The organism is Shewanella subflava, assembly GCF_025971955.1.
Taxonomy (GTDB): Bacteria; Pseudomonadota; Gammaproteobacteria; order Enterobacterales; family Shewanellaceae; genus Shewanella; species Shewanella subflava.
Genome location: NZ_JAPDMX010000012.1, coordinates 173,015 through 230,685 on the forward strand (window position 1 = coordinate 173,015; position 57,671 = coordinate 230,685).

The 57,671-nt window shown below is 42.4% G+C and carries 57 protein-coding genes (1 of these 57 cut by a window edge); 34 read left to right on the plus strand and 23 right to left on the minus strand.

Annotated features, from left to right (window positions below; translation table 11 throughout):
- Window positions 1-272 precede the first annotated feature (272 nt).
- Window positions 273-767 (minus strand): hypothetical protein, encoded by a 495-nt coding sequence (locus OHT75_RS06830; RefSeq protein WP_264725742.1) that lies wholly within the window; start codon window positions 765-767, stop codon window positions 273-275.
- 17 nt (window positions 768-784) lie between these two features.
- Window positions 785-1,594: a cytochrome c3 family protein gene (locus OHT75_RS06835; protein WP_264725743.1), complete on the minus strand. Its 810-nt coding sequence runs from the start codon at window positions 1,592-1,594 to the stop codon at window positions 785-787.
- 528 nt (window positions 1,595-2,122) lie between these two features.
- On the opposite strand from OHT75_RS06835, the gene OHT75_RS06840 reads away from it, so the two are divergent.
- On the plus strand, window positions 2,123-2,872 hold the full coding sequence (locus tag OHT75_RS06840; protein WP_264725744.1) for a transcriptional regulator: 750 nt from the start codon (window positions 2,123-2,125) through the stop codon (window positions 2,870-2,872).
- Window positions 2,865-3,389, plus strand: coding sequence for a hypothetical protein (locus OHT75_RS06845; protein WP_264725745.1), 525 nt, complete (start codon window positions 2,865-2,867; stop codon window positions 3,387-3,389). The genes OHT75_RS06840 and OHT75_RS06845 overlap by 8 nt, the downstream gene beginning before the upstream one ends.
- Before the next feature lie 24 nt (window positions 3,390-3,413).
- On the opposite strand, the gene OHT75_RS06850 is transcribed toward OHT75_RS06845, so the two are convergent.
- The 3 genes from OHT75_RS06850 to OHT75_RS06860 all read right to left on the minus strand — a co-directional run bounded on the left by OHT75_RS06850 (window position 3,414) and on the right by OHT75_RS06860 (window position 6,860).
- The gene (locus OHT75_RS06850) at window positions 3,414-4,823 is read right to left on the minus strand and encodes an aspartate-alanine antiporter-like transporter (RefSeq protein ID WP_264725746.1); all 1,410 of its coding nucleotides are present in this window, start codon (window positions 4,821-4,823) and stop codon (window positions 3,414-3,416) included.
- Between the two features lie 414 nt (window positions 4,824-5,237).
- The gene (locus tag OHT75_RS06855; protein WP_264725747.1) at window positions 5,238-6,140 is read right to left on the minus strand and encodes a LysR family transcriptional regulator; all 903 of its coding nucleotides are present in this window, start codon (window positions 6,138-6,140) and stop codon (window positions 5,238-5,240) included.
- 291 nt (window positions 6,141-6,431) lie between these two features.
- Window positions 6,432-6,860 (minus strand): hypothetical protein, encoded by a 429-nt coding sequence (locus tag OHT75_RS06860; RefSeq protein ID WP_264725748.1) that lies wholly within the window; start codon window positions 6,858-6,860, stop codon window positions 6,432-6,434.
- Window positions 6,861-7,130: 270 nt separating this feature from the next.
- Between OHT75_RS06860 and OHT75_RS06865 the strand changes: the two genes are divergently transcribed.
- From OHT75_RS06865 to OHT75_RS06880, 4 genes are all read left to right on the plus strand, one after another.
- Window positions 7,131-7,544 carry a glycine zipper family protein gene (locus OHT75_RS06865; protein ID WP_264725749.1) on the plus strand — a complete coding sequence of 138 codons (414 nt, stop codon included), beginning with the start codon at window positions 7,131-7,133 and terminating at the stop codon, window positions 7,542-7,544.
- Between the two features lie 325 nt (window positions 7,545-7,869).
- On the plus strand, window positions 7,870-8,343 hold the full coding sequence (locus tag OHT75_RS06870; protein ID WP_264725750.1) for a CYTH domain-containing protein: 474 nt from the start codon (window positions 7,870-7,872) through the stop codon (window positions 8,341-8,343).
- A 194-nt stretch (window positions 8,344-8,537) separates the two neighbouring features.
- Window positions 8,538-9,296 (plus strand): hypothetical protein, encoded by a 759-nt coding sequence (locus tag OHT75_RS06875; protein ID WP_264725751.1) that lies wholly within the window; start codon window positions 8,538-8,540, stop codon window positions 9,294-9,296.
- Window positions 9,296-9,955: a type 1 glutamine amidotransferase gene (locus tag OHT75_RS06880; protein ID WP_264725752.1), complete on the plus strand. Its 660-nt coding sequence runs from the start codon at window positions 9,296-9,298 to the stop codon at window positions 9,953-9,955. Before OHT75_RS06875 ends, OHT75_RS06880 begins: the two co-directional genes overlap by 1 nt.
- Before the next feature lie 100 nt (window positions 9,956-10,055).
- Here the strand turns inward: OHT75_RS06880 and OHT75_RS06885 are convergent, their stop codons facing one another.
- Complete coding sequence (locus OHT75_RS06885; RefSeq protein ID WP_261298305.1) at window positions 10,056-11,585, minus strand: DUF3612 domain-containing protein; 1,530 nt, start codon at window positions 11,583-11,585, stop codon at window positions 10,056-10,058.
- 157 nt (window positions 11,586-11,742) lie between these two features.
- Here OHT75_RS06885 and OHT75_RS06890 point away from each other — a divergent pair, with 157 nt between their 5' ends.
- Window positions 11,743-12,261 carry an aldolase/citrate lyase/malate synthase family protein gene (locus tag OHT75_RS06890; protein ID WP_264725753.1) on the plus strand — a complete coding sequence of 173 codons (519 nt, stop codon included), beginning with the start codon at window positions 11,743-11,745 and terminating at the stop codon, window positions 12,259-12,261.
- Between the two features lie 322 nt (window positions 12,262-12,583).
- A complete protein-coding gene (locus tag OHT75_RS06895; RefSeq protein ID WP_406681985.1) occupies window positions 12,584-13,519 on the plus strand; it encodes a YeiH family protein in 936 nt (311 codons plus the stop codon).
- Window positions 13,520-13,540: 21 nt separating this feature from the next.
- Here the strand turns inward: OHT75_RS06895 and OHT75_RS06900 are convergent, their stop codons facing one another.
- Together OHT75_RS06900 and OHT75_RS06905 are read right to left on the minus strand one after the other, a co-directional pair.
- Window positions 13,541-13,738: a hypothetical protein gene (locus tag OHT75_RS06900; RefSeq protein ID WP_264725755.1), complete on the minus strand. Its 198-nt coding sequence runs from the start codon at window positions 13,736-13,738 to the stop codon at window positions 13,541-13,543.
- Between the two features lie 208 nt (window positions 13,739-13,946).
- Complete coding sequence (locus OHT75_RS06905; RefSeq protein ID WP_264725756.1) at window positions 13,947-15,140, minus strand: HD-GYP domain-containing protein; 1,194 nt, start codon at window positions 15,138-15,140, stop codon at window positions 13,947-13,949.
- Between the two features lie 284 nt (window positions 15,141-15,424).
- On the opposite strand from OHT75_RS06905, the gene OHT75_RS06910 reads away from it, so the two are divergent.
- Window positions 15,425-16,783, plus strand: a complete 1,359-nt coding sequence (locus OHT75_RS06910; RefSeq protein ID WP_406681986.1) for an isochorismate synthase — start codon at window positions 15,425-15,427, stop codon at window positions 16,781-16,783.
- A gap of 74 nt (window positions 16,784-16,857) precedes the next feature.
- On the opposite strand, the gene OHT75_RS06915 is transcribed toward OHT75_RS06910, so the two are convergent.
- Window positions 16,858-18,459: an AbgT family transporter gene (locus OHT75_RS06915; protein WP_264725757.1), complete on the minus strand. Its 1,602-nt coding sequence runs from the start codon at window positions 18,457-18,459 to the stop codon at window positions 16,858-16,860.
- A gap of 692 nt (window positions 18,460-19,151) precedes the next feature.
- Between OHT75_RS06915 and OHT75_RS06920 the strand changes: the two genes are divergently transcribed.
- From OHT75_RS06920 to OHT75_RS06930, 3 genes are all read left to right on the plus strand, one after another.
- Window positions 19,152-19,667 carry a LemA family protein gene (locus OHT75_RS06920; protein ID WP_264725758.1) on the plus strand — a complete coding sequence of 172 codons (516 nt, stop codon included), beginning with the start codon at window positions 19,152-19,154 and terminating at the stop codon, window positions 19,665-19,667.
- An 82-nt stretch (window positions 19,668-19,749) separates the two neighbouring features.
- On the plus strand, window positions 19,750-20,589 hold the full coding sequence (locus OHT75_RS06925) for a lytic transglycosylase domain-containing protein (RefSeq protein ID WP_264725759.1): 840 nt from the start codon (window positions 19,750-19,752) through the stop codon (window positions 20,587-20,589).
- A gap of 109 nt (window positions 20,590-20,698) precedes the next feature.
- Window positions 20,699-22,093: a M28 family peptidase gene (locus tag OHT75_RS06930; RefSeq protein ID WP_264725760.1), complete on the plus strand. Its 1,395-nt coding sequence runs from the start codon at window positions 20,699-20,701 to the stop codon at window positions 22,091-22,093.
- A gap of 201 nt (window positions 22,094-22,294) precedes the next feature.
- Here OHT75_RS06930 and OHT75_RS06935 read toward each other — a convergent pair whose 3' ends face one another.
- Window positions 22,295-23,137: a 23S rRNA (adenine(2030)-N(6))-methyltransferase RlmJ gene (locus tag OHT75_RS06935; RefSeq protein ID WP_264725761.1), complete on the minus strand. Its 843-nt coding sequence runs from the start codon at window positions 23,135-23,137 to the stop codon at window positions 22,295-22,297.
- Between the two features lie 134 nt (window positions 23,138-23,271).
- Between OHT75_RS06935 and OHT75_RS06940 the strand changes: the two genes are divergently transcribed.
- From OHT75_RS06940 to OHT75_RS06965, 6 genes are all read left to right on the plus strand, one after another.
- Complete coding sequence (locus OHT75_RS06940; RefSeq protein WP_264725762.1) at window positions 23,272-24,030, plus strand: class I SAM-dependent methyltransferase; 759 nt, start codon at window positions 23,272-23,274, stop codon at window positions 24,028-24,030.
- Between the two features lie 228 nt (window positions 24,031-24,258).
- Complete coding sequence (locus tag OHT75_RS06945; RefSeq protein ID WP_264725763.1) at window positions 24,259-24,516, plus strand: hypothetical protein; 258 nt, start codon at window positions 24,259-24,261, stop codon at window positions 24,514-24,516.
- Window positions 24,517-24,645: 129 nt separating this feature from the next.
- Window positions 24,646-25,962: an anaerobic C4-dicarboxylate transporter gene (locus OHT75_RS06950; protein ID WP_264725764.1), complete on the plus strand. Its 1,317-nt coding sequence runs from the start codon at window positions 24,646-24,648 to the stop codon at window positions 25,960-25,962.
- 202 nt (window positions 25,963-26,164) lie between these two features.
- On the plus strand, window positions 26,165-26,740 hold the full coding sequence (locus OHT75_RS06955) for a C40 family peptidase (RefSeq protein WP_264725818.1): 576 nt from the start codon (window positions 26,165-26,167) through the stop codon (window positions 26,738-26,740).
- Between the two features lie 274 nt (window positions 26,741-27,014).
- Entirely contained in the window at window positions 27,015-27,548 is a 534-nt protein-coding gene (gene mog / locus OHT75_RS06960; protein WP_264725765.1) for a molybdopterin adenylyltransferase, read from the plus strand.
- Window positions 27,549-27,725: 177 nt separating this feature from the next.
- Window positions 27,726-29,297, plus strand: a complete 1,572-nt coding sequence (locus OHT75_RS06965) for a sensor domain-containing diguanylate cyclase (RefSeq protein ID WP_264725766.1) — start codon at window positions 27,726-27,728, stop codon at window positions 29,295-29,297.
- Between the two features lie 102 nt (window positions 29,298-29,399).
- Here the strand turns inward: OHT75_RS06965 and OHT75_RS06970 are convergent, their stop codons facing one another.
- The 4 genes from OHT75_RS06970 to OHT75_RS06985 all read right to left on the minus strand — a co-directional run bounded on the left by OHT75_RS06970 (window position 29,400) and on the right by OHT75_RS06985 (window position 33,230).
- Window positions 29,400-29,624 carry a hypothetical protein gene (locus tag OHT75_RS06970; protein ID WP_264725767.1) on the minus strand — a complete coding sequence of 75 codons (225 nt, stop codon included), beginning with the start codon at window positions 29,622-29,624 and terminating at the stop codon, window positions 29,400-29,402.
- Between the two features lie 98 nt (window positions 29,625-29,722).
- Window positions 29,723-30,871 (minus strand): ABC transporter permease, encoded by a 1,149-nt coding sequence (locus OHT75_RS06975; protein WP_264725768.1) that lies wholly within the window; start codon window positions 30,869-30,871, stop codon window positions 29,723-29,725.
- Window positions 30,871-31,605, minus strand: coding sequence for an ABC transporter ATP-binding protein (locus tag OHT75_RS06980; protein ID WP_264725769.1), 735 nt, complete (start codon window positions 31,603-31,605; stop codon window positions 30,871-30,873). The genes OHT75_RS06975 and OHT75_RS06980 overlap by 1 nt, the downstream gene beginning before the upstream one ends.
- Before the next feature lie 2 nt (window positions 31,606-31,607).
- Window positions 31,608-33,230, minus strand: coding sequence for an alpha/beta hydrolase (locus OHT75_RS06985; RefSeq protein ID WP_264725770.1), 1,623 nt, complete (start codon window positions 33,228-33,230; stop codon window positions 31,608-31,610).
- A gap of 93 nt (window positions 33,231-33,323) precedes the next feature.
- On the opposite strand from OHT75_RS06985, the gene OHT75_RS06990 reads away from it, so the two are divergent.
- From OHT75_RS06990 to OHT75_RS07015, 6 genes are all read left to right on the plus strand, one after another.
- Window positions 33,324-33,701, plus strand: coding sequence for a GntR family transcriptional regulator (locus tag OHT75_RS06990; RefSeq protein ID WP_264725771.1), 378 nt, complete (start codon window positions 33,324-33,326; stop codon window positions 33,699-33,701).
- A gap of 77 nt (window positions 33,702-33,778) precedes the next feature.
- The gene (locus OHT75_RS06995) at window positions 33,779-34,657 is read left to right on the plus strand and encodes an ABC transporter ATP-binding protein (protein ID WP_264725772.1); all 879 of its coding nucleotides are present in this window, start codon (window positions 33,779-33,781) and stop codon (window positions 34,655-34,657) included.
- Window positions 34,654-35,985 carry a hypothetical protein gene (locus OHT75_RS07000; RefSeq protein WP_264725773.1) on the plus strand — a complete coding sequence of 444 codons (1,332 nt, stop codon included), beginning with the start codon at window positions 34,654-34,656 and terminating at the stop codon, window positions 35,983-35,985. The genes OHT75_RS06995 and OHT75_RS07000 overlap by 4 nt, the downstream gene beginning before the upstream one ends.
- A 127-nt stretch (window positions 35,986-36,112) precedes the next feature.
- The gene (locus OHT75_RS07005; protein ID WP_264725774.1) at window positions 36,113-37,900 is read left to right on the plus strand and encodes an AMP-dependent synthetase/ligase; all 1,788 of its coding nucleotides are present in this window, start codon (window positions 36,113-36,115) and stop codon (window positions 37,898-37,900) included.
- Between the two features lie 293 nt (window positions 37,901-38,193).
- Window positions 38,194-38,982: a lipase family protein gene (locus tag OHT75_RS07010; protein WP_264725775.1), complete on the plus strand. Its 789-nt coding sequence runs from the start codon at window positions 38,194-38,196 to the stop codon at window positions 38,980-38,982.
- Between the two features lie 48 nt (window positions 38,983-39,030).
- Window positions 39,031-39,432 (plus strand): acyl-CoA thioesterase, encoded by a 402-nt coding sequence (locus OHT75_RS07015; protein ID WP_264725776.1) that lies wholly within the window; start codon window positions 39,031-39,033, stop codon window positions 39,430-39,432.
- Here the strand turns inward: OHT75_RS07015 and OHT75_RS07020 are convergent.
- Both OHT75_RS07020 and OHT75_RS07025 read right to left on the minus strand, forming a co-directional pair.
- On the minus strand, window positions 39,429-39,677 hold the full coding sequence (locus OHT75_RS07020; protein ID WP_264725777.1) for a GNAT family N-acetyltransferase: 249 nt from the start codon (window positions 39,675-39,677) through the stop codon (window positions 39,429-39,431). The genes OHT75_RS07015 and OHT75_RS07020 overlap by 4 nt on opposite strands.
- Before the next feature lie 10 nt (window positions 39,678-39,687).
- On the minus strand, window positions 39,688-40,122 hold the full coding sequence (locus OHT75_RS07025) for an acyl-CoA thioesterase (RefSeq protein ID WP_264725778.1): 435 nt from the start codon (window positions 40,120-40,122) through the stop codon (window positions 39,688-39,690).
- A 750-nt stretch (window positions 40,123-40,872) separates the two neighbouring features.
- On the opposite strand from OHT75_RS07025, the gene OHT75_RS07030 reads away from it, so the two are divergent.
- A complete protein-coding gene (locus tag OHT75_RS07030) occupies window positions 40,873-41,040 on the plus strand; it encodes a hypothetical protein (RefSeq protein WP_264725779.1) in 168 nt (55 codons plus the stop codon).
- Window positions 41,041-41,382: 342 nt separating this feature from the next.
- Here OHT75_RS07030 and mtnC read toward each other — a convergent pair whose 3' ends face one another.
- Window positions 41,383-42,060 carry an acireductone synthase gene (mtnC, locus tag OHT75_RS07035; protein WP_264725780.1) on the minus strand — a complete coding sequence of 226 codons (678 nt, stop codon included), beginning with the start codon at window positions 42,058-42,060 and terminating at the stop codon, window positions 41,383-41,385.
- 178 nt (window positions 42,061-42,238) lie between these two features.
- Between mtnC and OHT75_RS07040 the strand changes: the two genes are divergently transcribed.
- The 5 genes from OHT75_RS07040 to OHT75_RS07060 all read left to right on the plus strand — a co-directional run bounded on the left by OHT75_RS07040 (window position 42,239) and on the right by OHT75_RS07060 (window position 47,933).
- Window positions 42,239-43,405, plus strand: coding sequence for an alpha/beta hydrolase-fold protein (locus OHT75_RS07040; RefSeq protein WP_264725781.1), 1,167 nt, complete (start codon window positions 42,239-42,241; stop codon window positions 43,403-43,405).
- 81 nt (window positions 43,406-43,486) lie between these two features.
- Window positions 43,487-43,936 carry a dCMP deaminase family protein gene (locus OHT75_RS07045; RefSeq protein WP_264725782.1) on the plus strand — a complete coding sequence of 150 codons (450 nt, stop codon included), beginning with the start codon at window positions 43,487-43,489 and terminating at the stop codon, window positions 43,934-43,936.
- Between the two features lie 351 nt (window positions 43,937-44,287).
- The gene (locus OHT75_RS07050; protein WP_264725783.1) at window positions 44,288-44,617 is read left to right on the plus strand and encodes a c-type cytochrome; all 330 of its coding nucleotides are present in this window, start codon (window positions 44,288-44,290) and stop codon (window positions 44,615-44,617) included.
- A gap of 159 nt (window positions 44,618-44,776) precedes the next feature.
- A complete protein-coding gene (locus OHT75_RS07055; RefSeq protein WP_264725784.1) occupies window positions 44,777-46,504 on the plus strand; it encodes a DUF3373 domain-containing protein in 1,728 nt (575 codons plus the stop codon).
- Window positions 46,505-46,550: 46 nt separating this feature from the next.
- Complete coding sequence (locus tag OHT75_RS07060; RefSeq protein ID WP_406681988.1) at window positions 46,551-47,933, plus strand: tetrathionate reductase family octaheme c-type cytochrome; 1,383 nt, start codon at window positions 46,551-46,553, stop codon at window positions 47,931-47,933.
- Window positions 47,934-48,081: 148 nt separating this feature from the next.
- Here OHT75_RS07060 and hutI read toward each other — a convergent pair whose 3' ends face one another.
- On the minus strand, window positions 48,082-49,308 hold the full coding sequence (gene hutI, locus OHT75_RS07065; protein WP_264725819.1) for an imidazolonepropionase: 1,227 nt from the start codon (window positions 49,306-49,308) through the stop codon (window positions 48,082-48,084).
- A gap of 112 nt (window positions 49,309-49,420) precedes the next feature.
- On the opposite strand from hutI, the gene hutC reads away from it, so the two are divergent.
- From hutC to hutH, 3 genes are all read left to right on the plus strand, one after another.
- Window positions 49,421-50,128, plus strand: a complete 708-nt coding sequence (gene hutC / locus OHT75_RS07070; protein WP_264725786.1) for a histidine utilization repressor — start codon at window positions 49,421-49,423, stop codon at window positions 50,126-50,128.
- 69 nt (window positions 50,129-50,197) lie between these two features.
- Complete coding sequence (gene hutU, locus OHT75_RS07075) at window positions 50,198-51,883, plus strand: urocanate hydratase (RefSeq protein ID WP_264725787.1); 1,686 nt, start codon at window positions 50,198-50,200, stop codon at window positions 51,881-51,883.
- 2 nt (window positions 51,884-51,885) lie between these two features.
- Complete coding sequence (gene hutH / locus OHT75_RS07080; RefSeq protein WP_264725788.1) at window positions 51,886-53,424, plus strand: histidine ammonia-lyase; 1,539 nt, start codon at window positions 51,886-51,888, stop codon at window positions 53,422-53,424.
- Window positions 53,425-53,482: 58 nt separating this feature from the next.
- Here hutH and OHT75_RS07085 read toward each other — a convergent pair whose 3' ends face one another.
- Window positions 53,483-54,025, minus strand: coding sequence for a TonB-dependent receptor (locus OHT75_RS07085; protein WP_264725789.1), 543 nt, complete (start codon window positions 54,023-54,025; stop codon window positions 53,483-53,485).
- 206 nt (window positions 54,026-54,231) lie between these two features.
- Between OHT75_RS07085 and OHT75_RS07090 the strand changes: the two genes are divergently transcribed.
- Window positions 54,232-55,497 carry a mechanosensitive ion channel family protein gene (locus OHT75_RS07090; protein ID WP_264725790.1) on the plus strand — a complete coding sequence of 422 codons (1,266 nt, stop codon included), beginning with the start codon at window positions 54,232-54,234 and terminating at the stop codon, window positions 55,495-55,497.
- A gap of 81 nt (window positions 55,498-55,578) precedes the next feature.
- On the opposite strand, the gene OHT75_RS07095 is transcribed toward OHT75_RS07090, so the two are convergent.
- From OHT75_RS07095 to OHT75_RS07110, 4 genes are all read right to left on the minus strand, one after another.
- Window positions 55,579-56,136, minus strand: coding sequence for a 1-acyl-sn-glycerol-3-phosphate acyltransferase (locus OHT75_RS07095; protein WP_264725791.1), 558 nt, complete (start codon window positions 56,134-56,136; stop codon window positions 55,579-55,581).
- Window positions 56,137-56,328: 192 nt separating this feature from the next.
- The gene (locus OHT75_RS07100) at window positions 56,329-56,796 is read right to left on the minus strand and encodes a DUF2489 domain-containing protein (RefSeq protein WP_264725792.1); all 468 of its coding nucleotides are present in this window, start codon (window positions 56,794-56,796) and stop codon (window positions 56,329-56,331) included.
- 66 nt (window positions 56,797-56,862) lie between these two features.
- Window positions 56,863-57,417 carry a Der GTPase-activating protein YihI gene (gene yihI / locus OHT75_RS07105; RefSeq protein ID WP_264725793.1) on the minus strand — a complete coding sequence of 185 codons (555 nt, stop codon included), beginning with the start codon at window positions 57,415-57,417 and terminating at the stop codon, window positions 56,863-56,865.
- A 54-nt stretch (window positions 57,418-57,471) separates the two neighbouring features.
- Window positions 57,472-57,671 carry the 3' end of a methyltransferase domain-containing protein gene (locus OHT75_RS07110; RefSeq protein WP_264725794.1) on the minus strand. The gene runs 463 nt beyond the window's last position, so 200 of the gene's 663 nt are visible here — the last part of the coding sequence; its start codon lies off the right edge, out of view; it ends in the stop codon at window positions 57,472-57,474.

The following is a 57,671-nucleotide window of genomic DNA, read 5'->3' on the forward strand; positions in this document are numbered from 1 at the left end:
AACCTAAAAAAAGCAAACCTGAGTGTTTGCTTTTTTATTGGCTATTTTTTGTCAAGGAGTGCGGTCATCATTTGCTTTAATTGCAGCGCAATGGCATATCAATAATTCTTTATGCTGGGAACATTATGCACAGTGCCAACATTACCTCTGCAGTGGATTTTGATAAGTCATCCACAAATAACCGTACAACGATTCATTCATTTTTCACCCTAGGTTAAACACTCGCGATGTGGATTAAACCATCGCGAGTCAATTATCAGACCCTGAATGGGTTACTCTAAAAATGCCGTGGGAAAGTGAGCATTTTCGCCTTTTACCTCCAAAGCAGCTCGGTATCTTATCACCCCGTTTTTCCAGGCAACATCCTCTAACGTAAGTTGGTACTTGCCTGCTGTTAACTCTTCCATTGCGATGGCGCATTCCTCAGTATCAATACAGCTGGTGTGCTGCGCTTGATGCCAAGCTAACTTATATTTACTGGAATAAGGCCCAGGCTTAGGATATCCCATAAATAATAAGTTAAATGCGTTGGCTCCGATCACCGCTTTATCGTCATCTCCAGTTACGTTAATAATGATGGTGCCGCTTTCTGGTTCAGTGCTCACAAGAGCAACTTCGATAACGGAAGTATCATTAATACTAATGGTGGTTGCTGGTGGTTCAGGAGGCTCGGGGGGCGCTGTAACATTATCATCGTCAGAACTGTTGCAGCCGAAGAGCAAAACGAAACTGCATCCCATCATTAGGCTAAGTGTTGATTTTTTCATGTCTAGGCTCCTATTGATTAGTGGCCGCCATGACAGGTGTCACATGCCATGTTGGTTTTCACACTCGGAGCAAAAGTTGAGTCAGCCGTATGGCAAGATTGGCAACTTTCAACCGTTGTTGATACGGGGTGATCATTCACAGTTTCACCATCAAATGCTTTGTTTAACATCACGACTAACTCATAAACGACCGAGGCTGATAATTGTTTGCAGCGCATGCCTTTTTCATTGAATGTCTTACCATTTTTACTGGCCCACAAGCTAATAGAAGAATGGCACAAAACAGTATTTGCAGCCGTTGGGCTACCCACTTTAGCGAGGGTTTCAGCTTTATCAGCCCCGATACCATTAAGGAAACTGTCAGTTTGAAATGGTAACGCTTCGTTTTCATAAAAACGCATCACCTGGCTTAAAAAACTGTTTGCTGGAGAGCCGTTAATAGAAAGAAGATTGACTAACATACCCGCTGCGTTGATATTGCCGCATACGGTTCCCTCACCTAACATGCCTGCATAGCCATAGTGGGCCATGGCTGTGGGTACTTGAGCAAATTTTTCAGCATCAGGAGAGTTTGATTCGGCTAAGCTTTGAATAATGCTGTCAAATACCTGATACATACAGCCATTACCGGTTTCATAAGCACGTTTTGCAACAACCATAGGATCGAGTTTTACATAAGCTAAGCGAGTGCCTACCTCTAATTTCCATTCACCAGTGTCTGTGGCAATTGCCGCTAATACAGGATTAGCTACCAACGCCCCACCAACTGCCGCAGATGAAACACCAATTATGCGTCCAATAGCTTGTCTTCTGTTTAATGTCTTCATACATACCCTCATTTTTCTATTATTTTCATCACAAGTAACATTGAAGGGATCTAAGATGATTAACATCACGGCCTTTATGGGGGCTTGGTATGTCAGACCATTCGATAACATTTGCAATAAAAAACCTGCAAATGAAGCGACCTCGACCTTGTTACTGGGTTAATTCAATAATGGCGTGTCATAAAAAAAGAAATGAGGCCGAGGTCAAAGTAATTTAGCCATTAATAAGCGCACTCAAAACCACGTTGCAACATAAAGACAATTCACTATAAAACGCCAACTTTTGAGTTGATACATCTAAAATGCAGTAAAAATCAGAGTGTAATACTAATTACCAAGTATTTTTTTATATATTATCGCCAATAAAATGTGATGATTATCACGAGGGTGCTAAAAGACCGTTCTTGGGGAGGAGAATTATTGCAAAGTACAGCGGATGGCAACGGCAACCAAAGTGTGAGTTGTAAGGCGGTTTCATTTTAACAACTATCGTAAAATTAACGATATCGCTAACAAACAAGACACATTATGAGGCTAAAAGTATTTGAGTTTGATATCAGCAACAGTGTGTTGATTAATACCCAGACTCAAACTCAACACCATCTGACGCGAACGGAAGCACAAGTACTTGAGCAACTGGCCAATCACCCCAATCAAGTGATGTCCAAAGGGCAATTATCATGTGCGGGTTCACAACAAGCGGTAATGAGTGAATCAGCCGTTGCCAAGGCGATTTTCACCTTACGTAAATACTTTGGTGAGCCCTATATCGATTTAATTGAGACGTTGCCGAAAAAAGGCTACCGCTTAAATATATCCACTCCTCCACCAGAATGGCAGCAACAACTTGCCCAACGAAAAAAGCTCATTATTCTAGCCAGCTGTATGATGTTGATAGCGGCAATAACATTGATCACCGCCATGCACCAGTATATTTGGTTTAAAACTGCGGAGTCTCCAGTAAGAGAAAGCCGTGTTGTGACATTAAATAACCACCAGCAAATTGAATTGATTTGGCTACAATCACCCAAAAAATCATCGCAGCAAGTTTCTAATATGGAACAAAAAATAATAACTGCGTTTAATTTATGCCCGATTGTTAAATGGCGAGATGTGTATTTAGCGTTCTCCAATGATATGCAGGTGCTGAATATTTCTATGCAAGGCTATTCAAGCAATGGTGAGTTACTGGTGAGAAATATAAAAACCAGTGATTTTAGCTTGCAACCCAATTTTATTTCCCCAAATTGGCTGCAGGAGGTATCACTCTGTGACTAAAAAAGTGCAGTGGTTTGGTGCTATTTGTATTAGCTTACTGCTTTGCAGTTTGGTGATTTATCAACATATCAAAGCGTCTGAAGTGAATATCGTTTTATCATGTCAAAATGAACTGGTCGCCGCCGCCCCTCAAACCCAAGCCATTGAAAAAAATATAATGATTGCTGATTTTAGCTTGCAAAAACGTTCTGCCAGCATTAGCTACCGCTATTTTTCTGCAGACGGTGAGCCCATTGCAACACTGCATGTGCAAGGGGGTATTTTAAGTGCTTATAAAGAAAAGAACATTTACATTCTAAATCTGACCCAAAGCAAACTGATTCGCCATAACCAGCAATTGTCATTACCGCAACATGCCACGCATGTACAAGCATTCGCTTTACGTAATATTGCTAAGGAAGGTGTTCATAATCTAACCATTCAGATAGTGAAAACTAATCCAAACAAAAATTTAGCATTGTTGTATTTTTTACCGAGCACTAACATTTGTGCCTGTAGCTTGATTACTATGGATTAATGCTAGTACCAATAAACTTAAAGCTTAGCTATTACTGACCACTTTGTTACCCAGACTGTATAAAACCAACTGCGATAAAATAGTCACTACCACCGCAACAAACATCATCTTGAGGCTATCTTGACTGACGGCTTGAGTGACTAAAGACCCTAAAAATAAACCAGATACGGCCACAAACCCCCATAAACCTGCAAAACTTAATCGCTTCAGTGATGATGTTGAAACCGGCGTAAATAAGCTTGAATGATGGCTAATCCAACCGATAAATAATCCGGTAATCAGGCTACAACCACCCGCCCCCAATAATAGCGGTACACCGGTAAGTTCTAAATCAAAACAACTGGTTAAATAAGCAAGAATAATTCCCAAAGTAAATAGAACTTGACCAAATACCACACTATTATTGGTAATGCCTAAGGCATGTTTAACCTGTTTAATATCCATGTCATTACCAGTGACTTGAATAATGTCCTCATTGCTGATAATTAAATCGGGAGTGATTTCAATATCAATGCCCTTTCTGATGTAGCGAGAAATTAATATGCCTCTTGGGGACGTTTTATTGAGGTTGTTTTTCAAAGCCAGCAAGGATGAGTTTTGTAAACCGTGCTGGTTAGCCACAATTTGAAAATGTTCTTCAATAATGTTGTTTTCTAAAGGAAGTTCAGTCCCTAGTACATTATCCTCTAGGTAGTAAAGACTATTACTGGTACCTGTCACTGTAATTGTATCACCGGCATTGACTGTATTCCGATCTGTGTCTAGTGAGCCTTTTTGCAATTCAAATACCACTTCTACCGCTGGGGTATTCAGTTGGGTTAAGGTTTTGCCAACCACTGTGCTGTCTGTATTCACCTTAAAGGCACGTCTGACAACATTTTTAACGCTGTTTATTTGTTGGCTATCATGCAGTGAGGTGGCTTCAACCTCGGTAGATACAGAATTGATGAGCTGAGTTGGGGCATACCATTTTTTCAGCCATGGTAGCTTGCGAGTAGCAATGATTATCGGTAAAAGCGCGCTGGCAAACACGATCACGTCTGAAGTAGAAATGTGGTCAGCTGCAAGTCTTAACACCGCGATAGATTCGATGCTGAAAACCCAATATACAAATGCAATCGCGGTGAAGGTTGTAAAACATAACTGCAAGACTTTTATCAGAATCGACTTTTGGTGCGCCTGAAGATCCTGAGTAAAGATAGACCCTCCTAGATAAGCCACCACATACACAAATAAGCTGAAAAATAGCCAGGTTAAACTAGGATCGTTAGCGCCTCCAGCTAGGCCAACAACGAGCCCTACCAGCAATGTGCTTAAAATTGTGCCTAGCGAGAATCGACCTAAGTTAATTTTGCCCACCACAAACCCTAAAACAAGGGTGATCAGCAAAATAAAATAGGCTGAAGAGGTAAAGATGTGTTCAAGTATTGCCATTATAAGCTCACTTCTTAGTGCTAAACATGATTAAAGTCTGTCATTTTCCTGCGGTAATGAATAAGGGCAAAAAACTGCGAGAATTGAGTTAAACTTGCAGTTAAAAAACCGTTATTAAACGCAAGATTATTGGTTTTTTATCAAAAGTCACAATCGTGTTTGATGGATGAAGCCCTACGTTGAGGCAATGGTGACCAGATGAGTCATCATCAGGTAAAAAGCGCTTACTAAAAAGCTTAAGAGGATGTTGATTTATAGACAATAAAAGACAAAATCTAAGGCTGGAGTAAAAGGGTTACCAGACTATTGCCATCCTAAAATGGCTAAATTAATTATCAAAAATGAACGTTTTCGATGGCAACAGTGCAACCTTGCCCCCGAGTAGAGGGGCAAGGTCAGTAAAATTTTTTGGGGCTAGTCACTAAGTTTATTGAGGTAGTTATCAATACACGCCATGATCGATTTTTTAATGTCGACATTTTGTTTTGAATGTTGGCACCACAAGGACACAGGCACTAAAACCGCTTCTTTAATTTCATCTGCTGCAATTTCAACCAAACCATTGGAAAAGTGCTCCAATTGGTTGATGAACGAAGGAAACAGTGCCCATCCCAACCCTTCTTGCACCATTTGAATCATTAAGGTTTGCTGATCTACCACTTCATAGTTCGACGAAACAATAACCCTGTTAGCCATATCATCATCCAGCATCGATTTCAGCACAAACTGCTTGGATGATTTCATCGTGGTAAATGTTTCACTCGGGGGTAATTTAGCTAATTGAGTATCTTCGCCAGTAAATGGCATAAAACTCATACTATGTAATAGCGATGCATTTAAACTATTGATAACTTTACTTGTAAATACATTCACTAAACCAAAATGAATTGAACCATCTTTTATGCCCTCTTTAATTTCCTGCTTGCTTCTAACTAGCCAATTAACATTCATAAAGGGAAAGTCTTGCAGTAACTGTTTGCGGATTTGTGCCAGTATCTGCTGGGGAATAAAGCTAGCATAGGCGAAATTGATTGATTCTAATCCGCCAAATGACAGGCTTAACGCAACGCGATCAAAGGTACGAGTTTGCTCAATGGCTTGCTTAGCATAATGATAAAGTAAGGTGGCATCTTGTGTTGGCTCAACTGAGCGGCCAATACGTTCAAACAATGTAATGGCAAGCTGATCTTCTAGGTTGGTGATCACCTGACCAATCGTGGTGCGATGTTTATCCAGTTTTACGGCGGCTTTACTAAATGCCTTTTGTTCATAAACCGTTACAAAAGCAAGTAGTTGCTCTAAGCTGAAATTCATCATTTTACTCCGGCTAACATTGACAAGGTGCCAATATCAGCAGTTATTCAAGCGCAATTAATTATGGTTAAATTACCACATTCAATTTCAATTGTTTAAATATTTTGGCGGGTAAGTGCTAACGTTCATCAAACGAATGGTTTATTCGACCAGGTCGAATACGTTTAGTGCGCTGTTAAGCCGATGGGTTGAAAATAAGCGGCGTTTTTTGAACGAAAGCGGGTGCGTTAATGTTTGCGTAAAAAAAAGCCCGCAATCATGCGGGCAAAACTTTCTGGGGAGATAGGGTAAAACTTATTTGTACTCAACCACTTTAGCTACATAGGTAAATTGTCCTGATGTGCCATGGTAGTCACGGTATAAATCGATTGAAAAAAAGGTTGGGTTATCCTGATTGATACGTGCTGCAATGCGTTGACTAACCACTTCAAGGTCAGTTTCGCCATAAATATTAAACTTTTGCACTTGCTCTAGGTTTCTTTCTTCAGCTTGATATTTAGTGATATAAATTTCACTGAACATATCCTCAATAAAACCTGTGTACTCAATTGATTCAAAACTGGCTTCTTCATCAATCGTAATAAAAAACTCAGATTCTTCCGTTACCGTGACCAATTGTTCCATTTGGGGTTCAACTTGTTGCATATCTTGGTCGTGAACCTCATTAGCTGATAAGTTTGCAGATAAAGCTAACAGGCATAGAGTAATAAGTGTTTTTTTCATAATGTTACCTTCATTTCAATTGCTAAGAGTTTTGCGGCTTTATGTACGTCATTGAAGACTCACGTTATGGGCCGTTGTACTTAATTGAGGCCAGTATAGGGTGAACACCAATAAAAGATTAATCGCATATGTAGGACGCAACCCTCGTATTGAACCCTCAAATTAAAATGTCGGACATTGCAGGGTTTCATCCTACAAACAGGATGTGTCTGCACAGAAGACTTAGGTTAAATTGTGTCCATCAGATACGATTTAATCCAGAGGTCAATTATGAATATAAACACTAAAACACTTTTACTTGGCGCAACTTTACTTTTATCAGTATCAACTTTCGCTAGCGCCAACATCATTGTTGATACTAAAGGTATCGACACCCAGCAATACCATGCAGATATGTATGAATGTGAGCAACTATCATCGCAGGTTGATCATCAAGACACAGATTCTTTAGGCCGCGACATCTTAAGATCAACAACAAAAGGCGCGCTAATTGGTGCTGCAGGTAGTGCAATAGGTGGCGGCAGCGGCTCAAAAGGTGCCAAAGTCGGTGCAGGACTTGGTTTAATTGGTGGTGCGTTGAAACATGGTCGTGAAAAACGTAACGCAGAAGCTAATTTTGAAAATCAAACCGATGAGGTTATGCACAACTGTATGGTCGGTAGAGGTTATACTGTACTTAACTAATATAAAGTAAAGGTTAACCTGTATCATTGACCTTTACCTTAGATAGCACTATGGGTTTGTATTCAAAAATGCCGTGAATGTTCACGGCATTTTGCTATCTGAAAACGATTTGCCCATATCACTATTGCACAAATTATCTTGGCAAGGCTTATGTTTGACGCTAAGTTCCTTCATTTTTGTTACAGCCATCTTTTTGTTTGCTTAAGTTGAGATGATATCGTTTAGCTTTAAGATATCGACCAGGTGCTGACTTTATAGAAATGCCTATACAAACACCCGATAACTTAGAATAATACCGCTATAATTTCCTGTTGAATCAAATCAAATGTCTATTGAAATCGAACGAAAATATCTTGTGAACAATGACACGTTTAAACACTTATCGCATAAGGCGATACGTATTACCCAAGGTTATTTGAATTCAGATAAAGCCCGCACGGTAAGAGTGAGAATGATGGGTGATCAAGGCTTCTTAACCATTAAAGGATTAAGTGATCAGGCGGGATTATCACGGTTTGAGTGGGAAAAAGAAATCAGCATGTCTGAGGCGCAGGCTTTACTTAAGTTATGTGAGCCTGGGGTTATTGATAAAACCCGCTACTTAGTTGAATATCAAAAACAAATTTTTGAAGTGGATGAGTTTTATGGTGAGAACCAAGGGTTAATTGTGGCCGAATTGGAGCTCACAACAGCACAACAAGCCGTGTCTAAACCTGATTGGCTAGGTGACGAGGTGACGGGTGATAAGCGTTATTACAATTCTACTTTGATGAAACAGCCGTATAGCCAATGGGCTTAAGTGACTAAAGTTAATTTAACCGCTCTTTCATAGCGTGTGATTTAAAGAGGCTTTTTATTAGCCACTTTTTTCGATATATTACAGTCCCGAGGACGACCTCGACTAGTGTGATTTACCCATCATATTATGGCGTATTACATTAGCATCAAACGGGGACGGCCCCATCTGTTAATGATCAGATAGGAGCCTATAACATGTTTGTTCCCCTAACTCGCCTTTCAAATTGCACATTCGTTTTTCTCACTCTTTGCTTAACGCTAAGCTTTAGCACCCAAGCCATTGAAGAGTCCACCGTTCAAAGCAACCACCAACATCGTGATACATTACCGACCAGTATGGGGCTGCATGGCATGCTGTTATTTGGCAGCGAAGATGGTTTATTTGCTTCTCATTTACCTATGTATCACGCACCACATAATGCTCAAGTGGTGTTCAAACTGCATTTTGAAGATGCTGCCATTCAAACAAAAGTGACTCAAGCGTTAGTTGCCACTCGCGCGAATCCTATTTGGACTATCGTGCCGCAAAAATTCGATTTAGCCAGATTAGCGCCAGATAATCACAATCCACTCACTACTTTCAATGTTGATATTGTTGAAGGACATTTTGAGCGTGGTGGTAATCCTCGCTGGCATAATCAAACTTTGATTGTTGACAAAATACTGATCTTCACGCCATTAGATATGCGTGAAGGGTTAACTAAACCGACTCATTTACACTATCAACTGATTCGTTCAACCACAGAAGACACAACACAGTTTTTAGTTAAAAAACTGAATGTTAGGCCAGATGCCGACCATATTATTAAGCTAAGCAACCTTAATGATAGCTTACCCCATATCGTAAGCTTTACTGCAGACAGTCGCCCCTATAGCGACGTGGAACAAATAAAAACGCAACTTAACGTGAGTAATGTAAAACCACTTTATCTTGAGCTAAATGAGTTGCAGTAATGTATAAAAAAATACTGGTTATTCAACATCACCCTGCTGAAGGCCCCGGGAGAATTGCCTACTGGGCCGCTGATAACAATGTTCAATTAACTTGCGTGTTGGCATCAGAAGTATTTGCACAAACGCCGAATATATTAAGCACTGGGTGTGATGGCATTATTATTTTGGGTGGGCCTATGAATGTGGTGGATAACCCCAATTGGATGCAACGCGAGCGTGAGTTTATTCAGCAAATGATTCAGTCCAAGTTACCGCTATTAGCAATCTGCTTAGGCGCCCAACTGGTCGCGACTGAACTTGGCGCAGCGGTAATAGGCCTAAAACAAGCTGAGCATGGTTGGTTGCCCATTCAGTTACAAAATGGGGGCACAATGCAAGTCCCCCAATGGCATGAGCAACGGTTCGTATTCAGCAATGATGTGCTGGCCCAACATAAGCTAGTGATTGAAGCGAGTTCAGCGTTATGTGAACAACAGGTTTATCGTAACGGTCATCTATTAGGATTACAGTTTCATCCAGAATGGGACGAACCACAAATGAATCTATTGCGCGGTGCTTTTGGTAATGACTGCCCATTTTCTGAGGGTGAAAACACCATTGAAGCGCAACGTTTTTTACAGTTATGGCTCAATTCACAACTCACATGGCTGTTTAGTTAAACTGGGCTCAAATAAACTACAGGGAACCATGTGTAATCAGTGATTCAAATGCCGTTTAAATTGATGCTTAAACGGCATTTGAGTGTTCACAGTGTTTGAGTTAATTATCTTCACATAAATTTTTGCCTGCGGCATAGCAACTCGGCTGTCTTGGGCATACGGCACCGCGCGAGCAAATTAACCGAGCATCATTTTTAATGCCACGTTCTATCCAATTAATATTGAGGATTTTGGCCACACTGGTAAGGTCTTTTTTAATGTGCTTAGGAATAACAATCGAGCCACCATTAGAGGCACAAGCCTGTTTTAAATCATTGGCAATCGACAGTGAATCTTTACCCTGAGCGTCAATAGCGGGGTTTAAATCAATGCCAGCGCATAGCACATGGGGGTTACCTGCAGAGTCTTCTACCTTGATAGATTCGCAACAATAAATACGCGGCTGGTTGCCCACATTCAGGATTGAAATTTGTGCCGAAGTTCCCGATGACGGCTCGTTGATCATCCTAAATACCGCCCAGTGCTGGCATGGGTCTTCCACTAAACGCATATTGCCCCATGGCAGCGGGATCCCGTTACCACGATAAACCGCTTTGAGTTTACCGGGCGCATAGGCATCAAAGAAATGCCAATGTGGATAAGGTGACACAACCGTCATACGGCGCATGGCTACCGATGCCGATACCTGTAACTGCTTGTGAACACTAATTTCATAACCATGGCGGTCAAGTAGTTGTCTAAAAGGCACTTTAGGGCACAATAAGGCTCCAGCAAAAAAGCTCGATTCAAAATCGCGCCAAGCATGCAAAATATCTTGAGCATTTAAGGTGTTTGATTGTGGAATACTATTATCATCCCCCTCCTCTTTACGACCAGAGGTCATTACTGACTTTAAGCCATCTTTATTGTGCAATACACAATGACCAATATGCACTGCTAAATCATATTTCAAACGGTGAGGACGATTTTTTAGGGTGTTGTTTAAATAAATAGTACTAGGTGGCTCAAAAAAAGAGGTTACTAATTGGCGAGAACTGGCGCCCATTTCATCACGTATTTCTTGCGGTGTGCGGTCAATCCATTTAATGACTAAGCCCATTCTCGCGGCAATAGTGAGCATGTCGTCGGCCATTAATGGCATACGCTTTAAACCCACATCTTCAGCGGCACGCTCTAAATCCGGAAAGTGATTTTGATGATGTTCTTGATGTGCGCGGATCAACAAATGAGCAAATTGTCTCCCCGAGGTCCCCGTTTGTGACAGCATTTCAGGGATCGCAATTTGTAAAATATCATTAGAAAATAAAAAGCTTGGTTCAAGCGGCATACCGCTGATCCCGCCTTTACTGCCTTTTTCAGGCGTAATGGCATGCTCTTCGGGCACATCATCAAGAAACCATTCAACTTCTTTTTGAAAAACTGCAGCGATAACGGCCAACATATCCGCACTTGGCACCCGTTTTCCACGCTCAATCATAGATAAGTATGACACCGAAGGTGAATTGCTTGAGTCCACTCGCATGCAACGAGCAGAGAGATCTTCCATGGTTAAGTTATTGCGTTTACGCAAGTTTCTTATCTTTGTGCCCAAAAAATGGGTCTTTCGCATCAAGCTTTTTTCATTTCTCATTTTGTATAATTCACACTGTAAAATTTTTATTGTGAAATTGTTTGTAAAAATAGCATAGACTAAAAATCAAGCTATGAACAAGGCTTAATTCAAAACCATTTTGAATGACTATAAATAAATTAATCTGACCTACTATTGAAAAGAAGAGGATAAGGCTATGAATATGTCTACTCAAGCAAGCACCAAAGTAACCCAGAACCTTAACCACTTCATTGGTGAGCAATTTGTGGCAACAACCAATAAATTAGATCGCTCTATCAATGCGAAAGAATTATTAGATGCCCAGTTTCCATTAGCAACAGGCTCACATCAAGATGTGACTAGCTATGTTGTTTATTACACTCACCTTTTAGCATTCTTAAAAGATGGCACTCAATGTGGCTTACAGAACCCTTGTCAATTTGTGGCATTAACAGGCCATAAGAGTGAGCCTTCATCTGTGGTATTAAAAAATAATGATACCCATGTCGAAATTTGTTTTGATCGTCAAGGCGAAATGGGTAGCCATGATTTAGCCAACATTGAAGACATTCAAATTGAAATGCCAATTAAAAACCTACCAACACCTTACAAACAGTGGATCAGCTTATTACATTCAAGCTGTAAGCCAACAGAAGGTCGTTGCAAAGTGTTCACAGCTAAAGATGGTAGCGATTACGCAATGCATCAGCGCTAAGTTCAAAAATGAATGCTGAAAATAGAAAAGCCAGTAGGTTCAACCACTGGCTTTTTTAATGCGATAAAATGCCAATCAGCTCAGCTTAGGTCAGGTTTTATTTGTATATTTAACCTCACTATTTTGCGTATTTTGTGCTGCTTTATCGCTTATTTTATCTCCTCGTGGGTTAATAGATGGCAGAAAAAGATTTAAGCACAAGGGCTGGTTGCTCATTGCTGGCATAAAAATGTGTTAACGCGTGGCAAACCTTGACGTTAAACATCGTTTGATAAGGCTCAAATTGCTACAATAGCGCACTGCTTTTTAAATGAGTTCCCTCATGCTCAACTCAGCTGTTAAAAATTATAAATTATGGCTATTCATTTTAATGGGCCTGTTTTGCTTAACACCGTTGATATCCTCTCCAGTGGCTTTACTTATGGGGTTTACCCTTGCCAGCATTGGGCTTGTGCCTGACAATATTGACCTTGGTAAATGGACCAAAAAATTACTCGCCTATTCAATTGTTGGCCTTGGTTTTGGCATCAACCTGCCTGAAGCCATTGCGGCCAGTAGCAGTAATCTTGGGTTAATTGTCGGGTCTATCTTTTTTACATTGATTTTGGGCTATGGCTTAACCCGAATAATGGGACTTGAAAGTAAAACTGGGCATTTGATCAGTTGCGGTACCGCTATTTGTGGTGGCAGTGCGATAGCTGCGGTTGCACCGGCCATTAATGCCAAAAATGAACAAATAGCGGTGTCATTAGCCTGCGTGTTTTTACTCAATTCAATTGCACTTTTCGTTTTCCCAACCATAGGCCATGCATTGCAATTATCGCAATACGATTTTGGCGTGTGGAGTGCGATTGCTATTCACGACACTTCTTCTGTGGTTGGCGCAGCATCTGCTTATGGTGATGAAGCGTTGAAAACCGCAACGACTGTAAAATTAGCCCGTGCACTGTGGATTATTCCTGTAGCACTATTAAGTGCGTTTGCATTTGGTGGCGATAAAAGCAAAATCACCATACCATTTTTTATTATCTTTTATTGTGTGGCAATCTTAACGGCTTATTTGCTGCCGCAAGGTCAGCCGCTATACAGCCTCCTATTTAGTGTTTCTAAGCAGGTGTTGGTGCTGTGCCTATTTTTAATTGGGGCAGCCATTACGGTAAAAAAAATGCGCGCAAATGGGCCTAAGCCACTGTTATTAGGTGTGCTACTATGGTGCGCTATTGGTGGGATATCATTGCTTTATATTGTGAATGTTTAACCGTTACTTAAAGCGGTGACATTACTCACCGCTTAAGTGGCAATCGTGCTGCTTGATGTCAGGCTTTGATAACGCAAGCCAAATAAGACTGGCAAAGGTCACTAGCTCGATTAACGCACGAGTTAATCCAGAGGTTTGCACAGAGGCAACTACCGCAATAATACACAGGGTAATAATTATCGAGGTTTTTAATTTACGAGATAACCATAATTGTGCCATTTCCCCTCCAGATAATCGTCAATATTGAAATGATATTATCGAAGCAGCAGGCAATTTTACGCCAATATCAATTTTAACTATGTCATAACTGATTACAGAACTTTGTCGATACAGACCGATAGTCATCAGTCATACCCATCACAATTAATAAGTGATCAAAATAGCGTATTTTAGCAAGCTAGAAGCAACAGTCATTGATATAGAGGGGTTAATAAAAAGGGCTCGGGTCGACATCTAAGCTGCTGGGTGAAATACCACGTTCAATATTCACTTCGGCTTTTAATAAATCTACCATCACGACTTCGGTATAACGTCGGTGCTTTAAAGAATAAAAACACTTCACTATCGGGTGTAATGCGTCGCGATTTTTAGCTTCCCACACAATACCGACACGCTCATCGGATAACTGTACTAATGAACCAACCGGATACACACCGATGCAACGAATAAATTCATACACCAAAGACTGATCTAAATGAAATGGGGTTAAACTGATAAGAATTTTAAATGCCGCCGCCGGGCTCATGGCTTCTTTATAGCAACGCGTAGCTGTTAAGGCATCAAAAATATCGACGATACAGCTCATTCTTCCGTGAATGGGGATTTCATCGCCCTTAAGGCCTTTAGGGTATCCTCTGCCGTCTAATTTTTCATGGTGCATTAAACACACATCTTTACTTATCTGCGATATCCCCTGGGTATCTTCCATAATTTCAATTGCATAGGTTTGATGCAATTTCATGTGCTCAAATTCTTCTGGGGTTAACTTTCCGGGTTTATGCAAAATTTTATTGTCAACTTTCACTTTGCCTATGTCATGCAAAATCCCGCCCACAGCCATTTGCCGAAGCACATCAATATCTAACTTCAAATGTTTACCAAAAGTAACCAGTAAGAAAGCCACGTTAATTGAGTGCTCAAGCAAATAAGCATCTTTGGTGCGTAATGCCGAAATACATTTAAACGCGTCGGCATCGTCCATTACCGATTCAAGCATTTTGTCAGCTACCGCTTCAAAAGGTGCAACTTCTACCGCTTTGCCCTCAAAGGTTTCTGACAACACTTTCTTGATTAAACCCTTCGCTTCATTCAATAACTGCTTGGCTTGTTTTTGCTGAGTATCACGGCTGAGGCTGGCTTTTTTTGCAAGTGGTTTTCCAGGCACTTCCTGTGGGGCCATTTTTTTTAAACCACAAGAGTCCGATGAGTGATCTATATCCACCCAAACATGTTTGATATTATTTTTAACCAATTGCGCAACAGCGGTACGGCTTTTTATTTGCCCAGCATTCGCAATCGCAACGGTACTATTGTTGCGATCGATTGCTGTGACAAACATACCAAGATTTAACTTGGTCACAGGAATTTTGATGATATTTGAAGATTCATTTGAATCAATCATTGAGCAAGCACCCTCAAGGTCATAATGCACTTAACGATATTTTTGAGTGTTATGTGAATTCACTGTTAAGCCTTCCTTGGGAACATTTAAACTGGCGCAGATAATACGTATAAACACGCACCATAGTTTATAAAATAATAAATAGTATATAACATTCATAATAGATATATCAGTAATCTATCAATATTAGCTAATTATAGATCACAGCCTAGCTTGCTGATGATTGACAGTAAATGATTGGTTGATTAACTTGATGCGCTTATTGCCATGAATAGGAGTCGATATTGTCCGGCCACTTTTTTAGTTCACAATTTAATGAGTTAAAGCAAAAGCTTGAACAAGTTATGCAAGCGCCTGAGATGACGCCTATTGTGCAATTATCAGTACAAGCTCCTGCCGTGCCGCTGTTGTCGTGGTTAAGTGCCCAAACACAATACCCACGAATTTATTGGCATGGCCGCGATAAAGTAGAAGAAGTGGCAGCCATTGGTATTTGTAAGCAGTTTTATTATCAAGATCAGGTAGACGATCATCAACTGGCCGCAGATTATCAGGCCCAGCGTGGCAAAGGGACAAGTCAGGATTTACGTTATTATGGTGGGGTAGCATTTGACCGCACGGTAGAATGTTGGCCAGAGTTTGGTCGAGCAAGATTTGTGTTACCGCGCATTGAGCTCAGACGCAGTGGCCAGACAATAAAAATTTTGTTGAACCTTAATTTTGATAACCAAAATCGTCAATTAGAGTACCAACAAGCATTAGCTGCAATCGCCAAAATTGAAAAACCTAAACCGCTATCACCACCGAATAAAACTCGGTTAATGAGCCGAAGTGATTTACCGGATAAAGATAGATGGCGCGAACTGGTTCAACAGGTAACCCAACACAACTTCAATCAAACCACGCCCAAGGTGGTGTTGTCTCGTCAAACTCAAATTGAAATTGCCGAGCAACTCGATCCCTGGACTATCCTCGCCTGCTGGCAAGGACGAAACCCCAATAGCTTTCAATTTGGTTTTCAATTTAGCCCAGAACGTACTTTTATTTCCTGCTCACCCGAACGTCTATACTTGCGCCGTCAAAATGAATTATTCACCGAAGCGTTAGCGGGAACCACCATTCGAGGGTTAAACCAAGAAGAAGATGAATTACTGGCGCAACAATTACTCGACGATGTAAAAAACAGCCATGAAAACCAGCTAGTAAGGCAACACATTGTCGATGCACTGAAGCCGCTGAGTCAGTATGTGGGCGCAGATGAAAAAGCCAAGATCTTCAAATTGACTCATATTCAGCATTTACATCGAGCGATTCGCGCTGAATTAAACGCCGGTGTAAACGATTTTGATTTGTTACGCGCCTTGCACCCTACGCCAGCGGTAGGCGGTCTGCCCCGTCACAGCGCCCTTAGCTTTATACGTCAACGCGAAGGTTATGCTCGTGGATGGTATGCGGGTGCATGTGGATACTTTAATCATTATGAATCAGAGTTTTCAGTGGCGATACGCAGCGCACTCATTGAGCCTAGAAGAATTAGTTTATACGCTGGTGCAGGTGTGGTTTCAGGCTCAGATCCCGATGCCGAGTGGCAAGAGTTAGAAAATAAATTGGCCACTATTTTATCTATTCTTATCGATTTTTAGCGCTCAATCTATACCTTTATCACCTATAAAAAACGCATCTACAGAGATGCGTTTTTTATACAATAAAGCGGATATTACGGTGTGTAATACGTGGCCGCATTTGGGCCAACAGGCAAACCTAACACAAACACCCATAGGAAGAAAAACAGCGTCCAACCAATAAAGAACACTATGGTATAGGGCAGCATAGTGGCAATCAAGGTGCCAATACCTAAGTCCTTTTTATAGCGACAGGCGACAGCCAGAATCAAGCCGAAATAACTCATCATAGGGGTGATTAAGTTAGTCACAGAGTCACCAATTCGATATGCAGCTTGAATGGTTTCAGGCGCATAACCAACCAGCATCAACATCGGCACAAAAATCGGTGCGGTAACGGCCCATTGCGCAGAGGCACTGCCAAGCATCAGATTGATAAAACCACACAACATAATAAATAGCACAAACACTAACGGGCCAGTTAAACCGATGGCATTTAACGCTTGAGCCCCACCCACAGCCAACACAGCACCTAAGTTTGTCCAATTGAAAAAGGCCACAAACTGAGCGGCAAAAAACACCAATACAATGTACATGCCCATGGTACTCATGCTATGCGACATAGCATTAATCACATCGACATCTTTTTTCATGGTGCCCACCACTTTGCCGTAAACCAACCCTGGAATGGCAAAGCCTATAAAGATAAAGGCAACAATTCCTTTTAAAAAAGGTGAACCCGCCACAAGGCCTGTTTCAGGGTGACGTAACGGCCCATTTTCTGGGATAATAGTTAACGCTAATAGTGCTGAAAAAGCGATGGCCGCAAACGCTGCCATTTTTAAGCCGCGTTTCTCAATATCACTCACCTTGTCCATGGTTTGATCATCTAAATCGCTGGCTTCACTGGCATCATATTTACCCAGCTTAGGCTCAACAATTTTTTCAGTGACTAGACCACCCAACAGTGTGATTAAAAAGGTCGAGGCAAACATAAAGTACCAGTTAACCTCTGGGCCAACCGTATATTCAGGGTCAATCATTTGCGCAGCGGCTTCGGTGATGCCTGACAATAAAGGATCGACTGTGCCTAGCAATAAGTTAGCACTGTAGCCACCCGATACGCCCGCAAAGGCGGCTGCTAAACCCGCTAATGGATGACGTCCTAACGAGTGAAAAATCATTGCCGCCATTGGGATCAGTACCACATAGCCAAGCTCAGCAGCAGTGTTAGAGATAATACCTGCAAAAACAATAGTGTAGGTGACCAATCTTTTTGACGACCCCATGACCAACAAGCGCATCGCGGCTGATAATAAGCCTGAACGCTCTGCAATCCCAACCCCCAACAAGGCAACCAATACCGTGCCTAGTGGCGTAAAGCCAGTAAAGTTAGTGACTAAACCCGACACAATACGCTGCAATCCTTCAGCACTTAGCAAACTAACAACATGAATTAAACCATCAGGGCTTCTACCTGTCGTGCCTTCTGGACGAGGATCAATTACGGATAATTCAAAATAACCCGCTATGCCACTGGCAAGGATCACCGCCACACAAAATAGGGCAAATAAGGTAATGGGGTGAGGTAGCAAGTTACCTAAGCGTTCGACAATGTTTAAAAAGCGAACAAATCCACCGCTAGAAGCGATATCAGAGGGGCTTCCCTTGCTATTTGTTTGATGTGATTGGGTCATTGTTTTCCTTCTTTCGGCTTTTTCCTGATACCAATTAATATATTAATGATTTTTATTTTTGGGGTATCAAAGCAGTTTGTAAGATTTGGCCAATTTACAAGCTTACAGAGACAGGGTTAACTGAAACTTAAATTATATTGGGTCAATATATGACATTGGTTATAAAAATCAGCTTAAATCGGGATAACTAGCGGTTAAGTCTCATGATGTATGGTTAAATTTAGGACATAAACTGAAAGGTGGGTTAAAAAACACCCATTACACAATCAAACTTAATCAACTGTTTATTATGTATTTTTTTATATAAGTCAGTTTGTAAACCTATAAATATTGTCCCGATACTCGCTAAGCTGTTAATTCAAATCAAATGCAATAAAATTGTTTGTTTTGTCAGTCAAATGTTATGGTATGGGGTCAAGTGTCAGCAAATATAGTCGGTACTTCACTGAGATTTAAGTGAAATATCGGTTAATTTATGCTTATTATTAGGGCGTGTTTATCTTTGTTGATAAATTATGCAGTAGGCTATTTTTCTGTCAGGCAATCACAAATGCACACCATTTAGCCCGCTAAATAAGTGAATTTGCGGCAGAATGACTGGGGAATAGCCACTACCCTTCAGGGTGAGGCTAAAATAACCAAAGATAAACACACCCTATATAAAAACAAAAATCATTATTAAGGAAAACATCATGCAAGCCTTACTGCTGAGTGCGAGCTTAGCTGTTATTCTCTGTTACCTTTGGTACGCCAGTTTGATTAAAAAGCGTCAGTCCGCTATTGATGCTCTTATTGTGTTGAATCAAAAAATCGATGATCGACTTGCGTTATTAACGCAACTTTCTAACGTGAGCCAGCAACATCAACCACTGACTCCTGCACATGCCGAGCAGTGGCAGCAATTGCATGATCTGAAAAAACAAAGTGTTTGGTCACACCAAGTTGATCAACACTTACCGACCGTGTTAACGATTTGGTCAAGCATGGATACCTTGCAAAAAACGTTGTTTTCAAACTTGCACGGTGATGAGTTAGACGAGCAACAGGTAAACGAATATTTACAATTAGAATTAGATTACCAAAATGCCAGTGCATTTTATAACCAAGCGGTGACAGACTTAAACCAAGGGGTAAAAATCTTCCCTGGCTCTGTGGTGGCAAAATTAGCCAAAGTCACCACAATGCCCATACTGACTGCTGCTGAGTAATAGCGTGAAAACCTTATTTGCAACAAACATAAAGCAAATAAAACATCGCCAGATGCTAACAATATTTAGCTATGGATGTTGTATGTTATTCACGCCTATCAGCTTGTTGGCCGCCGAGGTGCCTGCTAAAAAACCTGTCATTAAAGCTATCTATAAAGCTGAAACCAGCACCATTGCAAAGAACAAACCACAACTCAGTTCATTTCCAGATTTAAATAAGCTGGCAGTAACACCAACCAATAGCGCCGATGCAGCAATTCATTCTACGGTGGTGTTGGATAATGGTTATCCATTACCTAAACCCGAGCTGAAAAAAACGGCCAAAAAGCATGTTAAGGCAAGTTACTCTGAGCATGGCATTTTGTCGGATCTGGGTGTAGAAAAACGTAAAGTGTACCAGTATGAAAAAAATGGCATTACGGTTTTTAGTGACAGCGAGCCATCCCAAGGTGACTTTCGAATTCATTTATATGAATGCTTTGCCTGTCGCCCAGACTCAACCATTGACTGGTATCATATCCCACTGTTTACCAAAGAGTTCTCGACTGTTATTAGCAATGCCGCCAAACGTTATCAGCTTGAACCCGCCCTTATTCGTGCAGTGATCCATGCTGAGTCGGCATTTCGAACGAATGTGGTATCTAAAGCGGGAGCGATGGGGTTGATGCAATTAATGCCCGGCACAGCCAAAGACATGCAAGTGCAGAATGCCTTTCATGCAGAACAAAATATTAATGGTGGTAGCCGCTATTTGGCGCAATTATTAGGCCAGTTTAATGGCGACATGGATTTAGCTTGTGCAGCCTACAATGCAGGCCCAACCAACGTAGAGCAGTATCAAGGTATTCCGCCCTTTCCTGAAACCCAGGCTTACGTGCAAAGGGTAAAAATTCTCTACAGTCGTTACCGCAAGGCCAGATAATAATAAAAGCTTGAAGTGATTCAGGACGATTAGCTTCATATTCAACACCCACATAAGTAAGCAAGCACTTACAGTTAAAAGGTGCCTTGCGCTAATAATAGGAATGTTTATGATTTTTTCTCGTCCAATGTCATCGTTAGTGGCAACCTTTATCAGTGTGCTACTGGCAGCAACAGCACAGGCTAATACCACTTCAACCTCGAATTCTGCAGCACCATCCCAAGAAGATATGCGCTTATACGACATAGCCAACGCACCACAAGCACAGCGTTTAGAAGATGATGTGCGCAAATTGGTCAGTTTTGGCACTCGTCACACTCTGTCGGATACCGTTTCGAATACCCAAGGCATAGGTGCTGCAAGACGCTGGATAGAAGCCGAGTTTAATCGTATTTCAACAGCATGCGGGGGATGCCTTGAGGTCATCACCGTGAGTGATACCGTACAAGGCAAACGTATTGCCGAGCCAACAGAAGTCGTTAATGTGATCGCCATTCAGCGCGGTAAAACCGACCCTAAACGTGTGGTAATGATGAGCGGGGATATTGATTCTCGGGTATCAGATGTACTTGACGCCACCTCGATGTCACCGGGGACAAATGATAATGCCTCAGGCGTTGCAGGGGCGATTGAAGCCGCTAGAGTGTTATCGCAATACCAATTTAACGGCACGATTGTCTATGCGGCCTTGTCAGGTGAAGAGCAAGGTTTATATGGCGGAGATATTCTTGCTAATTATGCTAAAAGCCAGAACTGGCAAGTACAAGCAGTATTGAATAACGACATGATAGGCAATATTGCGGGCATTAATGGTGTGGTAAACAACTCCACTGTGCGGGTATTTTCTGAGGGCGTGCGGTTTGTTGAAACCGCTGATGAAGCGAAAGAGCGCTACTTTAGTGGTGGTGAAAATGATTCCGCCTCACGTAATTTGGCGCGTAATATTAAAGCCTTAGTTGATCAGTACATGACCAATTTAGATGTCATGTTAGTCTATCGCCTCGACCGTTTCGGTCGTGGCGGGCACCATTTACCCTTTAATAAAGCCGGTTTTCCTGCCGTAAGAGTGATGGAAACTAACGAGCATTATGACCGTCAGCATCAAGACATTCGCGTTGAAAATGGCATTCATTATGGCGACGTTATTGCAGGGGTCGATTTTGATTTTACCGCTAAACTCACCGCGCTTAATGCTATTAGTTTAGCGTCAATGGCTTGGGCCCCCGCGCCGCCATCAGGTGTGAGTATTAAGGGACAAGTTTCTCCTAGCACCACGCTTAACTGGGCTAAAACAGCAGATAAAGATGTGGTTGGTTATCGCATTTATTGGCGCTTAACCACAGCACCAGAGTGGACCCATAGTCGTTATGTTGGCAATGTGAACGAATTTACCCTTAATAATATGATTATTGATAATTATCTTTTTGGTGTGGCCAGTGTGGCGGCAAATGGCAATACCAGCCCTGTGGTATTCCCGGGCGCTGCGGGAGCGTTTTTTCACTAATAACTGTGGGTATAGGTGTTTATCGCGCTGAGTTACTCACTAGGGGGAAACTGTTTGATGTGCACTGAGCATATTGCGCAGCAGGATATTCCCCTTTATTGATGCCAATTCGTCGCCGTTATTCAAGCCAATATCACCCTTTATTGTTAGCAGCAAACAAACGCCCTGACATTCAGTCAGGGCATTTTATTCTGGGTTTAGCTATTCACCTACTTCCCACTTTACGGTTACTGAACCATCTGCATGGCCTAAAATTGGTGCAAGGTAGTCAAGCGCAGCTTGGGCTAGTTCGTCGGTTTGCCAAGGTGGATTAATAATCCATAATCCAGCTGCAGTCATACCAAATTCATCACTATCAGCACTGATGGCTTGCTCAATACGAAGCTGTTTTTTTATGCCGCTATTTTTAAGCAAGTTAAGCATCGCTTCCGTTTGCTCACGCCTAACCACCGGATACCACAACATAAATACCCCAGTAGCAAAGCGTTTGTGCGCTTTAATAATGGCATGAGCAACATCAATATAATCTGATTTAATCTCATAGCTTGGGTCAATTAATATCACCCCACGGCGCTCTGGTGGCGGTACTGCGACGATTAAGCCCTGTAGGCCATCGCCTTTAATCACTCTGACTTGTTTATCCTGATCAAAATATGCTTCAAGTAATTCATGATCAGTGCCATGTAGCTCATGCAGTACCATGCGGTCTTTGGGGCGCAATTCTGCATCAACAAAACTCGGCGAGCCAGGATAAACGGTCAGTTGGTCAAACTCACCGTTAAAAATTTTTACCGCTTCCACATAGTCCGCTAAAGCCGTCGGTAAATTGTTGGCTTCCCATAATTTAGCAACACCATCTAAGTACTCTCCGGTTTTTTGGGCAAACTCATCATTGAGTGAATAAGCCCCTGCACCAGCATGAGTATCAATGTACACATAAGGCTTGTCTTTTTTCTGCATGGATTTTAGCACTTGCAGCAACATTGAATGTTTAAGTACATCGGCATAATTGCCGGCATGATATCCGTGGCGATAACTTAGCATGAGATATTCCAAAAAGTGGCAGCGTTGACTGCAAGATAGCCGCATTATAAGTTTTCTTGTGGGTAAGGTATAGGTATTCACTGCCCTAGGGTTTTGGCATAATAGTCTTATTGCCCTTATACGTAGATAACACAGTGACCGCGATTTATTTCAATCAACAATACCCAAGCCTTGTCGATATTTGCCAACGGTGGTCACTTCATTACGATCAAAACGCACCATTTGAGCTGCGTTTTGAGCAAAACCAATTAACCTTACACAAACGGGATGAGCCTAAGCTGGATGGTATCTTAGTAGATTTTGTCACGGGCGCAGTCGCGCATCGCCGCAAATTCGGTGGCGGACGCGGGCAATCAATTGCTAAAGCGGTCGGGCTTAAACAAGGTGTATCTCCAACCGTGGTGGATGGCACAGCCGGTTTAGGGCGTGATGCTTTTGTGTTAGCCAGCTTAGGTTGTAAGGTGATTATGGTTGAACGCCACCCTGTCGTCGCCGCGTTATTAGAAGACGGTTTACGCCGCGCTTATGAAGATGCTGAAATTGGCGCGTGGATGAATGAACGAATGAGCCTGTTCCATGGTTCAAGTTTAATCGCACTTGCCGATGCAGCCAAAAGTAGCGGCACTGAAATTGATGTAGTGTATCTTGACCCTATGTACCCGCACCGTGAAAAATCGGCCTTAGTAAAAAAAGAAATGCGTGTTTTTCAAACCTTAGTTGGCGCAGATCTGGATGCCGATGGCCTGTTACCCCCAGCAATGCAATTAGCCACAAAACGTGTGGTAGTGAAGCGCCCTGACTATGCTGAAGATCTTAATGGCGCTAAGCCAAGTATGGTAATTGCCAGTAAGAAAAATCGTTTTGATGTCTATGTTAAATCCGCAATGAAATAATCACTGACGTCGAAATTTGACTGAAATGTTTTTTGGGTTATTCAGGTAAGCGTCTTTAATGCCACAAGGTGGGTTTGGAATATGGCCTGTGGCCACTAAATTCGTGGCGCTTCGCCCATACTAATTACGCATATAACAAGGTATTAAAATGGGACTTGGCCCGCGTGGCTTTTTTATTTGCGTTAAGTTTTTAGATTAAAGTTCAATGAGTTAGCAAAAGGACATTGTATGAAAAATAGCGTTACCTCGTTAGTGTTTGCAGTTATCTTGGCTATGGCAAGTGGTTGTTCTAGTGTGATTTGTGATGCCAGAACCGATACCTATACTAATGATCTTGATAAAGATCTCAGTCAACGCGAGTGTACAAAACACGTTGATGACAACATTAACTCGTACTTTGATGAGCAGGAAAAAGCTGAACGGGAAGCTTCAGATAAATTATTGCAAGATTCACTGAACAAAGCTTTACCTCCCAAAGTTCAATAACACGTTGGTCATCCGCTTCACAGTTTTAACAATTGGCTCGACTATCGCGCGATTGCTTGAGTTACGTCACTAACGACAAAATGGATTGTGATATATCTTCCCTAAGCAAAATAAATGGGGGAAGAAGCGATGTTTTATATACATATGCTGCTGTTATTAGCGGTGATTTTTGTTGGCATTCGCCACGGAGGCATAGCCTTTGGCTTGCTAGGTGGTTTAGGTGTTTCGGTGTTAGCGTTTGTCTTTGGCATTGCGCCGGGCACGCCGCCTGTAAGTGTTATGTTAATTATTTTGGCGGTTGTTGCGGCATCAGCAACGTTAGAGGCCACAGGTGGTTTAAAGCTACTGGTTAAATTTGCCGAAAAACTGCTACGTAAACATCCCGAGCATATCGTTTTTCTTGGCCCTCTTTGTACTTATTCACTGACGGTGTTAGTAGGTACAGGTCACTCGGTATATCCCCTATTGCCGGTTATTTATGATGTGTCTTATAAAAAAGGGATCCGCCCTGAGCGTCCATTGGCCATTGCGACTGTGGCATCACAAATGGGGATTACCGCAAGTCCAATAGCTGCCGCGGCGGCTGTGGTACTGGCCACCGCGGTTGATAATAATCTTGATATTAGTTTAGTGGATGTGTTGATGGTGACCATTCCATCGACATTGATGGGCTTACTGGTAGCATGTACCTGGAGCTTAACTCGGGGCAAAGATTTAGATAAAGATGAAGAGTTTCAAGCGCGATTAACCGATCCTGAATTTCGTGAAAGCCTAATTGATCCGCAGGCTGAGGAAGCCCAATCCTTAGCGTCAGAATCCACAGCAAAGAAAGGCTTAATTGTTTTCTTATTGGGCATTTTTGCGGTGATCATGATCGCGATGTTTAGCAAACAGCTATTACCCGCAGGGGTCAATATGTCTGTGGCGATTCAGTTTATGATGTTGTCAGTCGGCGGTGTGATATTACTAGCAACCCATGTCTCACCTAAAAAAATTGTCACCAGTAATGTGTTTACCGCAGGTATGACGGCGGTGATTATTATTTTCGGTATTGCCTGGATGAGTGACACGATTATTGGCCACCACAAAGCCTATTTGGTCAGTGCCGTGAGCGATATTGTCAGTGTGCACCCTTGGACGTTTGCAATCGCGATGTTTGTGGTATCGGTTTTCTTGAAAAGTCAGGCTGCGGTGTTAACGATTATGTTGCCGTTAGGGTTTTCGTTAGGGATCCCTGCACCGGTATTAATTGGCGTTTTGCCTGCCTGTTATGCGTATTTCTTTTTCCCATTTTATCCCAGTGATTTAGCGGCGATTAGTTTTGATAGAACCGGTACAACGCATATTGGTAAATATGTCCTGAATCATAGTTTCATTGTGCCAGGATTTATCGGTGTCGTTACCGCAACGATATTGGGATATTTTATCTCAATGGCGATCAATTAGGCGTAAGCTATCGGTAATTTGCTTATATGGCAGCCACTTGGTTGCCATTTTCTTTTACTGATAAAGTTTTCTTTTGAGATTTTTTTCAACTGGTGTAAATTATATTGTTTATTACTTGAACAATATCATTGTAAGTTAGTCTTTTTAAACAATGTTTCTCATACTAACTTGAAGTATTTCGACTTAGAGGTAGGTCAAATTGATAAAGAAGTTGTCTGTTATTAGCTTGGCAATTTTATTAAGTGCCTGTGCATCGCAAGCGCCTAAAGTTGTCGTTAAGCCCCCTAAACCGGTTGTGGTAGTAAAGGAAGAGCCTAAATTACCTAAGTGGAGCAAGCCTAACCTATTGGCCTACCACGATGACTGGTCTGGCACCCCCTATCGCTTGGGTGGCATGAGTAAAAATGGGGTAGATTGTTCTGGCTTCGTGTATTTAGCTTACTTAGATATTGTGGGTCAAAAGTTACCTCGTACCGTTAACGCACAGCGCATTTTAGGAAAAGAAGTTCCTCGTGATCAATTAGAAATAGGCGACTTAGTATTTTTCAAAACCACTAAAACCGCTCGTCATGTGGGGATTTATATGGGCGATTCGAAATTTTTACATGCTTCTACTAAAAAGGGTGTAAAAATTTCTAGTCTGAATAATGTTTATTGGAAACCCCGCTATTGGTTCGCTAAGCGACTCAAATCCCCACAACAATCGGTAGAGTCGTCTATTACGGCCTTGATTGAGTATGCTGAAGTTGAGCAGCAAGGAATGCTTGCTTTGCACTAGTGCAATGTATTGATAAAAAAGGCTTAAGTGAAATCACTTAAGCCTTTTTTATTCGGCGTTTCGGTATTGTGATCAATCAGCACGTTACCGTTTGCCTTTGTGATGTTAAGTCATGGTTTATCTTTGTATTGACCTTAAATCCGTGCACAAAAACCTAGATTGAATCGAGTTATTTGCAATATTGATTGAAATTAACGAGAGATGAATCAATTCATCGTGTTTCGGTTTATGCTACTTTATCGATATTGAATGTAGGGTAATGGAATAGAAATATATGACGAAAGCAAAAATAGGTATCGTGACCGTAAGTGATCGTGCTAGCGCAGGCATTTATGAAGATTTGTCTGGTAAAGCCATTATTGATGTACTTAACGAGTATCTCACCTCTGAATGGGAGCCAGTATATCAGGTGATCCCAGATGAGCAGGATGTGATTGAAGCGACGCTGATTGATATGGCTGACAACCAAGGCTGTTGCCTAATTGTCACTACGGGCGGAACGGGACCGGCAAAGCGTGATGTAACCCCAGAAGCAACAGAAGCCGTGTGTGACCGAATGATGCCAGGCTTTGGCGAGCTGATGCGCGCAGAGTCGTTGAAGTTTGTGCCAACGGCCATTTTATCTCGCCAAACTGCTGGGCTACGTGCTGACTCATTGATTGTGAATTTGCCTGGTAAACCTAAGTCAATCCGTGAGTGTTTGGATGCGGTTTTCCCAGCTATTCCATACTGCATTGATTTGATGGACGGGCCATTTCTAGTGTGCAATGAAGACGTAATTAAGCCATTTAGACCGAAAGCGAAATAAGTTTTAATGGTTACCCTATTAAGAAAGCCCAACTTTGTTTGGGCTTTTTTGTAGGGTAAAAACATCGAATGTATCGGTTATGTTTAAGTGACCAGAGTTCAGATTACATCGATAAATTATCGTTATTAAAAATCACGACTACACTCAATAGTATCATTTGAATTTGAGCTGATATGCATGACGTTAAAACGCTTTTCATTACTGCTGTTATTGTCACTATTGATGAGCGTAGCCTGTTTAGTGATGGCTATTTATTACTTCTTTTATCTTCCTGGTATTAATGCTGAAGTTGCAGACCAACAGCAACAGGAATATGTTTTGCTCAAAGCGGCATTTTCTACATCGGCTAAAAATTTAACCACCTTAAACTATGATTATGCCGTTTGGGATAGTTTGGTTGATTTTGTTGTTCAGCCTTCAGATGAATTTATTGAAAATAATTTATTACCTAATGCGTTTGAAGCTGCCAATGTTGATGCGGTGTTTATCCATAAAGCGGACCAGCAACTGGTTTGGCAATATCTAGATAGTTCTATAATTGAAACTGCCTCAGCGTTAAGTGAGTTTGTTGGCAAAAAAACCACAACAAATGCAGACACATTATTACCTTCTTTAGCTGAAATCTCAGCACAGATCCCCTCTACTCGGCATGGATATTATGTCATCGCAGCGCAGTTATTTTACATCACAAACACGACGATTTTACCTTCAGAGGGCACAGGGGAAATTGTTGGCAGTATCACTATGGCCAGATTAGTCGATAGTAAAATGATAGACGAAATTACCAGCAATTCGATGGTGACCTTTTCGATTGATAACATCAATAATGCCAGTACTTACCCACTCCCGATCCATGATTTTTTTAGCCAAAATCAATTAAAAGAGGTAAATGCATCTCACAGTTGGCTGATCCATAATAAGTTTGACGAGCAGGCCGTTGTCATCACTGTACATCATCGAAAAACATCAAGACCCCAATTAGATGCGGTTTCCGTTATGTTGTTATTGTTCATTATCACCATAATTGTGACATTTTCTATGATGATATTGTCGCGATTTTTAATCTCACCTTTGATTCATTTCAACAACAATATTAATAATTCTTCCAATGATAATCTGATGGCTAAAATCCCTAGTCAGCACTTTATCGATGAAATAGACAATGTGTCTAATTCATTTAATCAGCTCTTAATTCGTTTTGCGGAACAACAAAACTACCTAGAAACCTTAACAGTACAAGACGCGTTGACCCAAATTACTAACCGCAGAGGATTAGAAGCTTTTGCAGACAGTGTGATAACAACATGGCACCAGCAAGAGTCTGGGTTTAGTGTCATGATGATAGATATCGATCAATTTAAACTTTATAACGACCGACATGATCATCTTTTAGGTGATAAAGCCCTTGTCGATGTTGCTGGTTGTTTAATGGAAACCATGGCTTGTTATGATGCACTTGTGGCCCGATATGGTGGCGAGGAATTCTGTGTCATTGTGAAGGATGATCATATGCAATCCATCAATGATGTGGCAGAGCGATTAAGAATGGCTGTTGAAAATTTGCATATTAAGCATGATGTGGATGGCACGCTTTGGCTAACAATCAGTATTGGTGGTGTGGTGGTTCCCAAGTTGTTTGAACACGCAGAACGGTATTTATTTCATGATGTATTAAAGCAAGCGGATAAGCAGCTTTATATCGCGAAAAAAACCGGACGCAATAAAGTGGTATTGAGTCTGTTTCAGTAGGGTTTTCTTGTGAGTCAGGGCTTATAGCGATTGCTTAAAAGTGACATAGCCCCCCATTTAGCAGGGGGTGCTATGTCATAAATGCGCTTGCTCAAAACTCAATTAGAGTTGATTAAATTTACGCTTCAGGTCATAACTGTCATCGGTTACCAGCTGCTCTAGCACTTGTATTCTGGCGACTAACGCCTTATTTTGTGCCAGTAACTGATCAACAGAATCGCGGCTATTGCGCTGTTTAGCTTTGGTATAATACTTAAATATTTCAACGGCGCTGGTGCCAATAACGATAATGGCCACTAACGTAATGATTGCTAAATCGCTTTCCATGGTGTTACTCCTTAAATCATTCACTGCTAACTCACTAAGCTGCGGCGTAAGAGGGTTTGGCTCACACCGCGGCTATTCATATTCCTTGTTAAGATGAGCTACAGGCCAAATACCACTTTTTCACTTTTAAGCATTTTTTCCATGCCAAACATTAAGCCTAATGAAATCACTATCGTCATGATGGATGACACGGCTAGCTGCAACATGGGGATTTCTTTGCCCTTAATAAAGTCCATTAAGGCTTGCTGTTGACCTGATACGGGGATCCACTGCAGCATATCTGGGGCGATGTTATAGCTTGCCGCCATAGATAAGGCGATGGGGACAAATAACACCATGGTTAAATAGGATTGTGCTTCTTTAAATGACTTTGCCATAAAAGACACAAATAGCTGCAAGGTTGATGCAAGCAAGGCAACGGGAATACCGATGACAAACATTAGCTTCATAAAGTCAGTTGAAATATTGATGCTAAAGCCCAGTTCTTGCCAAGGCACAAAGGTGTAAGCAATTTTAGATATTAGCAATATCAGCATTAAACCCAACAATGCAAACAGGGTTACAGCAATCACTTTGCCAAGCACCAGTTGGCGAGTGCTAATTGGATGACTAAGCATTAACGCCAACGAATTACGTTCGCGCTCCCCTGCACTGGTATCAATGGCGAGATTCATCGCTGAGATAAACACTGAGTAAATCATAGTAAAAATAGCAATACCCAAGATCATACCGCCTTTTGAATCAGGGGTTGATTGGTCTTGCATGTCCACTTTTAATGACTGCATTACCTGTGGGTTAATACCACGAGCAATTAACCGTAAACTGCCCATTTCGGCACTATAAGTTTGCAGTTCTTGTTGCAGACGTCGAATGGATTTTTGCAGCTTCTCATCAGAGTTATCCGCCAGAATAATCACTTCAGCAGGTTTAGCTTTAGCCATGTTGGCGGCATAATCTTCAGTAATGGTCAAAGTGATCGCTTTTACATCAGTATCTGGCTTAGCCGTTAAATCAGCCTGATTTATGCCTTTTCGACTTAAATAACGCACTAAGTCTGGGGCGTTTTCCGCTTTGTTAATGGTGATATTTAAGTCTTCAGGACTGGTTAATTGATTAATGAGCACCATAAACATGCCGCACATAATCAAAGGCGTACCGATGGCGTAGTATAAACCTGCCATCACCGAGCGTTTGTCGCGTGCGGCATCAATGAGTTCTTTGCGCACCATTGCAATGAGTTTATTCATTATGCTGCAATCCCTTCGTCAGTTCCGATAAGTTTAATGAAAGCCTCTTCCAGTGAAGACTCTCCCGTTTGTTGGCAAAGCTCATCTGGGCTGCCGGTGGCAACAACCGAGCCATTGGCCATCACTATTACATGGTCGCAAAGCGCCGCGACTTCTTGCATCACATGGCTAGAAAATAATACGCAATGACCACGCGCTTTGAGATCGATTAAGATATCGCGTAATAAACGTGTGCTCATTACATCTAGGCCGCGAGTGGGCTCATCTAAAATGATATTGGTTGGCTGGTGGACAATCGCTTGTGCCAGTGCGGTTTTCATTCGTTGCCCCTGCGAAAAGCCCTTACAACGACGATCACTAATATCGCTTAAATTTAGCTGCTCAATCACCTTTTCAGTGGCGGCTTTTGCTTCTTTACGCGACATGCCACTCAGCTCGGCAAAATAGGTAATGTATTCGCGCGGGGTGAGTCGTTCATACAAACCAAATGGATCAGGGAATAAGCCTAACTGCTGTTTGGCCTGAATCGGTTTTTCTGCCACGTTGATGCCATCCACTTCGGCATAACCATCGTCGGGAGTTAATAAACCAAATAGTGTGCGTAAACAGGTGGTTTTACCTGCGCCGTTAGGGCCAAGTAAACCTGTGATGTGGCCATCTTGAGCGCTAAAGCTGAGCTTGTTTAACGCCTGCACATCACCGATTTTTTTCGATAAATTCGTCACTGAAATCATGATTATTCCTTATCTGTGCCAGTAGCATTGTTTGTTAAAGCGGCTTCATCGGCGATAGCCACAGTGCCTGCATCCGTTGAAATAATAGGTTCTACCGAATTAGCATTGAGGTAAAAGCTGCGGCGTATATCTTTTTCAAGGCAGCTGGCATCAATTTTTTTAACGCTGGCGCTATCGACTAAATCGGCAATTAAATCGTTCGCACAGGTTTGTGCAGCAACACCATGGGTCGCAAAAGGTGAAATTAAATGCTTGGCATTAGTTAAATTTTTTGCGGCTAACGCGCCCCAATTGGGTGGCGTGGCAGGGTCTAATTCGCCTGAAAGTAATAATGTCGGTAAATCACTGCTAATCGGCTCGCTAAAGCTATCTGCAACGGCTGGCACTTTCCAAATTTCACAGGTTTTCTCTAACCCTTCCATCATGGTCGAGCTGATGTAAGACTCTTTGGCATCTTTACGCATTTGGTCTGATATTCTGTGGATGTCTTCACCGCAAACAACAGAAGCATGCATTCCCATCGCTAAACCGATACCGTCAGCCGATAAGGCATATATGCCTAGAATAGGTTGGTAATCTTCTTTGGCGGCTTGATGAATCGCATGGGGTAATAATGCACGAATGGCTGGAGTATATAACCCCATTCTAATCGCACCATTGAATTTACTGCGAGTCAGCAATAACGTGCTTGGCTCATTGGTAAGAGGGTCACGAACGCTTTGTTCTGTCGGTTTGGTAGTCAGGCGCTGATCCACGGTTTTGAAGTCGGCGAGTAAGTCTGGGTACTGCGTATGACAAGCCTGATTGCTAGCACAATCTCGCATTAATAACTCAAATCCACGCTCAATTGCACTGCCAATTGCCACGACACTTTGTTGCATTGGCACAACCCCATCTAAGGTTACTGTGCTTAATGCCTCTGGGTAATGACGCATATACAGTTGAGCCATACGTGTACCGTAAGACACACCGTATAAGTGCAGCTTTTGATAGCCTAAATATGTGCGCACCGCTTCAAAATCCGTTAATGCTGTTTGACTACCATATTGGGTAATGTCGGCATCTGTTTGGGTTAAGCATTTTTCAGTATCTGCAATAATATCAACATCTTCATCGTTAAATGACAACATAGAAGTGGCTTCAGCGTCTTCGCAGTTAAGGATATTTGATAAGCCAGTGCCGCGTTGATCTATCAGTAAAATATCGCGTTGTTGGCGCACTTTATTGAGCAATCGGTCAAACCCTGCGGCATGCTCTATTGCGGATTGCCCTGGTCCACCAGCAATCGCAAGCAGCGCTTCGCTTGGGTGAGTATCTTTAATGGCGGGTAATATCGCAAAATGGATGTCGATGTGCTTTCCATCGGGTTTTTGAGGGTTTTCAGGCACACTAATTTTGCCGCACTGTAATTGCTCTGACAGACCGTCTAAATGACAAGAGTGGGTTTTGGCATCTACCGTATTAAGCGGTTGTGGTTGGTCTGCATCACTGGCATAGCTGCTGCTGGCGAATAGCACGCTAATGATCACTGCAGCTAAACGGCGAGTGCCTGTTGCCGATGGGGGCAATGCGTAATGGCGCAACCTTGAGGTTAGCGATTTACTGACAAACTTCCTGTTGATCATCGGAACGTTTCCTTTTTGCTTTTTGAGATGATTGTGTTAACTTACACTAAGTGTATGAGTGTATCAATGTATTAATACAGTTTGTAAAGGCTAATGTTAGAACTATTAAATGTCAACCCCAGTAGTGGTGAACCAATCTATCGTCAATTGCATGATCAAATCGTGCGATTGATTGTGGGCGGGCAATTACAAGCTGAAGATGTATTACCTTCCGTTAGGCAGATGGCCGAATTTCTTACCGTTAACCCGATGACGGTGTCACGTGCTGTGCAGCAATTGGTGGATCAAGGCTGGATAGAACGTCGCCGAGGTCAGCCCTCTATCGTCGCCGCACGCAATTGCACTGACAAAACCTCTGGTGGCAGCTTGATGCAACCCAAAATAGACGATTTAGTGACTCAGGCTCAACAACTCGGTGTTGAGTTAGATGAGTTACAAACATTGATAGCTAAAAAATGGGTCGCTAAATAATTTTTAATAAATCAACGACTCAATGTCGCCACAAAGAGTCAGTAATACCATAAGATTGAGCTAAAGGAATGCCGATAATGCAACAAAACCAAGCACCGATACTGACATTTAATCATGTGTCCAAAGTCTTTCCTCTAAAAGGCGGCAAAACCCCACACACAGCGTTGGATAATTTGTCGATGCAATTATTCCCAGGCATGGTGGTGGGGTTACTGGGTCAAAATGGTGCTGGTAAATCGACTTTAATGCGTTGCGCTTTAGGGATTTTAACCATCGATTCAGGTGAGATTAAAACCCTTAACGAGTCTCCAGCGGCATTATCTGATCTTGCTAAGTCTCGTATTGGTTATGTTCCCCAGCAGCCCTTTGGCTATGAAGGCTTTACGGTAGAACGCGCGTTAGATTTACATCGCAGTTTTTACGCTGATTGGGATAAGCAATTAGAACAAGAGTGGCTTGAGCGTTTTGAATTAGATGTGGCTCAATCGGTGCAAAAGTTATCCGTTGGTCAGCGTCAATCACTGGCATTAATCATGGCGATGGCCTATCGGCCTACACTATTGGTTTTAGATGAACCCGTGGCCAGTTTAGATCCTATCGCACGTCGTAAATTCATGGCCGACTTATTTGATTTAGCCTTAGAGTCGGGTTCTGCGGTGCTGTTTTCTTCGCATATCACCTCTGATTTAGAACGAGTAGCAAGCCACGTTGCCTTGATCAAAAAAGGCAAATTAGTGCTGTTTAAAGAAATTGACACCTTAAGAGAACAAGTAAAATTACTCAAAGTCACCGCCAATGCTGAATTACCTCAGCATGTAGATATTTTACACCAAACACACACGGCCGACTCAAGGTTCATCGTTGCTGATAACTGCCAGTCACAGGAACAATTCAACGGCCTTATTAGTGAACAATCCTTGAACTTAGAGCAGCTATTTATGGAGTTGCATCGATGAACACTATGTTAGCCAATTTAGTGAAGTCATCAAATCGGCTTACGCCAAATGGGGTTAAATTAAGCGATTTTATAAACCGTAATAGCTACCGTGGTATGTTGCGCTTGTGGTTTTTTGATGTCGGTAGCGTCAGCTTTTTATTCACTAGCTTGCTGGGTTTTGGTATTGCGGCCTTGAGTTTGTATATTGATAAAACCTCATCAATCGGCTTAATGTTATCAATGTCGGTGATATCCAGCAGCATGTCTGTTTTATGGCAATTAAACCGTTTGGTCGGGGCTGAAACCAGCAGTTTAATTCCCGGCTATCAGCGAAATATTGTGGTGCAATCAATCGCTATTTATTTTAGCGTGATGTTATTCTCGTTAGGGTTTGCAGTGATATTTGCTCCCTTAACGGTCACTTCGGTGTTATTAGCCGTATTGGTTAGCTTGGCCTTTTTATGGGGATGTTTGCACTGGAATAAGGGGTTTCAGTTTTCAATACTGCTGTTTATCGCTATGCCTTTTTTTGATCAGATAACGCTTAATATACCTTGGTGGTTTTTGGTGCCCCCCTTAGGCATCTTACTTGAATTGGTAAAAGTGAAATTGGGCCAATTAACTTGGCATCAAGATGCCAGAGCCACCTATTTAAGCGGCATGGAAATGGGCTGGTTTTGGTTACCCAGCATCAAACAGCACAACCTGCTGGATAAACTCAACCGATACTTACACCCTGCAAGCTTTTTTGTTGGGCCACTTTTAGCGATGGCCTTGGTAATGGTCACCCTATTGGGGTTGTTATTGTTTATACCATCCACGCTGTTTGAATGGCATTTACCTGTTCAATTGATCGTTGGGCAACTGTTATTAATGATGTGTTGTTTAGTTCACTGGAGCCGAGTTCAGCGTTGGCGAGGGGCTGAAACCTTATTTATGTTACCGGGATTTACAGGGCTAATTGGGCTGCAACAGTCTTTCTTTAAGGCCAGTGTTAGGCTTATTGCTTTGTTAATGTTGAGCATGCTATTGATTTGCACCGCGGGTTATCTAGCTGGTCAGCCACTGTCTTTGCCATTCATTATCCACCTATTGTTCTCTGTGTTGTGGAGTGGTTTTTTAGCTTTGGGGCTTGGCGCACTCAGCCGTAACGTAAGCCAGATGTCAGCTATTGTGCTGTTGATTATTTGCCACTCGCTTTTTGTGTCATTTAGTTTTAAAGCATCACAAGCACAACAAGATTTGAGTATTTGGCTGATTGCCGACGTGGCACTGACAGTAATCGGCTTGGGGTTGTTTATTTCGAGTAAAAATCGCTTGTGGAAAAATGGTGTGATTGATCTATAACTGTGATGGTATCGCATCAAAGCGTGATCTCACCCGCTGGAGTAGAGCAAAAACTCTTATGGTTTAGTATTGGTTCAGGTAGAATGTGATAAAACAGTACACCTGTAAGCCAAAAAGGTATCTCACTATGTTGTTAGAAAACTATCATATCGTTCGACTGCTGCAACAACAAAGCCAGACGTTAGGCGAGAACATTGCCCTTGAAGGTTTTGAAATGGCTGCGCCCTGGAACACGGTTTCCTGGCATCAGTTTGATACCATCACCAGTAAAATTGCCCAGTTATTGATTGATTTTGGCCTTCACGTGCATGATAAAGTGGTTATTGTGGCGCAAAATAGCCCACAGTGGACCTGTGCAGATATAGGTGCGCTAAAGGCGCGTAATGTGGTGGTACCGGTTTATCCAACCAGCACCATGGAGCAAGCAGTATTCATTGTGAATGACTCGCGCGCAAAGGTGATTTTTGCGGGTGATGAAAGCCAATACCACACCGCATGTAAAATTCAGGCTCAGTGTCCAAGTGTTCAGCATATTGTGGTGTTTGATAGCAGGGTCAAGTTAGCCTCAGATGTGCATTTTCATTTAGATGCATTGCTAAATACTAGCCCTTCGCAACACAGCCATGACGAGTTAACCCAGCGTTTATCTCAAACCTCACTGGATGATTTACTCACGCTTATTTATACCTCGGGCACCACAGGTGAGCCTAAAGGTGTGATGTTAGATTATCGCAATATTGCCTCTATGGTTGAGCAGCATGATACTGAAATTGCCTTTAAAGCAGGTGATGTGTCATTAGCATTTTTACCACTAAGTCATGTGTTTGAGCGTGGTTGGACATTTTATGTGTTGTGTCGCGGTGGCCGAAATGTGTATTTAACCGATACCCACAAAATAAAAGAAGCTATCGCCGCAGTGAAACCGCATACCTTATGCGTTGTGCCACGTTTTCTTGAAAAGGTTTACAGCGCCATACATGACAAGGTGAATTCTGCGCCGGCAATACGCCAAAAGCTATTTCATTGGGCAATTGGTGTCGGAGCGCGTCAATTTGAAGTGAGTCAAGGCAGAAAGCGTCCAAGTAAATGGTTATCTGCACAATGGCAATTAGCGAATAAATTAGTTTTTAGTAAATTACAAAACGTGCTGGGCGGCCGCTTAACCTTTATGCCTGTCGGTGGTGCCGCGCTTGATGTCAATGTCGGCGGATTTTTTCATAGTATCGGGGTGCCGATTCTCTGTGGCTACGGGATGACAGAAACCTGTGCAACGGTTACCTGTAATACCTTAAATAATCGCGTGCCCGGCTCTAACGGTAAGCCTTTACATGCCATGGAAGTAAAAATTGGCGCCAATAATGAAATTCTAGTGCGTGGCGAAACCGTAATGCGTGGTTATTTTAATCGACCAGAAGATACCGCAGAAGCCTTTGAAGATGGCTGGTTAAAAACCGGTGATGCGGGCATGATTGATGCCGAAGGTAATTTATACATTACTGATCGTATTAAAGAATTAATGAAAACCTCTAACGGCAAGTACATTGCGCCGCAGCGTGTTGAGGGAAAAGTCAGTTGTTGTCCGTTTGTCGAGCAAGTGGCCATTATTGCCGATGCGCGCAACTATGTTTCGGCGCTGATTGTGCCGGCATTTGAAGCATTAGAAGTGTGGGCAAAAGAAAAAGGCATTAGCGTTGAAAACCCTATCGATTTGTTACGTAACAGCCAGGTGGTTGAGCATTTTGAGCAACGGCTAAAAGAGTTGCAGTATGAGTTGGCAGGATTTGAGCAAATTAAAAGGTTTACCTTGTTACCTGAAGCATTTTCAATGGAAGCAGGGTTAATCACTCCGACAATGAAATTGCGCCGTAAGAATATTTACAGCAAATACGCAACCGAGATTGATGCCATGTATTAATCGCATCATGATTTGTCATTAAGGGCGCTTCGGCGTCCTTTTATATGTCCAAAAAGCTGATTACAATGTGGAAAGACAATAGCTTGAACCATGTAATTGAGTACGCTGCACAAGAATATCGTTTTACTGAGATATCACGCCACTTAAGATATAACGCCACCTTAATAGCAGGTATATTAATTGTTGAGTTTGAGTCGGTAATTTATCATCCGCGCCGAAGTGATTGCGTGTTGTCATCAACTCGTCACCCTTCTTCAATACAGTGATAACATCTAAAGTTAGGACTTTATGATGTGAAAAAACTGAAACGCTACCAATACGAACGTTATGCTGTGTTATGTAAGGCAACTTATCGGGCTGACTTTTTGCCAGAAAAATTAGGGTTTGAGCCATCGGGTTATCAAGAAATAGCCAACCGTTGGGGAAACGTGTGTGTCAGAGTGCTATGGCGAGCAGACCAAACTGAAGTGCTGGTGGTGTTTCGGGGCTCACAGACCTTTAATGAATGGTGTATAAATACCTGGTGCTGGCCTGTCTCTAAAGTTTATGCTGATGGCATTTACCGTGTTCATGCCGGTTATGAATATCTTTTAGAACAAACTGCTAATCCTAAGCCGCCACACTATTTAACCCATATCAGTTTGTATCAACAATTACATTCAATTTTAGCCCCCTTAATACAATCGGGTAAACGAGTGAGTCTGACGGGTCACTCGTCAGGTGGCGCAATGGCCATTTTAGCAGCTGATAGATTAGAGCGGGTGTTTCCCCATGCCATTAAACGAGTGGTGACGTTTGGTCAACCCGCACCTGGTTTTAAAAGTTTCCAACAACAATATTTACTGCATCGGCGTACATACCGCATTTGTTGTGATTTGGATATGGTGACCTTTCTACCGCCTTTTCCGGGTATTTTTTACCATGTAGGCAAGCTGCTTTGGTTACATAACGAGCGAGTATACGAGCATATTCATCCCTCCCAGCGATTTTTATTGAGCATTATCAGTTGGCTAGTTTCACCGTTTGCATACCATTACATGCATAAATATATTCGTGACAAAGACTTCTTTGATGATTTTTAGTCACTGCACTAGAATGGCGCACTCAATAACAATAAAAAGGAATATGCCGTGTCTGTTACTCAGTTCTCTCTGGATTTAACCCCTCGCTTTTGTGAAACCGACGCTTTAGGTCATATTAATAACACAGTGATCCCAGTGTGGTTTGAAGCCGCACGAGAGCCCATTTTTGAAATCGTGAACCCCGGACAAGATTTAACGAAGTGGAATATGATTATTGCAGGATTCACCATCGCATTTAATGCACCGACGTTTTACGGCAAAAAAGTCACGGTAAAAACCCATATTAGCCGTGTTGGCAATAGCAGTTTTGAAATTGCGCAAACTTGCTGGCAAGAAGGTAAGCAAACCGCCGAAGCAAAAACAACCATGGTGCATTACAACTATCAAACAGAAAAAAGCCAGCCATTATCTGATGCGGTAAAAGCGCAATTGGCAGGCTTAACGGGTTAAGCTAAAAACTTTTGCACATAACTGCAACTGGCCTCAATGGTCAGTTGTTGCTGTTTCGCCCAGCTTAATCCGGTTCTGACCAAGCTTTCAGCTATGCCTTTGCCACGCATAGCAGGTGGCACAAAGGTGTGATGAAAATTAATTTTATCCTCAACCAAACGGTATTCTAAAATTGCTTGTTCTTGATTAATTTCAACGAGAAAACGATGCATTTCAGGCTGATGGATAACCGCTAGAGCATTCATAATCCCCCCCTTAATCTTCTGTGTTAGCGTGCTGTTTTAGGGCAACAAGTAACGACTCAGATAATTCAGCTTTTTTACCTGTTTTAAAGTTAAACATCACCACCTTTGCCCAACCAATAGTGGTAACCGCCTGCTGTGCTTCACTATAAGCAGTGTAGTGCATAGTAAAACGATCTACGGCGATATCACTAATGGTCACGCCAACAATTAAGGTGTCAGGAAAGGTAACCGGTCGTTTATAACGGGCGTTGGTTTCGCTCAGCACTGGACCAACTCCGGTTTTATGCAAATCTTCCAGAAAATTAAGCTGACTAAAGAAGTCTAATCTTGCTGTTTCAAAGTATCTGAAATACACCGCATTGTTCACATGCTGCAAGGCGTCCATCTCTCCCCAAGCCACAGGTATTTTGGTGTGTATCGGGTGTGTTGCAATAAAGTCTTCCATGGTCTGTCCTTGTTTTGACGATAAACGTTAATTTTAAACAACTGTTTAACTTGCGACCAATTTAGCAACCATTGAAACTGACAACAAGTATTATGCGATTGTTTTGTCATCAAATGGATTAGCAGCCGATCAAATGCCTTTGCTATTTAAGGCTGCTGCGTTGGTAAAAAGTCAGGTAACCATGTTTGTAAGAATAAAATCGTTTAGATAAAGTAATTTTATTGCTGCGGCATTGCCATTGAATAAATAACAGCTAACTTGCGTTACGGGTACCACTTTTTAGTTCATTTATCTTTGCTCAGGCACAGAAGACCATAGCTTCAATCTAATCAATTGCCTGCCGCAGGGATGTTCAGGATGAACTGAATGTCGCGATCACATGGATGTGAAAGAGCGACCTTATGTGCAAACACGACCGTGACACGCTGCACTCTTTATATAAATCAAAAGGTCCCTGAAAGCTCGGCCATGACGTCCATGTCATGGTCAAATTTGTTCCAGACAAATTTTGACATTCCCACCATCCATGGTGGTCAGTAGTCACGGCCGCGCTTACACTGGAATTATTATCTCTTCGATTTGACTGTATTTGCTACTAATTAGGCGTAAAGCCTCCAAGACTCAATTTGAATTGAGGTCATCGAGAAAAGGCCGTGAGCTTGGCATGGATGCCACGCTAGCTTTCGTTAGGCCAGGGATGGCCTATCGGAAGCGTTAGGGCTTTTCGACAATGGCCGAAGCAAGCTACAAATGAAGTTTAAAGCTGGATCGTTCCCCATCGAAAATATGCGCTTTTCAGCATTTTTCGTCTGGGGCGGCAGGGTGATCCAAGAGGGTATTGCTGTTGATACCCTTTTGGCCGGTGCAGGATGGAATCCTGCGATATTAATCCAAACGAAGTTTGGAAATGCAGTGTGAAATCCTGAGGTCTAAATCTGATGTTAACTCAGTACCACGACGTTGATTGGTCTAGAATCGCAAAACTAAGTTAGCTTTCGATTCTTAAACCATACTAAATAAAGCCAATCGATAAAATGACCCAGTGTAGATACCGCTGAGGGTATTGAAAAAAGGACATTTCCGTTAAGCAGCCATGGTTGGCGTAAAGCGTCCCGAAGCAGTATCTGCACATAAGCCTGTGGCAGGCAATGAATAGCATCAAGATAAAGTCGCATTTGATAGCTAACTGAGAAAATCACAATTTTGCCCATAAAAAAACGACCGTTAAGATCGTTTTTATGGGTTAAAAATTGCCGTGAATTAGCATTCTAGCTCATCAAATGAAGTGATGACTTTGAATTTGGCCGTACGAGCATTTGGCTCTCTGACCATTTGGCAGGTTAACATTCCTGCTGCGTCAGCCGCTTTTAATTCCTCAACCATATCTGAGATAAACAGCATTTGTTTTGGTTTCAAACTGATGGTGTTGCAAATATTGCTATAGGCTTGTTTATCTAACTTATTGCCAGTACGGGTATCAAAATGGCCACTAAAATGTGTAGTTAAATCGCCTGCATCAGTGTGGCTGAACAATAGTTTTTGTGCATCAACAGACCCTGATGAAAAACTGTAAATACGGATATTTGCCGCAATAATGCGCTCAATATTGTCGATAAAATCTGGGTATATATGGCCTTTGAATTCAGAACGATTATAGCCTTGCTTCCAAATTAGCCCTTGCAAGGTTTTTAATGGCGTGGCTTTACGATCTTCTTCAATCCATTGATTAAGAATTTCAGTAACACGCTCAAGGGTTGCATCTGGCTCTAAAGCAATATCTTTTACATCGCTAATGCAATAATCCACCAAGGCATTATCTTGATTTTTAGTTAAAAAATCAGCCATGGCTTTTTTAGAATACGGAAATAGCACATCCTGAATAAAGTTAAGATCTGTGGTTGTGCCCGCGGTATCAACGATGATAGCTCTAATACTCATAATGCTTTACGACTCCAAGGTAATGCTAATCATTAGATCCTATGCTTTATTGTGCAGCAAGGCTAGTCAAAACCCCTTAGATTTTCATATTTGTTAACTTATTCATAAGCTGTTAGTTTGTAAGCAAATAAGCGATTAAACACCAGCAAGTGCTAGATAAGTCATTCAAGGAACGAACATGATTAATATGTTAAAGCTAACTTCAACTCAGTATTTCTGGGCTCTGCTGGGCTTGTTATTACTGGCTCTTTCACCTCAATCTGTGGCACAACAAACACTTGATACTTTGAAGGTGACCTCAACAAGTTATCAAGGTAGCGCAGATTTCTTAGTCACATTACCCAATAAATACGCTGAAAATACTGATAAAAAATATATCGTATTGATCGATTTTCATCCGGCAAGCCAACCTTATTTAGCGGGGCTACATCATTGGATGAGCCATAATGGCGGCTGGCCATGGTTAGAAACGATTATTGTTACCGCACCAGACGGCCATGAAGGCTTAGGCAAGCTAAAGACTTTTGCTAATGGTGAGCAGGGACAAGCATTTTTAAACTTTATTGAGCACGATTTATTAACTGCGATAGATAACAAATACCGCACCAATGGATTTAAAATACTCAGTGGATTTACCGGTAACGCCACATTAGGTTTGTTTACGTTAATACAAAGACCGAAGCTATTTAATGCCTATATCGTTGCGAGCCCGATTTTGAGTGAAAATTATCTTTCAGTGATGAGTGACACACCCAACTTAGCCCCTGCACTTGCTAAGCTCGCGCAACCGAGAATGCTATTTTTGTCGCGTGCCGATAGTGATTTTGAGCAAAGACAAATATCTGATTTTGATGCTCTTGTCATGACATTAAAGCAAAAAGCACCAAGCAACTTATTATGGCAAAGTAAGGTGTTTACAGGTTCTTATTATATGTCACAACCCGCATTGGCAACGATTTATGCCATTGAGCAAATATTTAACGACGTCCATACCGTTATTAAGCCAGATTCGAGTATTGGTAAAAATGGACCCGAAGCGATTTATGCATATTTTCAACAAGTATCAAATAAGTATGGTTTTGAAGTCAGCGCGGCAGATTCTTTGTTCGAGTTAGCAAAATCTAAAACAGAGCCAAAAGATGCTTTAGTTATTTATCAGTTTGCCGTTGCAAAATACCCTCAAAATGCGCATACCCATCATGGTTTAGCAACAGGGTTTGCCGCTATAGGCGACATGCCAAAAGCGATAGCCGAATTGCAATTAGCAATAACGATGACAAACCACCCTTTTTATCTTCATCGCTGGGGAAAATTACTTGAACAATATCAAGCTAAATCCCCCTAATAAGGTGATCAGTTTCATTTAGTTTAGATGGTATGATAGATCAGCAACTTGGCTTAATAATATACGTATAAGGCAGTTATTATGATTTCAAAGTGGGCAAAACGTTTTTTTCAAATGGCTGAGCTTGTCGGGTCTTGGAGTAAGGACCCTTCCACGCAAGTGGGCGCGGTGATCACTAAACATAATCGCATTGTGTCGGTGGGATTTAATGGTTATCCCCACGGTATTTCGGATAGTGCTGAAACCGATGACCGTGAGATGAAGTTGCTAAAAACCCTGCATGCTGAAGAAAATGCCATTCTGTTCGCCAAGCGCGATCTTGATGGCTGCGATATTTGGGTGACTCATTTTCCTTGCCCGAACTGTGCGGCTAAAATTATCCAAACGGGCATTACGGGAGTATTTTGCCCCGAGCAAAGTGATGACTTTCTATCTCGTTGGGGGGATAAGATTAAAATCAGCCAAGAGATGTTTTTACAGGCGGGTGTCAAAGTCAATTGGCTGCCAGTGGATGAACTGAACGAGAAGTAAGCTTTACTTTCACCATAAAAAATCGCCTGCATCGGCGATTTTTTATTTTAAAGGCTATTGTGATTTTGCAATTCAATGGGTTAGCCATTTCTATCTTATTGCTTTCAATACAACATTTCTCCCTAGCGTATCTTTTTGTTTAATGCCAAGACCCTTTTGTGCTTAAAAACAGCAATGTTATAATCACATTCATTAGATTTTGTTCAATAATATTTTTATCAATTAGATTTTTTGCATGAACATGATCAACATCAAATAATCACCTATCACTTTTGGGTAACATCATTAACAAGGCAGCAAAATATATATTTATTTTGCTGCAGCATAAAAATAGCCACTTAAGAGGTACAGATGATGAAACCAATACAACAATTAGGCGTAATAATCGCGGTGATATTAACCCTTGGCAGTTCTGCGATGGCTGCTGATGGCGGCAATCCTAAAAAGGGAAAACATCTCTATAAAAAAGAATGTAAAGCCTGTCATGGCGCAAACAGTGAAGGGCCAGAGTTAACCCCAATGGCAAAAACAATGGCTCAATGGGATAGGTTTTTCCTGCGCGATCAACACAAATCAAAACCTGAAGTGTTTAAGGCGCTATCAGAACAAGAACTAAAAGATATCCAGCAGTTTTTGTATGACCACGCTGCAGATTCAGATCAGCCCCAAACCTGCGGCTAACTCTTTATAGCTGATGTTATTGGCAGGTTTTAAACCAGGCCACCAGCAAACCCAAATTAATGTAGAAAAAACGAGGATTAGCCTCATGGATTTCTGCACCCTAAATTTAGCTAACTCGATTGATTTATCAGGGTTAGCGTAAAACAAGGAAGCACTATTATGCGAACCTTAATCTCAATTTTAGTGGCAAACGCACTAGCAATAAGCAGCATGGCTGTTGCAGCAGACGCAGTACAAATAAGCGATGATGCGCAAAAAATTGCCGAACTACAACGCCAACTTGCTGACATCACCGATGAACTTGACGATATAAATAGTCGAGTTGATAAAACCGAAAAGCATAGCGCATTAGATAGAATTAGTATCACTGGGGACTTTAGAACCAAAGTTCACTCTTTACATTACCAAAATGTCACCTGGAACCCTGCCATGAATGTCGATTTTTCTGACTTTGGTGCCAAGGCAATGTCAGGCGGATTTGGCTCGCCAACCGATGCAAATTCTCCCCTAGGGCAAATGATGATGGCAAATCCTGATTTGGCTCAAGCATTTCAAAATGGCCAATTGCACGGGGTGATGCCCTATGTTTTGGCGCCAAAAACCATGCAAGATATAGACAATGATTTGTTTTATACCACGCGCTTACGCTTAGATTTAAAAGCCAAAGTTTGGGATAACGTCAGCTTTTCCGGTCGCTTAGCAATGTATAAAAATTGGGGCGACTCAACCGGTACTCAGGTTTTTGACTCTTGGCGATCATTCACGATGGACGGCACCAGCAGCGGTAACACAAGCGGCGACTGGTTAAGGGTCGAGCGTGCTTATTTTGACTGGCGTAATATTGGTGGCAGTGAAACCTACTTGTCCATTGGCCGTCGCCCCTCTACCTACGGCCCACCCAGTCATTACCGAGAAAATGAAATGCGCGGTGGCACACCGTCTGGGCATTTAGTTAACTTCAACTTCGATGGTGCAACCTTAGGTTACAACCTTGGTGAAATAACCGGTATTGATGGTCAGGTTGTGCGTTTTTGTTATGGGCAGGGCTTTGAATCTCAGTGGGGAAATGGCGAAATGTTTGGTGACATAGTCACTAAAGATACGCACTTAGGCGGCTTTAATATTGATGCCATTAATGATGGTAATCACTTCCTACAACTTACCCTTTTTGGTGCAAAAGACGTTAATGATGGTTTTAAGGGCACAATGGCATTTCCAACTCAATTAGCAGGAATTTTTGCCCCAACCATGTATCAGGATATGCAAAAGTTCGACAATTTTAACTTTGTCACCCGCGTGCAACCAAGTGGCGTTATTGGCGACATGTATTTAGGCGGTATCGGTTATGCCTACGAAAGTGATGACGACATTAAAGTGTTTGCCTCGCTTGGATGGACCCGCGCTGAACCCAATGGTAATAGCGGGTTATTTGGGGGCATGTTAAGTGATGCGGTCTTTGAAGCTGAGCTAAATAGCACAGGCACTGAGATTATTATGGTGCCTAAATATGCTGATGATAGTTCATCAAAAGATGGTTATGGCATATATGTGGGTATGCAAATACCTGCACCATTAGGCAAGTTTGGCTTGGAGTATAACTATGGCTCTGAATATTGGACGCCATTCACTCAGGCGCAAGATGCCCCTGTAGGCAGCAAGCTCGCCACGCGCGGACATGTGGCCGAGGCTTATTACATTTTTGACATTAATCCTCGAATGTTCATCAAGCTAGCCGGGCTTTATTACGACTATGAATACACTGGCAGCGGCACGCCCGTTGGTGCACCACAGAAAATTGATGACGTCATGGCAGGCACGGCATTTTCGATGTTGCCTGTGGTTGATACGGCTTTTGATATTAATGCCTCATTAACCGTTAATTTCTAATCATGGTGCCCCAGCTTGCTGGGGCAAGGAGTATACGATGAAAACCATGACATTATTTATGGTGCTAGCATTAAGTAGTCCACTAGCTTATGCCAAATTTGACCACAAAGAAGCAATAACAGGGCCCTTTACGCAAGGTACAGATGTGACTTCTCAATGTATTGAGTGTCACGAGGATCATGCCAAAGAGTTTATGAAATCATCGCATTGGACCTGGGAGTTAAAACAAGACCTCCCCGGAAGAACCGTCATGCGTGGCAAGAAAAATAGCATTAACAACTTCTGTGTATCGATAAGCGGTAACGAACCTCGTTGCACCAGTTGTCATGCTGGCTATGGCTGGAAAGACAATAGTTTCGATTTTTCTGACATGACAAAAGTCGATTGTTTAGTGTGTCACGATACAACGGGAACCTATGTCAAAGAGCCTGCGGGAGCGGGAGAGCCTATGGCTAAAGTTGATCTCACACGGGTAGCCCAACATGTTGGCCAGCCAGTGCGAGATAACTGCGGAACATGTCACTTTTATGGTGGCGGTGGCGATGCGGTCAAGCATGGCGATTTAGATTCATCCATGTCTTACCCCGATAAAGCGACCGATGTGCATATGGATACCGATGGTAACGATTTTCAGTGCCAAACCTGCCATACCACTGAAAGCCATCAAATTACTGGCAATGCGATGGGCGTATCGCCTGGTGGCGAAAACCCTATAGGTTGTGAGAATTGCCATGATAGTGCCCCACATCAAAATAAAAAGCTCAATACTCACACTGCCGCGGTGGCGTGTCAGACATGTCATATTCCATTTTTTGCTAAAAATGAACCAACTAAGATGCGTTGGGACTGGTCTACCGCAGGAGATAAACTGCCAGAAACCAAAGATGAATATGGTAAAAGCACTTTTATGAACAAAAAAGGCACTTTTGTTTGGCAGAAAAATGTCCCACCACAATATGCTTGGTATAACGGCACTGCTGATGCCTATATGGCGGGAGATAAAATGGATCCTAAAGGTGTAGTTAAACTCACCTATCCATTGGGCAATATCAATGATGCAAAGGCGAAGATTTACCCATTTAAAGTGCATACGGGTAAGCAAATTTACGACACTAATCTCAATATTATTATCACCCCTAAAACCTATGGCAAAGGTGGGTACTGGGATAAATATGATTGGGATCTTGCCGCAGATTTAGGCATGAAAGCCAATGCTACTATGGTGGAAAAAGGCTTAAGCTATAGCGGTCAACATGATTTTGTTGAAACCGAAATGTGGTGGCGTATTAACCACATGGTGTCACCTAAAGAGCAAGCACTACAGTGCAGTGACTGCCATAACAAAGGCCAGCGCTTAGACTGGAAAGCATTGGGATATGATGGTGACCCAATGAAAAACAAGCAAGGCAAACGTCATACTGTGAACTAAGCCCCTGCACTCCGTGCATTGATTATCCTCACTTAGGGATAACCTGTACTAAAGAGCTTAAATCGAAAATTGATTTAAGCTCTTATTTTATGCCTTACTCACTTCAAAGCACTTTGAAACAGGACATGTCATTCGATGTATAGGATGGTTATTGTTGAATGATTTTCCCTGCTTTAATCACTTGTTCACACGGATTAACCCCAAAAGTATAAGCCAGCTCAGCGGGTGAACTGATATCCCACAAGCAGAAATCAGCTTGTTTTCCTATGACTAAACTGCCTACCTGGTTATCAATCCCCAATGCTTTGGCGGCATTGATGGTCATGCCTTTAAGCGCTTCTTCTGGCGTTAGGCGGAATAAGGTACACGCCATATTCAGCATTAATTTAGAAGAGCAAATGGGCGATGAACCTGGGTTAAAATCGCTTGCGATCACCATTGGCACCTTGTATTGGCGCAGTAACTCAATGGGAGGCAATGTTGTTTCTCGTAAAAAATAGTAGGCCCCTGGCAGTAATACGGCACAGGTACCGCTTTCACTCAGCGCTTTTACGCCAGCCTCATCCAAATGTTCAATATGATCGACAGACAATGCGTTTAACCGTGCGGCAAGTTCACTGCCGCCAATATTTGATAATTGCTCGGCATGCAGTTTGATTGATAAGCCGGCATTTTTGGCCGCAATCAGTACCCGTTCGGTTTGCTGCAGATTAAACGCAATGCCTTCACAAAAGACATCCACGGCATCGGCAAGTTGATGCTCTATTACCTGCGGTAGCATCTCATTAATCACTAAATCGACATACGCATCGGGTTGGTTTTTATATTCGGCAGGAATGGCGTGGGCGCCTAAAAATGTGGTTTTCACATCGATATGATGATGTTGGCCTAACTCTTTTGCGACGCGGAGTAACTTGAGTTCAGTTGCAGTATCTAGACCATAGCCTGATTTGATTTCAACCGTTGTCACACCTTCCTTAGCCAAAGCATTTAAGCGTTTACGCCCAAGATCAAACAGGGTTGCCTCATCTGCTTCACGACAAGCCTCAACGGTTGAAATAATACCGCCACCAGCGCGAGCAATGTCTTCATAACTTGCGCCCTGTAAGCGCAGTTCAAACTCATTGGCACGACTGCCAGCAAAAACCAAATGGGTGTGGGCATCAATCAGGCCTGGGGTGATCCATTTACCTTTACCTCGGTAAATCGGCGTGGCTAGTGCATCAAACTGAGGCAGATTTGCACGAGGACCTATCCAAGCCACTTTGCCGTCTTTTACGGCAATTGCAGCATTTTCAATTGCGCCATATGGCACTGATGATGCCATATCCATAGTGGCGACATTGACATCAATCCATACTTGGTCCCAGTTCATAGCCATTCTCTTCATTCTTTTTGATTGTTAATCAAACAATACTTGATCTTGCTTGTATATACAAGCTAGGATGAGTGCTATTAATCTGCATTATTTGACATTGGATCACGGCATGGCGTTAGCAAAATTTGCTGAAATAAAACAATTTATCCTTGCCCGTATTGAAGCGGGCGAATGGGAAGAAAACGCCCGGGTGCCATCAGAAAATCAACTCACCGAGATGTTCAATTGTAGCCGAATGACCGCCAGACGGGCATTAACGGAACTGGTCGAGGCAGGCATTTTAGAACGTACCCAAGGTTTAGGGACATTTGTTGCGGGACTAAAATCACAATCATCATTACTGAACATCCGTAATATTGCCGACGAAATTAAAGAGCGTGGCCACGGTTACAGTGTGAAGCAACTTGAACTGACCCAAATAGAAGCCGTTGCGCCTATTGCGATTGCATTGGGATTAGAAGTGGGCAGTCCGGTTTTTTACTCGGTTTTGATTCATTGCGAGCAAGGATTACCTTTGCAATTAGAAGAACGCTTTGTTAATCCGCATTTAATTCCCGACTATTTATCGCAAAATTTTACCCAGCAAACGCCGCATGAATATTTATCGCAAGTGGCTCCATTAACGGAGGCGCGCCATACCGTTGAAGCCATTATAGCCAATGAGCAAATTCAGCAGCGTCTTGAGATTTCTGCCACCGAGCCATGTTTACAAATTATTCGGCGTACTTGGTCACGTAAAGGGGTTGTCAGCTTCGCCCGTTTAGTGCACCCCGGCAGTAAGTTCAGATTAGGCGGCCATTTAACATTTAAACGTTAATGACTGCCAAATAACAAGCAAATAACAACCACAAAAATAAAACAAACCGCACAGGTTGAAGAGGAAAAAATGGATAAACGACACGACCCAAGCCGACGCATTATCGCCCCCCATGGCACCACACTCAGCTGTAAAAGTTGGTTAACTGAAGCGCCGATGCGCATGCTAATGAATAATCTGCACCCAGATGTCGCCGAAAGACCCGAAGATTTAGTCGTTTATGGTGGTATAGGTCGAGCAGCGCGTGATTGGCAAAGTTATGACAAAATTATCGAGGTATTGCAGCGTCTAGAAGATGACGAAACCTTATTAGTGCAATCTGGCAAACCTGTTGGTGTGTTCCGTACCCATGCAGATGCCCCTCGAGTATTGATTGCCAACTCAAACTTAGTGCCGCACTGGGCTAATTGGGAGCACTTTAACGAGTTAGACAAAAAAGGCCTGGCCATGTATGGCCAAATGACCGCAGGTTCGTGGATTTATATTGGTACCCAAGGCATTGTCCAAGGCACATACGAAACCTTCGTTTCTGTGGCTAAACAGCACTTTGATGGCGTTGCCCAAGGCAAATGGGTATTAACTGGTGGCTTAGGCGGCATGGGCGGTGCGCAGCCATTAGCTGGCACGATGGCGGGTTTCTCGGTGTTGGCCTGTGAAGTGGATGAAACGCGTATCGATTTTCGTCTGCGTACTCGTTATGTGGATAAAAAAGCCAAAAGCTTAGATGAAGCCTTGGCTATGTTAGATGAGGCTAAAAAAGTCGGTAAACCTGTGTCTGTTGGCTTACTTGGTAATGCCGCGGATGTGTTTAGCGAACTTGTAGCGCGTGGTATTACCCCAGATGTGGTGACCGACCAAACATCAGCACATGATCCGCTAAATGGTTACTTGCCACAGGGCTGGACTTTAGAGCATGCCGCGCAAATGCGTAAAACTGATGAAGCCGCGGTAGTTAAAGCGGCTAAAGAGTCAATGGCAGTACAAGTGCAGGCGATGCTGACGTTACAAGATAAAGGGGCGGCTACCTTAGATTACGGCAACAACATCCGCCAAATGGCATTTGATGTTGGTGTAAAAAATGCGTTTGATTTCCCTGGATTTGTGCCCGCTTATATTCGTCCCCTGTTCTGTGAAGGTATTGGTCCATTCCGTTGGGTCGCTTTATCGGGTGATCCAGAAGATATTTATAAAACCGATGCCAAAGTGAAAGAGCTGATACCCGATGATAAGCATCTGCATAATTGGCTAGATATGGCGCGTGAACGCATTGCTTTTCAAGGGTTACCTGCGCGTATTTGTTGGGTTGGCTTAAAAGATCGTGCTCGCTTGGCGGCCGCATTTAATGAAATGGTTAAATCCGGCGAGTTATCTGCACCTGTGGTTATTGGCCGTGATCATCTTGATTCAGGCTCAGTGGCAAGTCCAAATCGCGAAACTGAGTCTATGATGGATGGCTCGGATGCCGTATCAGACTGGCCTTTATTGAATGCCTTATTAAATACAGCTAGCGGTGCAACTTGGGTGTCTTTGCACCATGGTGGTGGTGTTGGAATGGGCTTTAGTCAACATTCTGGTGTGGTGATTGTATGTGATGGTACCGATGCCGCTGCTAAGCGTGTTGAACGTGTGTTATGGAATGATCCCGCAACAGGTGTGATGCGTCATGCTGATGCCGGATACGATATTGCCAAAAACTGCGCTAAAGAACAGGGGTTAGATTTACCTATGGTTTCAACAAGTCAGGCAGGAGCGTAATAATGGCTAAACATGTATTCACACTCACTCCTGGTACGTTAACCCTTGCTGAATTACGCCAAATTAGCCGTAACGCTGTTGAACTCAAGCTTGCCGACAGTGCCATTGCAGAAATTAATCAAAGCGCTGAAATTGTCCAACAAGTTTTACGTGAAGGTCGCACGGTTTATGGCATCAATACTGGGTTTGGTTTATTAGCGAACACCAAAATTGCGCCAGATGATTTGCAATTGCTACAACGCTCTATTGTGCTGTCACATGCCGCAGGTATGGGACAATATATGCAAGATGCGACCGTGCGTTTAATGATGGTCTTAAAAATTAACTCACTAAGTCGTGGCTTTTCGGGTATTCGACTCGAAGTGATTAATTTTCTTATTAAATTGGTTAATGCTGGCGTTTATCCTTGCGTTCCTGAAAAAGGCTCAGTTGGCGCGTCGGGCGATTTAGCCCCATTGGCACATATGTGTTTGCCCTTACTAGGCGAAGGTGAAATGAGCTTTCAAGGTGAGCTCATCAGTGCCAAAGAAGGCTTAGAAATTGCTGGATTAGCACCCCTAGAGTTAGCCGCCAAAGAAGGTTTAGCATTATTAAATGGTACACAAGCATCCACGGCCTTAGCGCTAGAAGGCTTATTCAACGCTGAAGATTTGTTTGCCGCAAGCTCAGTGATTGGTGCGATGAGTGTTGAAGCCGCGATGGGCAGCCGTAGTCCATTCGATGCCCGCATTCATGCCGCGCGTGGGCAAAAAGGTCAAATTGATTCAGCTGCAATTTTCCGCCATTTATTAGGTGAAAACTCACAGATTAGCCAAAGTCACGCAAATTGTGAAAAAGTGCAAGACCCTTATTCTTTACGTTGTCAGCCGCAGGTATTAGGAGCGTGTTTAACTCAGATCCGCCATGCTGCCGAAGTATTAGGAGTTGAAGCAAACGGCGTGACCGATAATCCATTAGTCTTCCAAGACACGGGGGATATTATTTCTGGTGGTAATTTCCATGCAGAACCAGTTGCTATGGCGGCAGATAACTTAGCTATCGCGATTGCTGAATTAGGGGCGATTTCTGAGCGGCGTATGGCGTTGTTGATTGACTCTAGCCTCTCAAAATTACCGCCATTTTTGGTCAATAATGGCGGGGTTAACTCAGGCTTTATGATTGCGCAGGTTACCGCTGCGGCTTTGGCTTCTGAAAACAAAACCTATGCGCATCCTGCATCGGTAGACAGTTTACCGACATCTGCGAATCAAGAAGACCATGTGTCGATGGCCACCTTTGCTGCACGTCGCTTACGTGATATGAGTGAAAATACCCGTGGTGTACTGGCCATTGAGATGTTAGCCGCTGCGCAGGGACTTGATTTTAGAGCACCGTTATTGCCCAGTGAAGCCGTCGCTAAAGCCAAAGCAGAGTTAAGGGAGGTGGTGAGTTTTTATGATCAAGACCGCTTCTTTGCGCCTGATATTGAAAATGCCATTGAATTACTGCTACAAGCAAACTTCAATACTTACTTACCACTGGGAATGATCCCAAGCCGGTAAATATCACGTCACAATACAAAGGGCAGCCATGCCTTTTGTATTGTGACTAAACGCGGTTTTACATGCTAAACCCTATGCTAAAGATTGCCGCTTGAGTATAGGTATCATAACCTGCCCCAATAATAACACCTTTAACTAAATCGTATCTTAGCCCGAATTCTGCGCCCCAATTTCTGTCTCGGCTCCGCTCCCAAGTGGGTTTTCCGTTTACGTCTCTTGGCGAAATATTATTGGTGTAATTAGTTTCGAAAGTATATGCCGTTGCGCCAGTGTAAAAACTGAAGTCTTGTGAAAAACTGTAACTTATACCAAAACGCCACATGTATTCTTTCAGGTATGACTCAGCAGGTTTAGGCACTTCTATAGCAGTCTCATCACCTTTGCTATAGCCAATATAGTACCCCCAGTCACTGTAATCTGGGTCAAAATGCCTTGGTGCTATCGTTAGCCCCCACATCCCTGTTGTTGTATCTACATAGTCAACAAGTAATGCGATTTCAGGTTTTAATTTGTCATGCTCTGCGCTAATTGCAACATTCGATAAGCATAATACTGATATCCCCAAAAAAGCAGACAAACTTAGTGGATAAAAACGTGTCATGGCATTCTCCAATCAAACAATGCGAATATTGTTTAATCTTTCATATAAGTGGTCAAATGATGATGCTAAAATCACTGTAAAAATAGCTGCTTGTAGCTTATTTGATGCCAGATTTTGGTAAATGAACACACTAAGCGTTAATGGGGTGTAGTCATATTGTTTGACATTAAGGCCACATTGTCACAATCAAACTAACAGGATTTAAAGTGAATACAAATTGGCGAGTTGAAGTAGCTGCTTGGCTAACAGAAATGGGCATCAATAGTCAGCCCACCGATGGTATATCAACCTCAGTGTTGTTGTTTGCCTGCTTAGTGTTGGCGAGCATTGGGTATTTCATCACCCGTCGATTTTTTGTTGCGGGTATTAACCAAGTGATTAAGCGATCTAGCGTGACTTGGGATGATATTTTTATCCGCTTCAAGATGTTTGAACGACTTGCCATGTTAGTGCCAGTGGTGATCTTAGACTTTTTAGTACCCATTGTTTTAACTGAGCATGATGTGCTGAGTGCATTTTTAGATCGCGCATTAAGCGCAATATTGGTGGTGCTAATCATTCGTGCAATTTATGCAGGCTTAAACGCAATCAATGAAATTGCTGATGTAAAAATGATAAACCGTCGTTTACCGGTAAAAAGTTTTGTTCAGCTAACTAAGTTGTTTTTATTCTTTATTGGGCTGATCGTTGTTGTTGCTGTTTTAACGGCTCAATCACCCGTGTACTTCTTCAGTGGCCTCGGGGTGGCAACGGGTTTTGTAATGCTAGTGTTCCGTGACACTATTTTAGGTTTTGTGGCGGGCATTCAATTAGCAGCAAACCGCATGGTCAGTAAAGGTGATTGGATCCAAATGGATAAATACGGCGCAGATGGTGCCGTAGAGGATGTCACACTGACTACGGTAAAGGTGCGTAATTGGGATAACACCATCACCATGATCCCCGCTTATGCGTTAGTGTCTGATGCGTTTAAAAACTGGCGCGGCATGTCTGAGTCTGGTGGCAGGCGTATTAAGCGTTCAATTAACATTGATGTTAACAGTATTAAGTTTCTCAGTGATGAAGAAAAAAACCGTTTATCTAAAGTGAATTATCTAAAAGCATATTTGCCGCAAAAACTGTCTGAGATCACCGCCGCTAATCAATTGATTAGTGATCTGGATATGCCAGTCAACGGTAGGCGATTAACCAATATTGGTACTTTCAGGATTTATCTGCAGGAATTTTTGCGCCAACATCCTAAAATTCATAAAAACATGACCTTGATGGTGCGTCAGCTTGCGCCCACAACTGAAGGCTTACCCATCGAAATCTATATTTTTACCAATGATACTCGCTGGGCTTATTACGAAGAGATACAGGCCGATATCTTTGACCATGTCTTTGCTGTACTACCTGAGTTTGATTTACAAGCCTTCCAAAATCCAACCGGGATTGATATGCGGTCAATCAATCAAAAATCCCATAGCTAGATTAAAGTGGTTGCAATAATGAGGGCTGTTCAGTACAGCCCTTGTTGTATCAGGAATAAATTAGCCATCCCATCAACTAAATCATGTTGATTTTTGATAAACAGGAATACGCTTTGGGTGGCACCCTTCGATTGTGCGATAAAAGTCCATAAGTTGATTCATTTCAACTTCGATATCACCCGTGGGCTTAAAGGCAGTAGCGATAATGATTTGCTTCTTTTTAAAGTCTAATCCCACTGGCACAATTTCAACACCGGCTTGCAAAGCAATATGATAAAAACCACTTTTCCAGCGTTTAACAGGGCTACGAGTCCCCTCAGGAGCCAATGCAAGCTTGTATGTGGGATCGTTTTTAAACAACTGTACTGCTGCATCAACAAGATTGTTGTGCTTACGACGGTCGACAGGACTACCGCCTAAGCGGCGAAAAATCCATCCCCATGGGGGGATAAATAATTGGTGTTTTCCTAAAAAGTGAATTGGGGTATTCAGGGCGCCGCGGGCTAAAATACCAATAACAAAATCCCAATTACTGGTATGCGGGCCAACACTAATAATGCAGGATGAATTAGGGCAAATGTGACCATTAAACTGCCAACCTAACTTAGCTAATAGCCAGCTACAGAATCGATTAAACATAAGTATCCTTCAATTGGCCCACATGATTATTTATTGGCGCCTTATTATGGGGTTAACTTAGCAAATCTGTTTAAGTTGGCAAGTACTTAAGTTCGAGTGAATACCTTATACCCATCGTAATACGAAAAAAATTACCCAAAGTGATGGCACTGCTGAAATGGTTATACAGAGCGAAATTATGGCAGTTTTAGCTTAATGAGTCGGCGCTTGTTCAAACTCAGCTATTTTTTTAGCTTCTTCCAAAATGGCATCACCCAAATCGGCTTCAGAGCGCATTCTGGCAAAATCCAGTTTCATACGTTGCTGTTTTGGTAAGGCTTTACGAGCCTCCATTATCGGGTGTGATTCGATTAAATGGTAGTGAACGAATAATTGGGGAAATAACGGCGTCACTTGCTCTGTCATCGATAAGGCGTCAAATAGCTTACCGATACGCACTACCCCTTCAGACAGCTCACAGCGGTCTTCTAGCATGGCATTAGCGATATAACGAATGTCGGTGAGTACTTTTTGACGGTGTTCATTCGCAACAGCCTGACGCTCTGCAAGAATACGTTGATTATTGGCTGTTTGACGTTTTAATTTCAGTAGTAATGTGGTGGCATATGCACTCAGGGCGATAATAACAATAATGGCAATAATAATGAGGGCGGTAGACACTTCGGCTCCTTACTGAATGGGGGAATAAAACACTGGCGCATTATGCGCCAGTCGATTGTGTCGCAATTAGTCTTTGGAGAAATAATCGTTCAGAAGATTTTCACCTGACTCAAAACGCGCTAATAAATCATCATCAGAATCTGACTTAGCGGTTTTTTTGGTATTTTTAGCCGGTTCAGTTTCATTTAGCCCTAGACGATCCATTAAGCGTTCAATTTGGTCTAATTGTAGGTCTAACCATTTTTGATCTTCGGCAGATAAGTCTCGGCCTTCTTCTAACATATCAAGTAAGTTATTTAGGCGCGGATCATCTTCTAACTTAAGCAGTTTCTGCTCATCAGTCATTTTAGGTTGTTTTGGTTTGTCTTTTTCAGCCGGCTTAGAGGCTTTTACCACTGGGGTTAACGCCACAGGCTTTTTACTTCCATGACGAGGATCTGTCGACTTGCCAGCATTTGAAGGGGCATTTTGCTTCAGCAAAGTTTCGTTATGACGACTACCAGATTTTTTGCCGGTTTCGCCACGTTTACCCTCTGGGGTTTTACGATCGGCTTTTTTGACTCTAGGAGCAAATTTAGGGCCGTTTTCTCCGCCCTTGCGAGTTTTTTTACTGCGCGCCATGATTATCTCAGTTACTTTTTAAAACAGATCACGTCGGCGAATAACCCACGTGCATTAAAATAGGATGCGCTTTATATCAGATCCTGATGATTTTTGCATCAAAATGAGCGCCTGCGATGCAAATAATAGCGTAAATTCGCTATTTTCGGCTAAATACTCGAAAGTTTGTTGTTGATAGAAGCTGACATGGGTGGGATTGTTTTTGTAATGCCACTTATCAAAGTGGCTTAAATCCGTTAACAGTGGTGTGCTAA

Bases quoted from the DNA above. Each gene is read 5' to 3' on its own strand.
- OHT75_RS06830 (WP_264725742.1), bottom strand. From the start codon at position 767: ATGAAAAAATCAACACTTAGCCTAATGATGGGATGCAGTTTCGTTTTG.
- OHT75_RS06835 (WP_264725743.1), bottom strand. From the start codon at position 1,594: ATGAAGACATTAAACAGAAGACAAGCTATTGGACGCATAATTGGTGTT.
- OHT75_RS06840 (WP_264725744.1), top strand. From the start codon at position 2,123: ATGAGGCTAAAAGTATTTGAGTTTGATATCAGCAACAGTGTGTTGATT.
- OHT75_RS06850 (WP_264725746.1), bottom strand. From the start codon at position 4,823: ATGGCAATACTTGAACACATCTTTACCTCTTCAGCCTATTTTATTTTG.
- OHT75_RS06855 (WP_264725747.1), bottom strand. From the start codon at position 6,140: ATGATGAATTTCAGCTTAGAGCAACTACTTGCTTTTGTAACGGTTTAT.
- OHT75_RS06860 (WP_264725748.1), bottom strand. From the start codon at position 6,860: ATGAAAAAAACACTTATTACTCTATGCCTGTTAGCTTTATCTGCAAAC.
- OHT75_RS06865 (WP_264725749.1), top strand. From the start codon at position 7,131: ATGAATATAAACACTAAAACACTTTTACTTGGCGCAACTTTACTTTTA.
- OHT75_RS06870 (WP_264725750.1), top strand. From the start codon at position 7,870: ATGTCTATTGAAATCGAACGAAAATATCTTGTGAACAATGACACGTTT.
- OHT75_RS06875 (WP_264725751.1), top strand. From the start codon at position 8,538: ATGTTTGTTCCCCTAACTCGCCTTTCAAATTGCACATTCGTTTTTCTC.
- OHT75_RS06880 (WP_264725752.1), top strand. From the start codon at position 9,296: ATGTATAAAAAAATACTGGTTATTCAACATCACCCTGCTGAAGGCCCC.
- OHT75_RS06885 (WP_261298305.1), bottom strand. From the start codon at position 11,585: ATGAGAAATGAAAAAAGCTTGATGCGAAAGACCCATTTTTTGGGCACA.
- OHT75_RS06890 (WP_264725753.1), top strand. From the start codon at position 11,743: ATGAATATGTCTACTCAAGCAAGCACCAAAGTAACCCAGAACCTTAAC.
- OHT75_RS06895 (WP_406681985.1), top strand. From the start codon at position 12,584: ATGCTCAACTCAGCTGTTAAAAATTATAAATTATGGCTATTCATTTTA.
- OHT75_RS06900 (WP_264725755.1), bottom strand. From the start codon at position 13,738: ATGGCACAATTATGGTTATCTCGTAAATTAAAAACCTCGATAATTATT.
- OHT75_RS06905 (WP_264725756.1), bottom strand. From the start codon at position 15,140: ATGATTGATTCAAATGAATCTTCAAATATCATCAAAATTCCTGTGACC.
- OHT75_RS06915 (WP_264725757.1), bottom strand. From the start codon at position 18,459: ATGACCCAATCACATCAAACAAATAGCAAGGGAAGCCCCTCTGATATC.
- OHT75_RS06920 (WP_264725758.1), top strand. From the start codon at position 19,152: ATGCAAGCCTTACTGCTGAGTGCGAGCTTAGCTGTTATTCTCTGTTAC.
- OHT75_RS06925 (WP_264725759.1), top strand. From the start codon at position 19,750: ATGTTATTCACGCCTATCAGCTTGTTGGCCGCCGAGGTGCCTGCTAAA.
- OHT75_RS06930 (WP_264725760.1), top strand. From the start codon at position 20,699: ATGATTTTTTCTCGTCCAATGTCATCGTTAGTGGCAACCTTTATCAGT.
- OHT75_RS06935 (WP_264725761.1), bottom strand. From the start codon at position 23,137: ATGCTAAGTTATCGCCACGGATATCATGCCGGCAATTATGCCGATGTA.
- OHT75_RS06945 (WP_264725763.1), top strand. From the start codon at position 24,259: ATGAAAAATAGCGTTACCTCGTTAGTGTTTGCAGTTATCTTGGCTATG.
- OHT75_RS06950 (WP_264725764.1), top strand. From the start codon at position 24,646: ATGTTTTATATACATATGCTGCTGTTATTAGCGGTGATTTTTGTTGGC.
- mog (WP_264725765.1), top strand. From the start codon at position 27,015: ATGACGAAAGCAAAAATAGGTATCGTGACCGTAAGTGATCGTGCTAGC.
- OHT75_RS06965 (WP_264725766.1), top strand. From the start codon at position 27,726: ATGACGTTAAAACGCTTTTCATTACTGCTGTTATTGTCACTATTGATG.
- OHT75_RS06970 (WP_264725767.1), bottom strand. From the start codon at position 29,624: ATGGAAAGCGATTTAGCAATCATTACGTTAGTGGCCATTATCGTTATT.
- OHT75_RS06975 (WP_264725768.1), bottom strand. From the start codon at position 30,871: ATGAATAAACTCATTGCAATGGTGCGCAAAGAACTCATTGATGCCGCA.
- OHT75_RS06980 (WP_264725769.1), bottom strand. From the start codon at position 31,605: ATGATTTCAGTGACGAATTTATCGAAAAAAATCGGTGATGTGCAGGCG.
- OHT75_RS06985 (WP_264725770.1), bottom strand. From the start codon at position 33,230: ATGATCAACAGGAAGTTTGTCAGTAAATCGCTAACCTCAAGGTTGCGC.
- OHT75_RS06990 (WP_264725771.1), top strand. From the start codon at position 33,324: ATGTTAGAACTATTAAATGTCAACCCCAGTAGTGGTGAACCAATCTAT.
- OHT75_RS06995 (WP_264725772.1), top strand. From the start codon at position 33,779: ATGCAACAAAACCAAGCACCGATACTGACATTTAATCATGTGTCCAAA.
- OHT75_RS07000 (WP_264725773.1), top strand. From the start codon at position 34,654: ATGAACACTATGTTAGCCAATTTAGTGAAGTCATCAAATCGGCTTACG.
- OHT75_RS07005 (WP_264725774.1), top strand. From the start codon at position 36,113: ATGTTGTTAGAAAACTATCATATCGTTCGACTGCTGCAACAACAAAGC.
- OHT75_RS07020 (WP_264725777.1), bottom strand. From the start codon at position 39,677: ATGAATGCTCTAGCGGTTATCCATCAGCCTGAAATGCATCGTTTTCTC.
- OHT75_RS07025 (WP_264725778.1), bottom strand. From the start codon at position 40,122: ATGGAAGACTTTATTGCAACACACCCGATACACACCAAAATACCTGTG.
- OHT75_RS07030 (WP_264725779.1), top strand. From the start codon at position 40,873: ATGAAGTTTAAAGCTGGATCGTTCCCCATCGAAAATATGCGCTTTTCA.
- mtnC (WP_264725780.1), bottom strand. From the start codon at position 42,060: ATGAGTATTAGAGCTATCATCGTTGATACCGCGGGCACAACCACAGAT.
- OHT75_RS07040 (WP_264725781.1), top strand. From the start codon at position 42,239: ATGATTAATATGTTAAAGCTAACTTCAACTCAGTATTTCTGGGCTCTG.
- OHT75_RS07045 (WP_264725782.1), top strand. From the start codon at position 43,487: ATGATTTCAAAGTGGGCAAAACGTTTTTTTCAAATGGCTGAGCTTGTC.
- OHT75_RS07050 (WP_264725783.1), top strand. From the start codon at position 44,288: ATGATGAAACCAATACAACAATTAGGCGTAATAATCGCGGTGATATTA.
- OHT75_RS07055 (WP_264725784.1), top strand. From the start codon at position 44,777: ATGCGAACCTTAATCTCAATTTTAGTGGCAAACGCACTAGCAATAAGC.
- OHT75_RS07060 (WP_406681988.1), top strand. From the start codon at position 46,551: ATGACATTATTTATGGTGCTAGCATTAAGTAGTCCACTAGCTTATGCC.
- hutI (WP_264725819.1), bottom strand. From the start codon at position 49,308: ATGAACTGGGACCAAGTATGGATTGATGTCAATGTCGCCACTATGGAT.
- hutC (WP_264725786.1), top strand. From the start codon at position 49,421: ATGGCGTTAGCAAAATTTGCTGAAATAAAACAATTTATCCTTGCCCGT.
- hutU (WP_264725787.1), top strand. From the start codon at position 50,198: ATGGATAAACGACACGACCCAAGCCGACGCATTATCGCCCCCCATGGC.
- hutH (WP_264725788.1), top strand. From the start codon at position 51,886: ATGGCTAAACATGTATTCACACTCACTCCTGGTACGTTAACCCTTGCT.
- OHT75_RS07085 (WP_264725789.1), bottom strand. From the start codon at position 54,025: ATGACACGTTTTTATCCACTAAGTTTGTCTGCTTTTTTGGGGATATCA.
- OHT75_RS07095 (WP_264725791.1), bottom strand. From the start codon at position 56,136: ATGTTTAATCGATTCTGTAGCTGGCTATTAGCTAAGTTAGGTTGGCAG.
- yihI (WP_264725793.1), bottom strand. From the start codon at position 57,417: ATGGCGCGCAGTAAAAAAACTCGCAAGGGCGGAGAAAACGGCCCTAAA.